General features: G+C 60.0%; 69 protein-coding genes (2 of these 69 only partly in view). 38 read left to right on the forward strand and 31 right to left on the reverse strand.

Going from position 1 to position 53108, the window contains the following annotated elements:
* The 8 genes from rimM to ffh form a co-directional block, all read right to left on the reverse strand.
* A protein-coding gene (gene rimM, locus ACR0LI_RS17785; protein WP_171120329.1) for a ribosome maturation factor RimM crosses the window boundary here: on the reverse strand, positions 1-379 show its 5' portion. 125 nt of this gene lie to the left of the window's left edge; 379 of the gene's 504 nt are visible here — the first part of the coding sequence; the start codon lies at positions 377-379; the stop codon falls past the left edge of the window.
* Between the two features lie 148 nt (positions 380-527).
* Positions 528-1163, reverse strand: coding sequence for a 5,6-dimethylbenzimidazole synthase (gene bluB, locus ACR0LI_RS17790; RefSeq protein WP_480718957.1), 636 nt, complete (start codon positions 1161-1163; stop codon positions 528-530).
* Positions 1164-1175: 12 nt separating this feature from the next.
* Positions 1176-1565, reverse strand: a complete 390-nt coding sequence (gene rpsP, locus ACR0LI_RS17795) for a 30S ribosomal protein S16 (protein ID WP_010437590.1) — start codon at positions 1563-1565, stop codon at positions 1176-1178.
* A 96-nt stretch (positions 1566-1661) separates the two neighbouring features.
* Positions 1662-1958, reverse strand: coding sequence for a chorismate mutase (locus ACR0LI_RS17800; RefSeq protein WP_170344783.1), 297 nt, complete (start codon positions 1956-1958; stop codon positions 1662-1664).
* A complete protein-coding gene (locus ACR0LI_RS17805) occupies positions 1955-2494 on the reverse strand; it encodes a GNAT family N-acetyltransferase (RefSeq protein WP_480718958.1) in 540 nt (179 codons plus the stop codon). The genes ACR0LI_RS17800 and ACR0LI_RS17805 overlap by 4 nt, the downstream gene beginning before the upstream one ends.
* Complete coding sequence (locus ACR0LI_RS17810; protein WP_171724828.1) at positions 2491-3042, reverse strand: GNAT family N-acetyltransferase; 552 nt, start codon at positions 3040-3042, stop codon at positions 2491-2493. Before ACR0LI_RS17810 ends, ACR0LI_RS17805 begins: the two co-directional genes overlap by 4 nt.
* A complete protein-coding gene (locus ACR0LI_RS17815) occupies positions 3039-3551 on the reverse strand; it encodes a GNAT family N-acetyltransferase (protein ID WP_171724829.1) in 513 nt (170 codons plus the stop codon). The genes ACR0LI_RS17810 and ACR0LI_RS17815 overlap by 4 nt, the downstream gene beginning before the upstream one ends.
* A 41-nt stretch (positions 3552-3592) precedes the next feature.
* Positions 3593-5089, reverse strand: coding sequence for a signal recognition particle protein (ffh, locus tag ACR0LI_RS17820; protein ID WP_480718959.1), 1497 nt, complete (start codon positions 5087-5089; stop codon positions 3593-3595).
* A gap of 251 nt (positions 5090-5340) precedes the next feature.
* Between ffh and ACR0LI_RS17825 the strand changes: the two genes are divergently transcribed.
* On the forward strand, positions 5341-6228 hold the full coding sequence (locus tag ACR0LI_RS17825; protein WP_480718960.1) for a sulfotransferase domain-containing protein: 888 nt from the start codon (positions 5341-5343) through the stop codon (positions 6226-6228).
* Here ACR0LI_RS17825 and ACR0LI_RS17830 read toward each other — a convergent pair.
* On the reverse strand, positions 6225-6749 hold the full coding sequence (locus tag ACR0LI_RS17830; RefSeq protein WP_171637622.1) for a hypothetical protein: 525 nt from the start codon (positions 6747-6749) through the stop codon (positions 6225-6227). The genes ACR0LI_RS17825 and ACR0LI_RS17830 overlap by 4 nt on opposite strands.
* Positions 6750-7028: 279 nt before the next feature.
* On the opposite strand from ACR0LI_RS17830, the gene ACR0LI_RS17835 reads away from it, so the two are divergent.
* Complete coding sequence (locus ACR0LI_RS17835) at positions 7029-7559, forward strand: prolyl-tRNA synthetase associated domain-containing protein (RefSeq protein WP_480718961.1); 531 nt, start codon at positions 7029-7031, stop codon at positions 7557-7559.
* Here ACR0LI_RS17835 and ACR0LI_RS17840 read toward each other — a convergent pair whose 3' ends face one another.
* Together ACR0LI_RS17840 and ACR0LI_RS17845 are read right to left on the reverse strand one after the other, a co-directional pair.
* Positions 7560-8297, reverse strand: a complete 738-nt coding sequence (locus tag ACR0LI_RS17840; protein ID WP_480492346.1) for an aspartate/glutamate racemase family protein — start codon at positions 8295-8297, stop codon at positions 7560-7562.
* Positions 8298-8367: 70 nt separating this feature from the next.
* Positions 8368-8949 carry an FMN-dependent NADH-azoreductase gene (locus ACR0LI_RS17845; RefSeq protein ID WP_480718962.1) on the reverse strand — a complete coding sequence of 194 codons (582 nt, stop codon included), beginning with the start codon at positions 8947-8949 and terminating at the stop codon, positions 8368-8370.
* 120 nt (positions 8950-9069) lie between these two features.
* Between ACR0LI_RS17845 and ACR0LI_RS17850 the strand changes: the two genes are divergently transcribed.
* From ACR0LI_RS17850 to ACR0LI_RS17860, 3 genes are all read left to right on the forward strand, one after another.
* Positions 9070-9948: a LysR family transcriptional regulator gene (locus ACR0LI_RS17850; protein WP_152457042.1), complete on the forward strand. Its 879-nt coding sequence runs from the start codon at positions 9070-9072 to the stop codon at positions 9946-9948.
* The gene (locus ACR0LI_RS17855; protein WP_210093788.1) at positions 9945-10859 is read left to right on the forward strand and encodes a DMT family transporter; all 915 of its coding nucleotides are present in this window, start codon (positions 9945-9947) and stop codon (positions 10857-10859) included. Before ACR0LI_RS17850 ends, ACR0LI_RS17855 begins: the two co-directional genes overlap by 4 nt.
* Positions 10860-10985: 126 nt before the next feature.
* Positions 10986-11399: a universal stress protein gene (locus tag ACR0LI_RS17860; RefSeq protein WP_171637612.1), complete on the forward strand. Its 414-nt coding sequence runs from the start codon at positions 10986-10988 to the stop codon at positions 11397-11399.
* Here ACR0LI_RS17860 and ACR0LI_RS17865 read toward each other — a convergent pair.
* Positions 11396-11731 carry an ArsR/SmtB family transcription factor gene (locus ACR0LI_RS17865; protein WP_170344797.1) on the reverse strand — a complete coding sequence of 112 codons (336 nt, stop codon included), beginning with the start codon at positions 11729-11731 and terminating at the stop codon, positions 11396-11398. The genes ACR0LI_RS17860 and ACR0LI_RS17865 overlap by 4 nt on opposite strands.
* A 231-nt stretch (positions 11732-11962) precedes the next feature.
* Between ACR0LI_RS17865 and ACR0LI_RS17870 the strand changes: the two genes are divergently transcribed.
* From ACR0LI_RS17870 to ACR0LI_RS17895, 6 genes are all read left to right on the forward strand, one after another.
* The gene (locus tag ACR0LI_RS17870) at positions 11963-12295 is read left to right on the forward strand and encodes an AtpZ/AtpI family protein (protein WP_171637611.1); all 333 of its coding nucleotides are present in this window, start codon (positions 11963-11965) and stop codon (positions 12293-12295) included.
* Positions 12296-12297: 2 nt separating this feature from the next.
* Positions 12298-13056, forward strand: coding sequence for a F0F1 ATP synthase subunit A (locus ACR0LI_RS17875; RefSeq protein ID WP_171637610.1), 759 nt, complete (start codon positions 12298-12300; stop codon positions 13054-13056).
* A 48-nt stretch (positions 13057-13104) separates the two neighbouring features.
* Positions 13105-13329 carry a F0F1 ATP synthase subunit C gene (locus tag ACR0LI_RS17880; RefSeq protein WP_005981269.1) on the forward strand — a complete coding sequence of 75 codons (225 nt, stop codon included), beginning with the start codon at positions 13105-13107 and terminating at the stop codon, positions 13327-13329.
* Between the two features lie 86 nt (positions 13330-13415).
* Positions 13416-13967, forward strand: a complete 552-nt coding sequence (locus ACR0LI_RS17885; RefSeq protein WP_171120301.1) for a F0F1 ATP synthase subunit B' — start codon at positions 13416-13418, stop codon at positions 13965-13967.
* A gap of 5 nt (positions 13968-13972) precedes the next feature.
* Complete coding sequence (locus tag ACR0LI_RS17890) at positions 13973-14533, forward strand: F0F1 ATP synthase subunit B (protein ID WP_152457049.1); 561 nt, start codon at positions 13973-13975, stop codon at positions 14531-14533.
* Between the two features lie 201 nt (positions 14534-14734).
* The gene (locus ACR0LI_RS17895) at positions 14735-15568 is read left to right on the forward strand and encodes a hypothetical protein (RefSeq protein ID WP_480492351.1); all 834 of its coding nucleotides are present in this window, start codon (positions 14735-14737) and stop codon (positions 15566-15568) included.
* A gap of 42 nt (positions 15569-15610) precedes the next feature.
* On the opposite strand, the gene ACR0LI_RS17900 is transcribed toward ACR0LI_RS17895, so the two are convergent.
* Positions 15611-16381 carry a FadR/GntR family transcriptional regulator gene (locus tag ACR0LI_RS17900; RefSeq protein WP_152457051.1) on the reverse strand — a complete coding sequence of 257 codons (771 nt, stop codon included), beginning with the start codon at positions 16379-16381 and terminating at the stop codon, positions 15611-15613.
* A 150-nt stretch (positions 16382-16531) separates the two neighbouring features.
* Here ACR0LI_RS17900 and ACR0LI_RS17905 point away from each other — a divergent pair, with 150 nt between their 5' ends.
* From ACR0LI_RS17905 to ACR0LI_RS17925, 5 genes are all read left to right on the forward strand, one after another.
* Positions 16532-17725 (forward strand): aminotransferase-like domain-containing protein, encoded by a 1194-nt coding sequence (locus tag ACR0LI_RS17905; protein ID WP_480718963.1) that lies wholly within the window; start codon positions 16532-16534, stop codon positions 17723-17725.
* A complete protein-coding gene (locus ACR0LI_RS17910; protein WP_245218195.1) occupies positions 17725-18177 on the forward strand; it encodes a hypothetical protein in 453 nt (150 codons plus the stop codon). The genes ACR0LI_RS17905 and ACR0LI_RS17910 overlap by 1 nt, the downstream gene beginning before the upstream one ends.
* Before the next feature lie 140 nt (positions 18178-18317).
* Positions 18318-21773 (forward strand): chromosome segregation SMC family protein, encoded by a 3456-nt coding sequence (locus ACR0LI_RS17915; protein WP_480718964.1) that lies wholly within the window; start codon positions 18318-18320, stop codon positions 21771-21773.
* A 53-nt stretch (positions 21774-21826) separates the two neighbouring features.
* Entirely contained in the window at positions 21827-22177 is a 351-nt protein-coding gene (locus tag ACR0LI_RS17920) for a hypothetical protein (protein WP_171637600.1), read from the forward strand.
* A gap of 134 nt (positions 22178-22311) precedes the next feature.
* A complete protein-coding gene (locus ACR0LI_RS17925) occupies positions 22312-23109 on the forward strand; it encodes a class II glutamine amidotransferase (protein ID WP_209835282.1) in 798 nt (265 codons plus the stop codon).
* A 13-nt stretch (positions 23110-23122) separates the two neighbouring features.
* On the opposite strand, the gene ACR0LI_RS17930 is transcribed toward ACR0LI_RS17925, so the two are convergent.
* From ACR0LI_RS17930 to cobD, 3 genes are read right to left on the reverse strand one after another with little or no spacing between them, the layout of a single operon-like run.
* Entirely contained in the window at positions 23123-24286 is a 1164-nt protein-coding gene (locus ACR0LI_RS17930) for a lytic murein transglycosylase (RefSeq protein ID WP_171637596.1), read from the reverse strand.
* Between the two features lie 12 nt (positions 24287-24298).
* Positions 24299-25219, reverse strand: coding sequence for an adenosylcobinamide-phosphate synthase CbiB (gene cbiB, locus ACR0LI_RS17935; protein WP_480492356.1), 921 nt, complete (start codon positions 25217-25219; stop codon positions 24299-24301).
* On the reverse strand, positions 25216-26181 hold the full coding sequence (gene cobD / locus ACR0LI_RS17940; protein ID WP_480486726.1) for a threonine-phosphate decarboxylase CobD: 966 nt from the start codon (positions 26179-26181) through the stop codon (positions 25216-25218). The genes cbiB and cobD overlap by 4 nt, the downstream gene beginning before the upstream one ends.
* 185 nt (positions 26182-26366) lie before the next feature.
* On the opposite strand from cobD, the gene ACR0LI_RS17945 reads away from it, so the two are divergent.
* Positions 26367-26729, forward strand: a complete 363-nt coding sequence (locus tag ACR0LI_RS17945; protein WP_117869888.1) for a response regulator transcription factor — start codon at positions 26367-26369, stop codon at positions 26727-26729.
* Here ACR0LI_RS17945 and ACR0LI_RS17950 read toward each other — a convergent pair.
* Positions 26711-27700, reverse strand: coding sequence for a glutathione S-transferase family protein (locus ACR0LI_RS17950; protein ID WP_480718965.1), 990 nt, complete (start codon positions 27698-27700; stop codon positions 26711-26713). The genes ACR0LI_RS17945 and ACR0LI_RS17950 overlap by 19 nt on opposite strands.
* A 213-nt stretch (positions 27701-27913) precedes the next feature.
* Between ACR0LI_RS17950 and ACR0LI_RS17955 the strand changes: the two genes are divergently transcribed.
* Entirely contained in the window at positions 27914-28267 is a 354-nt protein-coding gene (locus tag ACR0LI_RS17955; protein WP_171169191.1) for a hypothetical protein, read from the forward strand.
* A gap of 164 nt (positions 28268-28431) precedes the next feature.
* Here ACR0LI_RS17955 and ACR0LI_RS17960 read toward each other — a convergent pair whose 3' ends face one another.
* Positions 28432-29604, reverse strand: a complete 1173-nt coding sequence (locus tag ACR0LI_RS17960; protein ID WP_171637589.1) for a MalY/PatB family protein — start codon at positions 29602-29604, stop codon at positions 28432-28434.
* A gap of 94 nt (positions 29605-29698) precedes the next feature.
* Here ACR0LI_RS17960 and def (ACR0LI_RS17965) point away from each other — a divergent pair, with 94 nt between their 5' ends.
* From def (ACR0LI_RS17965) to speB, 6 genes are read left to right on the forward strand one after another with little or no spacing between them, the layout of a single operon-like run.
* Complete coding sequence (gene def, locus ACR0LI_RS17965; RefSeq protein ID WP_171637587.1) at positions 29699-30217, forward strand: peptide deformylase; 519 nt, start codon at positions 29699-29701, stop codon at positions 30215-30217.
* Positions 30214-30708, forward strand: a complete 495-nt coding sequence (gene def / locus ACR0LI_RS17970; RefSeq protein WP_171120283.1) for a peptide deformylase — start codon at positions 30214-30216, stop codon at positions 30706-30708. Before def (ACR0LI_RS17965) ends, def (ACR0LI_RS17970) begins: the two co-directional genes overlap by 4 nt.
* 2 nt (positions 30709-30710) lie before the next feature.
* Positions 30711-31625: a methionyl-tRNA formyltransferase gene (fmt, locus tag ACR0LI_RS17975; protein WP_480718966.1), complete on the forward strand. Its 915-nt coding sequence runs from the start codon at positions 30711-30713 to the stop codon at positions 31623-31625.
* A gap of 6 nt (positions 31626-31631) precedes the next feature.
* Positions 31632-31868 carry a hypothetical protein gene (locus tag ACR0LI_RS17980; protein ID WP_170344822.1) on the forward strand — a complete coding sequence of 79 codons (237 nt, stop codon included), beginning with the start codon at positions 31632-31634 and terminating at the stop codon, positions 31866-31868.
* Position 31869: 1 nt separating this feature from the next.
* Entirely contained in the window at positions 31870-32106 is a 237-nt protein-coding gene (locus tag ACR0LI_RS17985; protein ID WP_171637580.1) for a GlsB/YeaQ/YmgE family stress response membrane protein, read from the forward strand.
* Between the two features lie 60 nt (positions 32107-32166).
* Positions 32167-32988 (forward strand): agmatinase, encoded by an 822-nt coding sequence (gene speB, locus ACR0LI_RS17990; RefSeq protein WP_171724848.1) that lies wholly within the window; start codon positions 32167-32169, stop codon positions 32986-32988.
* A gap of 1 nt (position 32989) precedes the next feature.
* On the opposite strand, the gene ACR0LI_RS17995 is transcribed toward speB, so the two are convergent.
* From ACR0LI_RS17995 to ACR0LI_RS18025, 7 genes are all read right to left on the reverse strand, one after another.
* Complete coding sequence (locus tag ACR0LI_RS17995) at positions 32990-33592, reverse strand: COG3904 family protein (protein WP_480718967.1); 603 nt, start codon at positions 33590-33592, stop codon at positions 32990-32992.
* A 65-nt stretch (positions 33593-33657) separates the two neighbouring features.
* Complete coding sequence (locus tag ACR0LI_RS18000) at positions 33658-34281, reverse strand: trimeric intracellular cation channel family protein (RefSeq protein ID WP_480492365.1); 624 nt, start codon at positions 34279-34281, stop codon at positions 33658-33660.
* Positions 34278-34745 (reverse strand): ribonuclease HI, encoded by a 468-nt coding sequence (gene rnhA, locus ACR0LI_RS18005; RefSeq protein ID WP_480718968.1) that lies wholly within the window; start codon positions 34743-34745, stop codon positions 34278-34280. The genes ACR0LI_RS18000 and rnhA overlap by 4 nt, the downstream gene beginning before the upstream one ends.
* Positions 34738-35325, reverse strand: a complete 588-nt coding sequence (locus tag ACR0LI_RS18010; RefSeq protein WP_480718969.1) for a class I SAM-dependent methyltransferase — start codon at positions 35323-35325, stop codon at positions 34738-34740. Before ACR0LI_RS18010 ends, rnhA begins: the two co-directional genes overlap by 8 nt.
* Positions 35322-35774, reverse strand: a complete 453-nt coding sequence (locus ACR0LI_RS18015) for a DUF3429 domain-containing protein (RefSeq protein WP_209835290.1) — start codon at positions 35772-35774, stop codon at positions 35322-35324. Before ACR0LI_RS18015 ends, ACR0LI_RS18010 begins: the two co-directional genes overlap by 4 nt.
* On the reverse strand, positions 35771-36721 hold the full coding sequence (gene ispH / locus ACR0LI_RS18020; protein ID WP_152457074.1) for a 4-hydroxy-3-methylbut-2-enyl diphosphate reductase: 951 nt from the start codon (positions 36719-36721) through the stop codon (positions 35771-35773). The genes ACR0LI_RS18015 and ispH overlap by 4 nt, the downstream gene beginning before the upstream one ends.
* Positions 36722-36913: 192 nt before the next feature.
* Positions 36914-37489 carry a LabA-like NYN domain-containing protein gene (locus ACR0LI_RS18025; RefSeq protein ID WP_117869875.1) on the reverse strand — a complete coding sequence of 192 codons (576 nt, stop codon included), beginning with the start codon at positions 37487-37489 and terminating at the stop codon, positions 36914-36916.
* A gap of 141 nt (positions 37490-37630) precedes the next feature.
* Here ACR0LI_RS18025 and folK point away from each other — a divergent pair, with 141 nt between their 5' ends.
* From folK to ACR0LI_RS18075, 10 genes are all read left to right on the forward strand, one after another.
* A complete protein-coding gene (folK, locus tag ACR0LI_RS18030) occupies positions 37631-38200 on the forward strand; it encodes a 2-amino-4-hydroxy-6-hydroxymethyldihydropteridine diphosphokinase (protein ID WP_480718970.1) in 570 nt (189 codons plus the stop codon).
* A gap of 94 nt (positions 38201-38294) precedes the next feature.
* Positions 38295-38648, forward strand: coding sequence for a DNA-directed RNA polymerase subunit omega (rpoZ, locus tag ACR0LI_RS18035; protein WP_117869873.1), 354 nt, complete (start codon positions 38295-38297; stop codon positions 38646-38648).
* A gap of 26 nt (positions 38649-38674) precedes the next feature.
* Positions 38675-40807, forward strand: a complete 2133-nt coding sequence (locus ACR0LI_RS18040; protein WP_171637571.1) for a RelA/SpoT family protein — start codon at positions 38675-38677, stop codon at positions 40805-40807.
* Positions 40808-40823: 16 nt separating this feature from the next.
* Positions 40824-41522 carry a DUF2062 domain-containing protein gene (locus ACR0LI_RS18045; protein WP_171637570.1) on the forward strand — a complete coding sequence of 233 codons (699 nt, stop codon included), beginning with the start codon at positions 40824-40826 and terminating at the stop codon, positions 41520-41522.
* The gene (locus ACR0LI_RS18050; RefSeq protein WP_171637569.1) at positions 41515-42261 is read left to right on the forward strand and encodes a pyridoxine 5'-phosphate synthase; all 747 of its coding nucleotides are present in this window, start codon (positions 41515-41517) and stop codon (positions 42259-42261) included. Before ACR0LI_RS18045 ends, ACR0LI_RS18050 begins: the two co-directional genes overlap by 8 nt.
* Positions 42258-42881, forward strand: a complete 624-nt coding sequence (locus ACR0LI_RS18055; protein WP_480718971.1) for a LysE family translocator — start codon at positions 42258-42260, stop codon at positions 42879-42881. The genes ACR0LI_RS18050 and ACR0LI_RS18055 overlap by 4 nt, the downstream gene beginning before the upstream one ends.
* A complete protein-coding gene (gene acpS / locus ACR0LI_RS18060) occupies positions 42878-43297 on the forward strand; it encodes a holo-ACP synthase (RefSeq protein ID WP_171637565.1) in 420 nt (139 codons plus the stop codon). Before ACR0LI_RS18055 ends, acpS begins: the two co-directional genes overlap by 4 nt.
* Before the next feature lie 60 nt (positions 43298-43357).
* Positions 43358-44197, forward strand: a complete 840-nt coding sequence (gene lepB / locus ACR0LI_RS18065) for a signal peptidase I (protein WP_171229134.1) — start codon at positions 43358-43360, stop codon at positions 44195-44197.
* Positions 44194-44871 (forward strand): ribonuclease III, encoded by a 678-nt coding sequence (gene rnc / locus ACR0LI_RS18070; RefSeq protein WP_171637563.1) that lies wholly within the window; start codon positions 44194-44196, stop codon positions 44869-44871. Before lepB ends, rnc begins: the two co-directional genes overlap by 4 nt.
* Before the next feature lie 155 nt (positions 44872-45026).
* On the forward strand, positions 45027-45503 hold the full coding sequence (locus ACR0LI_RS18075; protein WP_171637561.1) for a hypothetical protein: 477 nt from the start codon (positions 45027-45029) through the stop codon (positions 45501-45503).
* Positions 45504-45554: 51 nt separating this feature from the next.
* Here the strand turns inward: ACR0LI_RS18075 and ACR0LI_RS18080 are convergent, their stop codons facing one another.
* Positions 45555-46937, reverse strand: a complete 1383-nt coding sequence (locus ACR0LI_RS18080) for a multicopper oxidase family protein (protein WP_171637559.1) — start codon at positions 46935-46937, stop codon at positions 45555-45557.
* 160 nt (positions 46938-47097) lie between these two features.
* Between ACR0LI_RS18080 and era the strand changes: the two genes are divergently transcribed.
* The 3 genes from era to ACR0LI_RS18095 all read left to right on the forward strand — a co-directional run bounded on the left by era (position 47098) and on the right by ACR0LI_RS18095 (position 48768).
* On the forward strand, positions 47098-48006 hold the full coding sequence (gene era / locus ACR0LI_RS18085) for a GTPase Era (protein ID WP_480718972.1): 909 nt from the start codon (positions 47098-47100) through the stop codon (positions 48004-48006).
* Positions 48003-48332, forward strand: coding sequence for a DUF1491 family protein (locus ACR0LI_RS18090; protein ID WP_171724856.1), 330 nt, complete (start codon positions 48003-48005; stop codon positions 48330-48332). The genes era and ACR0LI_RS18090 overlap by 4 nt, the downstream gene beginning before the upstream one ends.
* A gap of 112 nt (positions 48333-48444) precedes the next feature.
* Entirely contained in the window at positions 48445-48768 is a 324-nt protein-coding gene (locus tag ACR0LI_RS18095; RefSeq protein WP_171637557.1) for a SemiSWEET transporter, read from the forward strand.
* A 56-nt stretch (positions 48769-48824) separates the two neighbouring features.
* On the opposite strand, the gene ACR0LI_RS18100 is transcribed toward ACR0LI_RS18095, so the two are convergent.
* Positions 48825-49214 carry a VOC family protein gene (locus ACR0LI_RS18100; protein WP_171637555.1) on the reverse strand — a complete coding sequence of 130 codons (390 nt, stop codon included), beginning with the start codon at positions 49212-49214 and terminating at the stop codon, positions 48825-48827.
* A 291-nt stretch (positions 49215-49505) separates the two neighbouring features.
* Positions 49506-49757: a hypothetical protein gene (locus ACR0LI_RS18105; protein ID WP_171637553.1), complete on the reverse strand. Its 252-nt coding sequence runs from the start codon at positions 49755-49757 to the stop codon at positions 49506-49508.
* A gap of 194 nt (positions 49758-49951) precedes the next feature.
* Between ACR0LI_RS18105 and recO the strand changes: the two genes are divergently transcribed.
* Positions 49952-50677, forward strand: coding sequence for a DNA repair protein RecO (gene recO, locus ACR0LI_RS18110; RefSeq protein WP_171169330.1), 726 nt, complete (start codon positions 49952-49954; stop codon positions 50675-50677).
* Here recO and ACR0LI_RS18115 read toward each other — a convergent pair.
* From ACR0LI_RS18115 to ACR0LI_RS18125, 3 genes are all read right to left on the reverse strand, one after another.
* The gene (locus ACR0LI_RS18115; protein WP_171637551.1) at positions 50661-51053 is read right to left on the reverse strand and encodes an META domain-containing protein; all 393 of its coding nucleotides are present in this window, start codon (positions 51051-51053) and stop codon (positions 50661-50663) included. The two genes, recO and ACR0LI_RS18115, sit on opposite strands and share 17 nt — an antisense overlap.
* Positions 51054-51093: 40 nt before the next feature.
* Positions 51094-51648, reverse strand: a complete 555-nt coding sequence (locus tag ACR0LI_RS18120; RefSeq protein WP_171637548.1) for a hypothetical protein — start codon at positions 51646-51648, stop codon at positions 51094-51096.
* A gap of 252 nt (positions 51649-51900) precedes the next feature.
* Positions 51901-53108, reverse strand: partial view of an acyl-CoA dehydrogenase family protein gene (locus ACR0LI_RS18125; RefSeq protein ID WP_480718973.1) — the 3' portion only. Its footprint extends 484 nt past the window's final position; only the last 1208 of its 1692 coding nucleotides appear in the window; its start codon lies off the right edge, out of view; the stop codon is at positions 51901-51903.

The following is a 53108-nucleotide window of genomic DNA, read 5'->3' on the forward strand; positions in this document are numbered from 1 at the left end:
AGTCCGCGGCGCCGTGGTTCTGCACCGATTTGACCTTGCCCAGCAAGGTGCCTCCGGTGTCATAGACATCCAGCCCGATCAGATCGTTGTGGTAGAATTCATCATCGGGCAGCGACGGCAGCTGATCGCGCCTTGCATAAAGGCGCAACCCATTCAGGGCATCCGCCTGTTCCTTGGTTTCAACGCCACCAAGGCGGGCCGCGAATCCGTTCTTGATGGCGCGCGTCAATACCACCGGATAACGCTCTTTGCCCGCTTCATCGGTCAGCGGCGAATAGGTCTCGATATCTTCGGGAACGGCGCAAAAGCTTTTCAGCCTCACCTCGCCTCGCACACCGTAAGCCCCCGCAATGCTGCCGACGCAGATCAGATCACTCATTGGCTGCCCCAGTCGTCAAACATATCCCGTTTCTCCATTCGCCAAGCCCGTTGCAGGCTTCACGCTGGTTGTTGCGCTCGAAGAACACGCCCACAATAAAGGCGATCAACAGCAGAATGGGAAGTCGTATCAATCCGAACATGAGGCCCTACCTTGTTTCGATCGTCAGGCCCTGCGCCCGGGTTTCCCAGCCGACCTGTTCCAGTTCAGGTGTATCCAACATCTGTTCCGGCCGGCCGACACAGAAATAGCCGATCAGGCGCCAGGTTTCAGGAGCATTCAGATCGCGCTTCATCTGGTCGGGATCCAGAATGGAAACCCAGCCCAGCCCCAGCCCTTCGACCCGAAGTGCAAGCCAGAACAAAGTGATCGCCGACACGACAGAGTAGCGCCGCATCTCGGGCATCGTGCCGGCGCCAAGTCCCAGCCCTTTTTCGGTGCTGTCGTCGCAGAAGACGGCCAGTTGCACAGGCGCTTCCTGCATCCCGGAAAGCTTCAGACTGCTGTATAGCTGCGCCTTGTCCCCCGAGTAGCCCGCCAAAGCGTGGTCATTGGCGGTGCGAAAATTCTTCAGCGCTGCGGCCTTTGCCGCTTCGCTTTCGACGCGGATCACGCGCCAGGGTTCGCTGAGCCCCACTGAAGGGGCCAGTCGAAATGCGTCGAGGCAGCGCGCCAGCACTGCCTCGTCAATCGTATCGGTGCGGAACCGGCGCACATCCCGCCGGAGCCGCAACAACAGGTCGAACTGCGTGCGAAAATCGTCTGTAAAGGAGTGATCCCGCACGCGTGCGCCTGCTTATTCTTCTGCTGCGGCTTCTTCCGCCGGAGCAGCAGCGGCTTCGGCTGCTTCAGCGGCCTTGGCGGCTTTCTCTTCGGCGCGCTCCTGGGCTTTCTTGCCCGGAGTTCCCTTGTTGGGGTTGTTGCGCTCGGCCTTGTCACGGGCACCGGCCGCTTCCAGCATGCGTGCGATACGGTCGGTGGGCTGTGCGCCCTGATCCAGCCAGTACTGGATGCGCTCCATGTTCATTTTCACGCGCTCTTCACTGTCTTTCGGCAGCAGCGGGTTGTAGGTGCCCAGTTTCTCGATGAAACGGCCATCGCGCGGCATACGGCTGTCAGCCGCAACGATGCGATAGAAAGGACGTTTTTTCGAGCCGCCGCGGGCGAGACGAATTTTCATTGCCATGGTGGTATCTCCTTTGAATGGCATCACGCCAGAGGCGTGTCTTTGTTTTAGTCGGCGTGGGTGCCGGTTAGTTCTGGTGTTTGTTGAACCGGAGGTTCACTCTTGATGCTTCCGGTGGTGTCGGATGACTTCCTGAATGATGAAATTCAGGAAAGCCTTGGCGAAATCGGGGTCCAGATCGGCCTCATTCGCCAGGTCTTCTAACCGTGCGATCTGCGCAGCTTCGCGCGAGGGATCGGACGGGGGAAGGTCGTGTTCGGCCTTGAGCTTGCCAACGGCCTGCGTGTGCTTGAACCGCTCGCCAAGCGTGTAGACGAGGATCGCATCCAGCCTGTCGATGCTTTCGCGATGCTCTTTCAACAGCGTGGCAGCCTGTGTCACGGGGTTGGTCATTGGCCGGTCCTTTCGGTGGTCAAGTCAATCTGCGGATGGCGCCAGATCTGAGCGTGCTTGCCCAGAAGTTCGGCATTCTCAAGCTCCAGCGTTGCACCAAGCCGTTCAGCCAAAGCGCGCGAACGATCATTTGCATGGGCGATGTAAGAGATCACACCATTCAGGCCCTGATGCCGGGCGGCATGATCACGCGCAGCCGATGCAGCTTCAAAGGCCAGCCCCTTGCCTTCGGCTTCTTCCATCAGGGTCCAACCCAGTTCCGGTTCGGCCCAGCCCGGTACGTAGATCATTCCGGCCCAGCCGACGAATGTGCCGCCGGCCTTTTCGGTCAGGTGCCACAGGCCATAACCCCGCAACGCCCAATGACCCAGCCGGTTCGACAGAGAGCTCCAGCATTCGAACGAATCCTTCGGGCCGCCCACCATATGGCTGCGCTCGGTCGCGAAGAATGCGGTCATTGCGGGCAGGTCATCCAGATGCGGCGCGCGCAGGATCAGGCGTTCGGTTTCAATGGTGGGAATGGTGAAAGAGGTCATGCGTATGCCTCCATTCCGCCATTCACCAGATCCGAGGGCGCCGGGTGCCGCCAGATTTCGGATTTTCCGTACTTGGGGTGGTCATAGTGATACTCGAACTGCGCGCCCAGACGCTTGGCCACGGCCTTGCTGGCGTGATTGTCCAGGTCGATCAGTGAGATCGCGGTTTCCCAGCCCAATACATCATAGGCGTAGGCGCGTGCGGTCAGCGCGGCCTCGGTCGCATAGCCCTTGCCGGTGGCGTGGTTCAACAGGGTCCAGCCAACTTCGGGTTCCGGCCAGCCTTCGGGAAACCAAAGCCCGATCCGCCCGACATAGGTGCCGGTGTCTTTTTCATCGACGCTCCAATACCCATAGCCGCGCAAAGCCCAGTGCCCCAGCAGCGAGGCGACCACCCGCCAAACCTCATCCTTCCGCAGAGGGCCGCCGACGAACTTGGCCGCATCGCTTGCAAAGAAGGCAGTGTCCGCATCGACATCGGCCTCGGACGGCGCGCGCAGGATCAGGCGTTCGGTTTCCAGCGTCGGGATCGGCAACGCGAATGTCATGCCTGCACCTCGCGGTAGCGCCAGACATGCTGGGTTGGCCCAAAGGCGCTTTCTGCATCGGCATCACGCGCTGCGCCCAGTCGTTGGGCAAGCGCGTTCGAACGGGCGTTGGATTGCGAAACATAGCTTACGAACTGCCCCGATCCCAGCAGGTCAAATCCGAAATCACGCACGGCGGCGCAAGCTTCGGTGGCATAGCCCTGCATCCGGTGTTCAGCGCCGAACATATAGCCAAGTTCCGGTTCGTGATCGTCCCATTCCAAACCCAGAACGACGAAGCCAATGGCCTGATCATTTCCTTTGAGCGTGACCGTGAACAGGCCGTGACCATGCAGAAGCCAGCCCGCGGTATAATAGGAAAACTCGGTCCACGCGGCTTGCGCGGTGTCACCAAAGCTGCCTTTGCAGATCGACGTCCACACCGGCAGGTCGTCCAGTGTGGGCACGCGCAGTACCAGCCGCCGGGTCTGAATGACCGGCAGGGCTGCGCGATATTGCGCTGCTGCCATCGCCGCCTTTCCGGACGGGGGCTGGGTACAGCGTGCGGGGGTCACTTTTTCTTTCCGAACCCGCTCAGGCCCGGAGGCAGACCCATGCCGCCGCCCAGACCGGGCATTTTGCCACCCATGGCCTTGGCCGCCTGTTCCAGCGCCTTGGGGTCCATGCCTGCGGCCATCTCCTCGGGGCTGGGGCCGCCTTTGCCGAACATGCCTTTCATGGCCTGTTTCAGCATCTTGCCTTTGCCCATCTTGCCCATCTTCTTCATCATGTCCGACATCTGCCGGTGCATCTTGAGCAGCTTGTTGAGGTCGCTGACCTCCATCCCGGACCCCGCCGCGATGCGTTTCTTGCGGCTGGCCTGAAGGATCTGCGGGTTGGCGCGTTCGCGCTTGGTCATCGACTGGATCATGGCGATTTGCTGGCGCAGAATCCTGTCGTCCAGACCGGCCTGATCCATCTGCTTGGCCATCTTGCCCATGCCCGGCATCATGCCCATCATGCCCTGCATGCCGCCCATCTGGATCATCTGTTCCAGCTGCATTTTCAGGTCGTTCATGTTGAACTGACCCTTGACCATGCGCTTCATCATGCGCTCGGTCTGTTCCATCTCCATCGTTTCCTGGGCCTTTTCGACCAGGGCAACGATGTCACCCATGCCCAGAATCCGACCGGCGATCCGGTCCGGCTCGAAGGTTTCGAGCGCGTCCATCTTCTCGCCCAGACCGACAAAGCGGATCGGCTTGCCGGTGACTGAGCGCATCGACAGCGCCGCACCACCGCGCCCGTCGCCGTCCATCCGCGTCAGAACCACGCCCGAGATGCCGACCTTGGCGTCGAACTCTTCAGCGACCTCGACGGCGACCTGCCCGGTCAGGCCGTCAACCACCAGCAGCGTCTCGCGCGGGTCAACGGCGTTGCGGACCTGTTCGACCTCATCCATCAGGACTTCGTCGATGTGCAGACGACCCGCTGTGTCGAGCATGTACACGTCGTAGCCACCCAGCGTCGCCTGCTGTTTGGCGCGCTTGGCAATATCGACAGGTTTCTGGCCGGGAACGATCGGCAGGGTGTCCACTCCGATCTGGGTGCCCAGAACCGCCAGCTGATCCATCGCCGCCGGGCGGTAGACGTCCAGCGAGGCCATCAGGACCTTTTTGCCCTCTTTCTCTTTCAGACGTTTCGCCAGCTTGCCGGTGGTCGTCGTTTTACCCGAACCCTGCAAGCCGACCATCAGGATCGGTGCGGGCGGGTTGTCGATCTTCAGCGCGCCGGGGTCTTCCTCGCCACGCAGGGTGTCAACCAAAGCGTCATGCACGATCTTGACGACCTGCTGACCGGGGGTGATCGACTTGGTGACTGCCTGACCGGTGGCCTGGCTTTGAACTTTCTTGACGAATTCCCTTGCAACCGGCAGCGAGACGTCGGCCTCAAGTAGGGCAACGCGGACCTCACGCAGGGCGGTTTTGACGTCTTCCTCGGACAGGGCGCCCTGTTTGGTCAACCGGTCGAAGACGCCAGAGAGGCGTTCGGATAGATTTTCAAACATGCCTGCGGCCTCCTTAGCCGGTTCTGATTTGGCGCCCCTTAGATAAGGGCAGACGGGTCAATGCACAAACGCCCCCACGGGCGAAACTCGCTGGTGGGGGGCGATCCCTGAACGACTCAAGGGACCGGAAGATCGAAAGGCTTCCGGATGTTTGGCGATCATCTACGCCTCTGGGCCGTGTGAGTCAAGATAAGCTATGTGAGTGTCACATTGCGGGCTATTCTGCGTGATTGAAGCTGAGGGAGGAGGCGATGAAGAATGGTCTGCCGCGAAAGACGACCGACTATGTCGGCGAAGTGACCAACACCGATATATGGTCCGGATTCGAGATCCGGCCCAGCGACGTTTTTGTGTGCACACCGCCCAAATGCGGCACCACTTGGACGCAAACACTAGTGCGCATGCTCATCACCGAAACGGCCGACCCCAGTGTGTACGACAACAGGGTCTCACCGTGGCTTGATTGCAGTTTTCGCGATCGGGTGGCGCAGGCGGATGAACTGAGCGCGCAAAGCCATCGGCGCTGTATCAAGACACACACCCCGCTTGATGGCATCTTGTTCTCGCCAAAAGCGCAATATCTGGTTGTTCACCGCCACCCGGTTGACGTTCATTTTTCAATGCGCCGCCATGTCGAGAATATGAAGCATGACTGGCTTGATTACCTGTTCCCCGACGATCTGTCGGAAGCTTTCGACATGTTTTTGAACCGGCCCGCGTCGTCCAAGGGCACAGATGACCTGACCCTCAGATCGATCATTCATCACTTCCATTCCTTTTGGATGTATCGCGACCTGCCAAACATCCATTTTCTGCACTATGCCGAGCTCAGCCGGGATCTTCCGGGACAGGTCGCGCGGCTTGCACGGATCATGGACATCGAAATTAACCCGGATCTGGTCAAGGACATAGCCGGGGCCGGCAGTTTCGGATCGATGAAAAACAATGCCATACGTCTGGAGCAAACCCCCGGATTCACCAGCGGTTTTCACGACTTTGCGCAGTTCTTCTCTTCGGGCACAAGCAACAAGTGGGAAGGCATGCTGACCGAGCAGGACATGGCGCGATATGACTCCTGCATGTCCCGGCTGGTCTCAGCCGAAGAACGATTGTGGCTGGAACGCGGCCTGACCTCTTAGTTCGTCCCGACTGCGCGACGGTCTTGGCCGGGCTTAGATGGAAGCCAGTCATTCACCGCCTCGGCCAACCGGCGAGAGCCGGAGCCGCTGGAAAACGCTTCGACAATGGGATGGCGGCCCGCGCTCATGCCTTTCTCAAGAACAAGGACCGGGCGATACAGCGTCGAGGTGCCGTTTTTGCTTCGGGATGTCGTGCTTTCGATTTCTGCGTGGGACAGGTTGGACAGTTTGTGTTCAACCGCTTCGTAACCAAAAACCGATTGGCGGCGGATCAGGATACTGTCCTTGTTCCGATCCAGAATGATCTGAACCCGTCTTACGAAAACGCAAAACGCACCAAACCCAAGACCTCCTCCGCCAAGGGCGAAGATCAGGCCGAACCAGATGCCTTCGCCGCCCGTGCTCATCAGAAAAATACCGGGGCCGACAAAGGCCAGAATGAAAATGACCAGCGTGATACCGATGAACCAGGGCGTATTGGCGATGATCAGTTGGTTCGGGGTGTCTCGGGTCACTTTCATGGCGGTACGCTAGCACCGTTCCAACACCCTGTTCCAGTTTGTTTCATCACCGTCTTGCGTGAAATCAGGCTGAAACGCGCGGGGCAAGGACAGCACCGTCCTTGATCTCGGGCAGTGTGGTTGGCGGGGTCAAGGCCAGGTTCGGCACGCCAGACACTGACTGCGCCAGTGATGCGCGCGACCTTCATTCGGGCGGGCATCAACCGGGCAATTGTATGTCCCGCGCTTGAATTCCAAGCTTTGTTGCGCGATGAGCAATCCCAAAAAAGCGAGGGCTTCATGGACGCTTCATCCACCTATCAGGACACGTTGCCGCTGAGTTCGGACGCATTGCTGGCGCAGATGGAAGATTGGGGGCTGACCTATCGCCTGCATACCCATGTGCCATTGCGTACGGTCGAGGATGCAAAGGCGGTCGAAAACCAGTTCATGACACCCGGAGAGAACGCGCTGAGGGTCAAGAACCTGTATCTGCGCGACAAGAAAAAGCGCAACTTTCTGGTGACCTTGGAACAAAGTCGCGAGATTGATCTCAAGGCTTTGGGGGCCGAGTTGGGCATAGGCAACCTGTCCTTCGGCTCGGCGGACCGGCTGTTTCAGAATCTCGGCATACGCCCCGGCGCGGTCAGTCCGCTGGCGATGATCAACGGTGTTCAGAATGATGTCAGGTTCTTCATGGATGCGGCGGCACAGCAGGCCGAGGTGATTTACATGCACCCCCTTGTCAACGACCGCACCGTGGCCCTGACGCGGGCCGACATGATGGCCTTTTTCGAGCGCATCGGCTGCGCGGTCACGTGGTTGCCCTGATTACATCAGCGCCTCTTTCAATGCGGCGGCAACATGCGCGGCTGACGGGTTGACGAACAGATGCCCGTCAGCTTCGAACGCCGGATCGTCCAGGTGGTTCGGAAAAGCCAGTGGAAGCTCGGTACAGGCCAGCAGGATCGCGGTTCCGGGGCTGGCGTGCTTGTCGCAAAACGCCAGCAGACGAGCGCGGGCCGTGTCGGTTGCACCACCATAGAAATCACTGTCGATCATGGCCTGCATCTGGGAAATCTCGGGTTCGGGCAACCGTTCATTCGCGGTAATGCCTTCGGCGGCCAGTCGATCCGCATAGTTGGTGGCCTGCATCGTCACGGTTGTTCCCAGGACCAGAGCCCGTGATGCGCCGGTACCTGCCGTCGCCTCGGCGGTTGCGTCAAAGATGTTGAGGATCGGCATCGAGACACCCTGCCGTATCGCGTGAAGCCGCGCATGGGGGGTGTTGGACGCGATAATGCCAAAATCGCACCCGGCGCGTTCGAGAGTCAGCAGGGCGTCGCGGAACACCGCGTCAAAATCCGCCCAGCTTGCCTCATCACCGGCGACACCGCGCAGGGCGCGCGTTCTGGCCTGCGTAACGGATTCGATGGTCATCGGTGGGACTGGCAAAGGCGAACCATGGCCGCGTTCCGCGTGATAACGCCCGGCCCCTTCGGCAATCGCCCGGTAATAATCGACGGTCGAGGCCCAGCCCACACCGCCCAGAATGCCGATTTTCTTCATGTGGCCCATCCAGTCTGCCTGTTTGCTCGCATGCAGACTGGACGTTTCCACGCTCGTTGGCCAGAGGCGATCAGGCTGCAAGCTCCGCAACCGCCTTGTGGGCATTTTCCAGCGCCGCATCCGGGTTCACGGCCATCTGATCAGCGGCGATGACGTCGATGTCATGAATGCCGATGAAACCCAGAACGTGGCGCGCGTAATTGGTGGCGAAATCAGCTTCGGATCCGACGGGAACACCGCCCGATGCGATGGCCAGAATCGCACGTTTCCCTTCCAGCAGGCCTTTGGGGCCGTTTTCCGTGTAGGAAAAGGTCAGGCCCGCGCGCGCCACGAGGTCGACCCAGGCCTTGAATGCGGCTGGCACCGAAAAGTTGTAGATCGGCAGGCCGATGACGATGGTGTCGGCCTCTTGCAGTTCGGAAGCGAGTTCGTCCGACAGGGCCAGCCGGTCGCGCTGTAGATCGTCGCGCTGCTCGGCGGGGGTGAAACTGGCGGCGATCCAGTCTTCTGTCAGCAGGGGCAGGGGGGTGGCCAGATCGCGGCGGATGATACGGTCTGCGCCCAGTTGCTTGACCACACGGTCAGACAGATCGCGCGTGGTCGAGTTCACGCGGCGGGCGGATGAGTCGATGTGAAGGATCGTTTTGGTCATTGTTTTGGTCCTTTTGGTCAGGGGAATCTTGTCCTGCGCCCAATATGATTGTTGCGTTGATGAACAAAACTCGGATACATCAACAGTTATTGTTGGAAATTGCACAGTGACGACATTGCCATGGATAATTGGGATGAAGTGAGAACCGCCTATCAGGTGGCACGCATGGGGACGGTCAGCGGCGCGGCAGAGGTTCTGGGTGTTCACCACGCCACCGTGATCCGTCACATTGATGCGATCGAGGCGCGATTGGGTGTCAAACTGTTCCAGCGCCATGCCCGTGGGTATACGCCGACCGAAGCAGGCGACGATCTGTTGCGTGTGGCCCAGGCGACCGAAGATCAGTTCAACCAGCTTGTCGGCCGGATGAAGGGTCGCGGAGACGATGTCTCGGGTGAATTGGTCGTGACATCCCTGGGGTCTCTTGCCCCGTTGGTGGTGCCGACGCTCACCGCGTTTCAAAAGATGCATCCGGACCTGATCGTGCGATACCTGACGGGCGACCGGCTGTTCCGGTTGGAATACGGTGAGGCGCATGTGGCGATCCGCGCCGGATCGGCCCCTGATCAACCCGACAATGTCGTCCAGCCTTTCCGACAAGAGGAAGTTGGTCTTTATGCCAGCGCCTCGTACATCGAACGGTTCGGCAAGCCATCCGGAATCGAAGATTTTGCACGCCATCACTTCGTCAGTTCCGATGATGAGACCAGCCGCGCGCCGTTCACACGCTGGCTGCGCGCGACGGTACCCGCCGATCGCATCACCTTCCGCTGTACCAACAACTTCTGCATGCGCGAGGCCGTTCTGGCCGGTGCCGGCATCGGCTTCATGGCTCGTTGGGAGGCTGCCCGCCACGACAATCTGGTCGAGGTGATTGATCCGCTGCCGGAATGGTTCGGCAATCTGTGGCTGGTGACCCACGTGGATTTGCACCGCACCACCAAGGTACAGGCCTTTCTGAGCTTTCTGAAAGAAGAAGCCAAAGGCTGGCAGCCATGAGCCCGCAGATGCGTGGCCATCTGGCCATGCTTGCCTTTTCAGCCCTTGTGGCAGGCAGCTTTTCGCTGGGGTCCATGATCGCCAACGAAATCGCGCCAGCCGCCCTGAATGCGGTTCGCTTTGCGATTGCCGCTGCCGTGATTGGTTTGGCCGCCTTGGCGACAACCGGCCTGCCGCGCAGCGCCGCGCAGGCCCCTTGGCGCTATCTGGTGCTCGGGGCTTTGTTCGCCACCTATTTCGTCCTGATGTTCTATGGGTTGCGAACCGCCCCACCTGTCAGTGCAGCGGCGGTGTTCACCCTGACACCAGTTGTCTCTGCCATGGCCGGTTGGGTCTTGTTGCGCCAGATCACGACTCCGCGCATGGCGCTGGCCCTGACCATTGGCGCCGTGGGGGCGCTTTGGGTGATTTTCCGGGCCGATTGGCAAATGTTCCGCGCCTTTGAAATCGGTGGCGGCGAAATCATCTATTTCTGGGGCTGCGTCGCCCATGCGATCTATACGCCCATGATACGCAAGCTGAACCGAGGAGAGCCCGCCGTGGTATTCACCTTCGGTACGCTGGTCGCCGGGTGTCTGTTGTTGGTCGTCTTCGGCTGGTCGGACCTGATGGCAACCGATTGGGCCGGGCTTCCGGCTATTGTCTGGATCGGTCTGTTCTATATTTCGTTATTTGCAACGGCAGCCAGCTTCGTGCTGGTGCAGTTTTCTTCTTTGCGGCTGCCGTCGGCCAAGGTCATGGCCTATACCTACCTGGTTCCCAGCTGGGTCATTCTGTGGGAGATTGCGCTGGGCAAAGGCGTGCCAACCGGTTTGATCCTGGGTGGTGTGGCGCTGACAATCATCGCCCTGCTGATGTTGTTGAAAGAGGAAGTCCCGCCCTCGGTGCCTGTTCGCCGCGCCGTGGAATAAGCCATGTCTTCGCTGGAAAAACCCGACAGATCCTAGATGCATTCCAGAGGTGGAATTTGTTGAGCCAGATCAAGGCGCCCCTGCGGGCTCTTCCATAACCTCTTTGGCAGGCAAATGGAGGAGATCATGTTCAAACATATCATGTTGCCGGTTGACCGGCATCTACCGCCCGAAGTTCGCAAAGCAGCCGATGTTGCCGCGCAGGTTGCAAAATGGCAGGGCGCCAAAATCACTCTGGTCAGCGTTACCGGGGCCCATATGGGTGAATCCTCGGAAACCGAGGCCGAGATCGACAAGGAGTTGGCGGAGTTCACCGAACAGTTGGCCGCAGAAAGTGGATCAGACGTTTCCATGCGCAAAATCCACTCGGTCGACGTTGCCGCAGAGGTGGACAGCGATCTGAACCGCGCGGCCGAGGAGATTGGCGCAGATCTGGTCATTGTCGGCACCCACGCGCCCCGGATCACCGACTATATTTTTTCCAGCCACGCCGGTTATCTGGCGAAACACGCCAGCATGTCTGTTTTTGTGGTGCGCTAGGCCTCGCCCGACTTTGGCAGTTCAGCTTCCAGAAACCGTTCGAACGCGTCCAGATTGACGGGCTCGAATTGTCCGAACCCCTGCATCCAGACCGAAGCGGCGCGCAAGGCGTCGGGTTCCAGCTTGCACCATTTTACCCGCCCGCGTTTTTCCTGACTGATCAGACCGGCCTTGGTCAGTATGACCAGGTGTTTGGAAATCGCCGCCAGCGACATCTCGAACGGTTCGGCCACATCCGTCACCGCCATGTCATCCTCCAGCAGCATCGCCAGAATGGCGCGGCGGGTGGGGTCGGCGAGGGCTGCAAAGACGGTGTCGAGATCGTTGGACATGCGTCCGCTCAACCATAGCTGCCGGGATTGGTCAACCATTTGGTTGAATATGTGGATTCAGGGCCTTGGCGGCGCAATGGTGGCCCTCGAAACCAATGACACGCCCTGTGGGTTCTGAAAATCATAAAATTTTCAATGCTTTAGGCTGCGTCAATGAGGGCATTCAAGGTCGTTGACTCTGGGCGCTTCGCGCCTTAGCACCATGCCCAAGATTGTACGAGGGAAACGCCCGTGACCGATGATGACCAAAAGCAGCGTATGGCGCAGCTTGAGGCCAAGATCGAAGCGGCGAAAAAGGCCAAAGCGCCAAAGCCTCGTGCGGATGCTGACGTGTCCGGGGGCGAGCTTGCCTGGCGGATGGTCATCGAAATGGTATCCGGTCTGGGGATCGGATTTGGCATCGGATACGGGCTGGACAGCCTGCTCGGGACGATCCCGATCTTTCTGGTGCTGTTTACATTGCTGGGCCTTGTCGCGGGCGTGAAGGTTATGCTCCGCAGCGCGAAAGAGGCTCAAGAGAAACAAACGGCGGCAACGGCTGCCGAGAAGGACGAGAGGGACTGAACGTGGCAACCGAGACCACCGCAGCAGAAGGCAGCAGCCTGGTATTCCACCCGATGGATCAGTTCATCGTCAAGCCGCTGTTCGGCGACGGTGCAGTAGGCATGTTCACGGTCACCAACGTGACCCTGTGGTTGTTCTTTGCGGTGCTGGCCATAATCGCTCTGCTGGTGCTGCCCACTTCGAAACGCGCCATCGTTCCGACCCGTATGCAGTCGGTGGCCGAGCTGGCCTATGGCTTCATCTACAAGATGCTGGAAGACATCTGCGGCAAGGAGGGCGTGAAATACTTCCCCTATGTCATGACTCTGTTCATGTTCATCGTCTGCGCAAACTTCCTGGGGCTGATCCCGACCTCGTTCACCACCACGTCGCATTTCGCCGTGACCATCCCGCTGGCGCTGGCTGTGTTCCTGACCGTGACCGTGCTGGGTTTCGTGAAGAACGGCGCCGCATTCCTGGGCCTGTTCTGGGTCTCCAGCGCGCCTCTGGCGCTGCGCCCGATCCTGGCGCTCATCGAGCTGATCTCGTACTTCGTACGCCCTGTCAGCCACTCCATCCGTCTTGCCGGTAACGTCATGGCAGGTCACGCGGTTATCAAGGTTTTCGCAGGCTTCGCCGCGATTGCCGTGATCTCGCCCGTGTCGGTTCTGGCGATCACCGCTATGTACGGTCTTGAGGTCCTGGTGGCCTTCATTCAGGCCTACGTATTCACCATTCTGACCTGTGTTTATCTGAAAGATGCGCTGCATCCGTCGCACTAAGGTCCGAACACCCAACATCAAAACTTCCAATTCGTAAGGAGATACATCATGGAAGGCGATCTCGCACACATCGGCGCAGGCCTGGCAGCAATCGGTTCCGGCGCAGCCGCAATCGGGGTGGGCAACGTAGCAGGCAACTTCCTGGCCGGCGCCCTGCGCAACCCTTCGGCGGCTGCTTCGCAGACCGCAACCCTCTTCATCGGTATCGCGTTCGCAGAAGCCCTGGGGATCTTCGCATTCCTGGTCTCGCTGCTGCTGATGTTCGCCGTATAATCTGCGGAACCTGATCCTTACGCGCAGGTGGGCCCAAGCCATAGCGGCCCACCTGTTGTAAAGACACGTTTCCGACGGAGGATATCATGGCGACTGAACCCCTTACAAAAGAGGTAGCTGGCTCGTGCGTCGACTCCTATGGCTCTGCCATCGGGATGCCACAGCTCTGCTTCGATTGGTTCCCCAACCAGATTTTCTGGCTGGTCATTACGCTGGTCGTCATCTTTCTGGTCCTGTCTCGCGTGGCTCTGCCCCGCATCGCGGCAATCCTGGCTGAACGTCAGGGGACCATTACAAATGACCTGGCTGCGGCCGAAGATCTGAAGGCCAAGGCGGTCGAGGCCGAAGAGGCCTATAACAAGGCGCTGGCCGATGCCCGTGCCGAAGCGCAGCGTATCGCTGCCGAAGCACGTGCGGAAATCCAGGCAGGTCTGGATGATGCGATTGCCAAGGCGGATGCGGAAATCGCTGCCAAGGCGGCTGAATCGGAAAAGGCAATCGCCGAAATCCGTGCCGGTGCGCTGGAAAGCATTCAAGTGGTTGCCAAGGATACGGCGGCTGAACTGGTCACCGCACTGGGCGGCGAGGCAGATGCCAAAGCCATCAACAGTGCAGTAGACGCACAGACGAAAGGATAAGTGACATGCGGAACACTCTTGCCCTTATCCTGACCGTTGGTGCCGCCAGCCCCGCGCTGGCTGCAAGCGGCCCGTTCTTCTCGCTTGGCAATACCGACTTTGTCGTCCTTCTGGGCTTCATCGTCTTCATCGCGGTCCTGTTCTATTTCAAGGTACCCGGTATGATCGGCGGTGCGCTGGACAAACGTGCCGAAGGCATCAAATCCGAACTGGACGAAGCCCGTGCTCTGCATGAAGAAGCCCGCAGTTTGCTGGCCTCGTACGAGCGCAAGCAGCGTGAAGTTCAGGGGCAGGCCGATGCGATTGTCGCGGCAGCGAAGGAAGACGCGGCCTTGGCAGCAGAACAGGCGAAAGCTGACTTGGAAAAGTCGATCGAACGTCGTCTGGCCGCAGCTCAGGACCAGATCGCTTCGGCCGAAGCGTCTGCACTGAAGGAAGTGCGTGATCAGGCCGTTTCGGTTGCGGTTTCGGCGGCCAGCTCGGTTCTGGCAAAGCAAATGACCGCAGCGCAGGCCAACAAGCTGATCGATGCATCGATTGCAGATGTGGATGCCAAGCTGCACTGACGGGTGACCCCGACAGACACGTGATACAGACGACCCGAGAGCTTTTGGCTGTCGGGTCTTTTGTTTTTGCCGTGCTTCTGTTTCTGTTGTTTGGAACACTCCGAATCCTACGACCTGCCGGGGATCAGGTTGATAGGAGCGCCCTGATGGGGGCGTGAAAACAACAGGGAAAGACAGGCGGTGTCAGGCAACGCAGTTTCGATGAATATTGTCGGCGTCGTCCGAAATGGCGGGTCGGCGCTGATCGACACGATCAACAGGATCGAAAACCTGTCTGCGCAGTTGCACCGGTTCACCGTCACCATTGCCACGAACGACAACACGGACGGTACGGATCAGGTGTTGTCCGACTATGCGGGGCAAAACAGGCATGTCGATATCCTGCGACTGGATGGTCTTGCGTCAGAATTGCCAAACCGGGTCGAGCGTATCACGGCGGCCAGAAATGCAGTTCTCAAAAAACTCGAGGATCAGGACAGGGATCTGGAGTTGACGCTGGTGTTGGATCTGGATGGTCCGAATACCTGCCTGGATGCTCAGGCGGTTCTGACAGCAGCACAGCGGGTCGCCCCGTTGTGGGAGGGCGTTTTCGCCAACCCCAAACCAGCATATGATGATATCTACGCCCTGCGTTGCTCCGGTTGGTGTGATGAGGACGTATGGCAACGCATTCAAAGCACGCGCAGGCCGCTGTTTGGGCGTCGCAAATGGCGCCGGTCTGTCATGAAGTCCGCTGTTTTTGACCGCCAGTTCCACATTCCTGCCGATACGCCCCTAATCCCGGTCGACAGCGCATTCGGCGGCGCCGGGTTGTACAAATCCCGCGCGCTGCGAGGGTTGCGCTATTCTTGCCGGGATGAAAAAGGCCAACAGGTGTGCGAACACGTTATGCTGCACAAACATCTGAGAGATCGCGGCGCAAGGCTGTTCATCGACCCGGCGCTGACGACACTGGCCGCTGAGGACCGTTTGGGAGAAGGCAGCGGCGCGCCGTTCCCCCGACATCTGCTGCCAGCCGCGTCGGGCGCTGCCTAGTCCCGGCCTTGCCCTGCCTAGTCTGCAAAATCGGGGCCGCGCTCAGCCCCGCCCGGTTTCGTGTTGCAGCCTTTGTTGCGCAATAGCTTCGTTTCGATCGGCCTTTTGCTGGTCCGCCATACAGCGTTCCACAAAATCCAAATGGCGTTCGATTGCATTTCGGGCGGCCAGGGGATCACGCTCTTGCAGCGCCGCATTGATGGCGCGGTGCTGGTCCAGGATAGCCTCGCGGGTGGCGCGCTGACGGAACATGGTCTGACGGTTGTAGAACACCCCCTGCACCAGAAGGTCATACATCGACCGCATCATGTGCAGCATCACCACATTGTGGCTGGCTTCGATGATGGCCATGTGGAATTCGGCGTCCAGCTGCGCCTCGTCATTCGCAGCGTTTCGGTTGTGGGCCGCCTGCATCTTGTCAAAGATCGCCTGAACGACCTTCAGGTCGCTGTCTGATCCCAGGCGCGCGGCTCGTTCCGCCGCCAGCCCTTCCATGTCACGGCGAAAGGACAGGTAATCGAATACAGCTTCTTCATGGCTGCCGAACAGACGGATCAGTGCCGGTGAAAAGGCAGAGCCCAGAACCTCGGCCACATAGATCCCGGATCCGGCTTTCGCAGTCAAAAGCCCCTGTTCCTGAAGGTCAGAAATTGCATCTCGCAGGGACGGGCGCGAAACGCCCATGCGTTCTGCCAACTCCCGCTCGGATGGCAGGCGCTCGCCGGGGCGCAGGATGCCTCGCAGTATCAAAAGCTCGATCTGGCGAACAACTGCGAGCGACAGCTTTTCCGTCTGAACTTTGTGAAATGGCATCTCATCTTCCGAAAGTGGTCAACTCATTTGACCATGGACGCCGGTACTGTTCAAGAATCCCCGGTCGCATCCGCTGATTAATTAGATCAGCAATATTGACCTTAATGGGGGAGAGCTTAGGCTGCACCGAATTGAGATCGGAGGAGCCTCATGTCCCAACACCCTTTGTTTGCCACCCGGGCCTCGCGAATGAAAGCGTCAGAGATCCGCGAATTGCTGAAGCTGCTCGACCAACCCGGCATCATTTCCTTTGCCGGTGGGATTCCTGATCCCGCATTGTTTCCCGCCGATGCGTTTGCACAGGCGTTTCAGCAGGCTCTGGGGCCGGATTTTCAAGCGCAGGCGCTGCAATATTCGGTCAGCGAAGGCTATGTCCCATTGCGGCAGTGGCTGGCGCATCACATGCGCGAAATCGGGGTGTCCTGTGACATCGACAACATCCTGATCACCTCGGGGTCGCAGCAGGCGCTGGACTATCTGGGCAAGCTGTTCCTGTCCCCCGGCGACACGGCCCTGGTCGGGTGGCCCACTTATCTGGGTGCGCTGGCGGCATTCAACGCCTACGAGCCGCGCTTTGACCGGCTCAATGGCAATCAGGGGGCCAAGGAATACAAGGCCGCAGCGGGCGAAGGCGCAGTGAAATTTGCCTATCTGTCGGCGGATTTTGCGAACCCGACAGGAGAAACCGTGGACTTGCAGGGCAGAGAGGCTTTGCTGGATCTGGCCGAGGAACTGGATTGCGCGTTGATAGAGGACGGAGCCTATCAGGCTCTGCGCTATGACGGGGACCCGATCCCACCCATACTGTCATTGGAGCAGGCCCGCAAAGGGTCAATCGAGGACTGTCGGACGATCTATTGCGGCAGTTTCTCGAAAACGCTGTCGCCGGGTTTGCGTATGGGATGGGTCGTTGCGTCCAAGCCAGTCATTTCCCAGATGGTGCTGCTGAAACAGGCAGCGGACCTTCATTCCGCGACCATCAACCAGATGGCCGTGCATCAGGTGGCGCAGGCCTGTTTCGACACCCATATTCCGAAAGTACGAAACGTCTATCGCGCCCGTCGTGATGTGATGCTGAACGCGATGGAACAGCATATGCCTGACGGGGTGAATTGGACACGTCCCGAAGGGGGGATGTTCATCTGGGTCACGTTGCCCGAGGGGATGGTTGGCTCTGACCTGCTGGCGCGTGCGCTGGACACCGTCAAAGTAGCATTTGTTCCGGGGCAGGCGTTCTTCCCGGATGGCAGCGGGGCAAACACGATCCGTCTCAGTTTTTCGAATTCTGACGAGGCGACAATCCGCGAAGGTATTCGCCGGCTGGGAGAGGTGCTGCGGGCCTGATGTTCGGAAAGGTTCTGTTAACCAAAATGCTGCAACTCTGCGGCATGATCCGGTTTCTCGCTCCGCTCCTGCTGGCCGCCTGCGCCGCCGGGACCCCGCATTTCCGCGACGTTCCCGCCACGCGCGTGGCTGTGAATGGCAGTGTGTTCGACGTGCGTGTGCGCGGCGACCTGGCCGAGGCTGTGCGGATCAACGCGCAATACGCCCCCCGGCTGGGCCCGGTCCGGGATCGCGCCGCTTTGGCGATGGCGCAGGTTTCGGGATGTCCGATCCTGGACGTGCTGGGGGACGCAGCCGTGACCGTTGGGGTTTTGGGGTGTGACCGCGATGCGGGTGAGCGGCTTTTGCTGACGGCCGTCTCGACCCCCAATTACGAATGCATCGACTTTGGTCTTTATGAAAACGTCGGTGGGGAAAACGGGTATCAGGTCTTTGAATGCACGCCGTATTGAGATGCGCGCGTTCTTGCGTATTTCGGCAAGATGTTGTGGATAACTCGGGCTGATATCCCATATCCTGCGCAACTCCGTTGACTCGGACCCCATCCCTTGCGCAGACTTCCAATGCACAGGAATCATGGGACACGCAGCCATTGCGTTTCAGCAAGCTCAAACTGACCGGCTTCAAAAGCTTTGTTGATCCGACCGATTTGATCATCGCGGACGGGTTGACCGGTGTGGTGGGCCCGAATGGTTGCGGCAAATCCAACCTTCTGGAAGCTTTGCGTTGGGTGATGGGCGAAAACCGCCCCAAATCCATGCGCGGTGGCGCGATGGAAGACGTGATCTTTGCCGGGGCCGCCACGCGACCCGCGCGCAACTTTGCCGAAGTTGTCCTGACCATGGACAACTCGGAACGTCTGGCACCGTCAGGGTTCAACGACAGCGATCAACTCGAAATCGTTCGCCGCATCACCCGCGATGTGGGCAGCGCCTACAAGACCAACGGCAAGGATGTGCGCGCGCGCGATGTGCAGATGTTGTTTGCGGATGCTTCGACCGGTGCGCATTCGCCCGCTTTGGTCGGGCAGAACCGCATTGCCGAACTGATCAACGCCAAGCCGCGTGCCCGTCGGCGCATTCTGGAAGAGGCCGCCGGGATCTCGGGCCTGTATCAGCGTCGCCATGAGGCCGAGCTCAAGCTGAAAGGCACCGAAGCCAACCTGACCCGCGTCGATGACGTGCTGGAGCAGTTGGGCGGACAACTGGCCCAGCTTGCGCGTCAGGCCCGTCAGGCGGCCCGCTATCGTGAAATTGGCGAACAGCTGCGTCAGGCCGAGGGGATGCTGCTTTATCGACGTTGGAAAGAGGCCGACATGGCCCGCCAGCAGGCCGAAGAAAAACTCCGTGAGCGGATCACCGAAGCCTCCCGTGCCGAGGCTGAAGCCCGCGCCGCCGCCGCAAAACGTGCCGAGATCGAGGAAACCCTGCCGCCGCTGCGCGAGGAGGAGGCCATTGCCGCCGCCGTGCTGCAACGCCAGCAGGTGCAGCGCGATCAATTGTCTGATCAGGAAACCCGCGCCCGTCAAACGATCGAGACGCTGACCAACCGGATTCAGCAGCTGGCCAACGATATCGAACGCGAAGCTGGATTGAACCGCGATGCGGGACAGATGATTGAACGGCTGGAATGGGAAGCGCGCGAATTGGCCAAGGCAGCAGAAGGTCACGATGAGAAAGTGGCCGAAGCGGCGGAAATCGCCCGCGAGGCAGCCTCGATCTTACAGGAACGCGAAGACCACCTGTCGCAGCAAACCGAGGATATGGCCCGTCTTGTCGCCCGGCACCAGTCCGCCCAGCGTCTGGTCGAAGACAGTCGCAAGACACTGGCCCGATCCGAGAGTGAAGAAGAAGAAGCCCGGAAAGCCGTGGACGAGGCCAAGACGGCCCTGATCCGCGCCAGCGAGGCGTTTGAAGACGCCCAATCGGGCGAAGAAGAAGCCCGTGAAGCGGTGGAAGCCGCCGAAGAGGCGCTTGCCGCGGCGGATGAACTGCGCAACGAAACGCAAGCGCGCGAAGCCGAGGCCCGGGCAAGACGGTCCGAGGCAGAAGGCGAGCTGGGCGCGATCCGGGCCGAAACCACGGCGCTGGCCAAGCTGGTGGAGCGCGACACGGCGGAAGGCGGTCAGGTGCTGGACCTGCTGCGCGTCGAACCCGGCTATGAAAAGGCTTTGGGTGCTGCTCTGGCCGACGATCTTCGCGCGCCGCTGGTCGAGGGTGACGGGCCATCTGGCTGGGTGCAGGTGGCTGGATATGACAGCGACCAGCCATTGCCTGAAGGGGCCGAGCCTCTGGCGCTTCATGTATCGGGCCCCGATCGTCTCAGCCGACGCATTGCGCAGATCGGGTTGGTGGATGCGGATCAGGGCGGACGGTTGCAGGCATCTCTGAAGCCTGGCCAGCGGCTCGTGTCCCGCTCGGGCGACCTTTGGCGCTGGGACGGGTTCCGTGCCTGGGCCGAAGACGCGCCAAGTGCTGCTGCTCTGCGGTTGGAGCAGCTCAACAGGCTGGAAGCACTGAAACAGGACCTTGCCCGTGCCGAAGCACAGGCTGACGGTGCCCGGGCCGCGCATGAGGCGCTGTCTCAGCAATTGGCGGACGTGACCGAAGCAGACCGGCGCGCGCGTGAGGCCCGCCGTGCTGCTGATCAGCGCATGGCCGAAACCGCGCGCGCACTGTCGCGGGCCGAGGCCGACCGCAATCTGGCCCAGGGCAAGCTGGAGACCCTGACCCTCGCCGTTGACCGCCACAAGGACGACGCCATGGCCGCCCGCGCGCAACTGCGCGAGGCCGAAGCGGCTTTGGCCGGTCTGGGTGATCTGGACAGTGCCCGCGCGCAGGTCGAAGACATCAAGCAGACGGTCGAGGCGGCGCGGATCACCATGCTGACCCACCGCTCGACCCATGACGAGCTGCGCCGTGAGGGGGACGCCCGCACGCGTCGCACCCAGGAGGTCGCAAAAGATCTCAGCGGGTGGCGCCACCGTTTGGAAACGGCTGAAAAGCGGATTTCCGAACTTGCCGAGCGCAAGGAAAGTTCGGAAGAAGAGCTGACGGAGGCCATGGCCGTGCCCGGCGAAATCGCCGAGGCGCGTGAGGAGTTGAACGAACAGATCGAAGCCGCCGAAGTACGGCGCGCCGAAGCCGCCGACAAATTGGCCGAAGCCGAGGCTATGCACCGTGAAATCGTTCTGGCCGAACGGGAGGCCGAGCGTCTGGCATCAGAAGCGCGCGAAAGCCGTGCCGCGGCCGAGGCGCGTTGTGACGCGGCCAAGGAAAGTGTTGTCGCGGCGGCCGAACGGATTGCCGAGGATCAGCAACTGACCCCAAACCAATTGCTGAACCAGCTGGACGTGAACCCCGACCAGATGCCAGCTGCGGACGTTCTGGAATCCGAAGTGAACCGTCACAAACGTCAGCGCGACGCGATGGGGGCCGTGAACCTGAGGGCCGAGGAAGACAGCAAGGAAGTTCAGGAAGAATTCGATACGCTCAGCAGCGAAAAAGCCGATCTGGAAGAGGCAATCAAGGCGCTGCGCAGCGGGATCGCTAGCCTCAACCGCGAAGGGCGCGAGCGGTTGCTGACTGCGTTTGAACAGGTGAATTCAAACTTTGCGATGCTGTTCAAGCATCTATTTGGGGGTGGCGAGGCCAATCTTGTGATGGTCGAAAGTGACGACCCGCTGGATGCGGGCCTTGAGATCATGTGCCAGCCGCCTGGCAAGAAACTGTCGACTCTCAGCCTGCTGTCGGGCGGAGAACAGACCCTGACGGCGACCGCGCTGATTTTCGGCGTCTTCCTTGCCAATCCAGCTCCGATCTGCGTGCTGGACGAGGTCGATGCGCCTCTAGATGATGCAAACGTGACGCGTTTCTGTGATCTGCTGGACGAGATGTGCCGCCAAACTGACACGCGGTTCCTGATCATCACTCACCATGCGGTGACGATGGCGCGCATGGATCGCCTGTTCGGTGTCACCATGCAGGAACAGGGCGTCAGCCAGCTGGTTTCGGTCGATCTGAAGAAGGCCGAACAGATGGTCGCCTGACCGCTCACTGCAAATTTATGACGATTGCGGCTTTATCGCGCTAACCTGAGCGCATGACGCGCTTTCTGATCCCCGCCCTCATCGCCGCCGGCCCTGTCTTTGCAGCCGACTGGCCCGTCAAAACCGGGGATACGCCCCTTACAGCCGCAGAGCTTGATGCTTTGGCGGGGCAGACGCTGACCTTTTTCGACGACGGACAGGCCAAATTCTCGGCCGGGGGCGCCTATTCCTATACATATGCAAGCGGAGATTCTGCCTTTGGAACTTACGCGATTGCCGATGATGGCAGCGTGTGCATCGCTTACCGCAATGGGTTCAGCCGATGCGATTTGTACGTACGCAACGGGGACAGGTTGATCCTGATTGACGAAAAAGGCGATCGGTATCCGGTGCGTAGTAAGTGAAATTGATCTGAGATTCTTGCAGTTTCTGCACATTTGATAGGGGAAATCCGAAAAATCAGATAATGTATGGGAGAAAATCTGATAACCAAGGTGGTATTGTCCCAAAAATTATTACTGACGGACGGAGACAGGCAATGTGCCGATTCTTGGCTTGGGTTGGGCGGCAGCGATACCTGGACGAACTGGTCCTTGAGCAAGAACAATCGCTTGTCATTCAAAGCCGAAATGCATTGATCGGAAAAACGCCGATAAACGCGGATGGGTTCGGTCTGGCATGGTATTCTGATCGTGATACGCCGTGTTTTTACAAGGACACCCATCCGGCGTGGTCCGATGCCAATCTGAAGCAATTGGCGCATCACACGAAATCCCGGCTGTTTCTGGCACATGTACGGGCCTCGACGGGTACGGCGACCTCGCGCAACAACTGTCACCCCTTTGGCGTCGGCAGGTGGAGTTTCATGCATAACGGTCAGGCCGGGGGTCATGAACGAATCCGGCAAGAGCTTGACGCCATGATCCCGGCGCATCTGTACCAGCATCGTATGGGCGCAACCGAGAGCGAGGCGATCTTTCTCATCGCTCATGGCGAAGGGCTGGACACCGATCCTGTGGGTGCAATGGCCCGTGCGGTCGGTCGGGTCGAAGCCCTTTCCAGGCGCCGCGGAGCATCACCCTATCTTCGGTTTGCCGCCTGCTGGTCGGACGGCAAACGGGTTTTTGCGGCCCGTTATGCCTCGGATCGGTTTGCCCCCAGCTTGCACTACAAGGCCTGCAAAGACGGTATCATCATTTCGTCCGAGCCATTGGATGCCAACAACGAGGGATGGCTCGAGATACAGCCCAACACGGCAATCGAAACCGAGGGTGCCACGGTGACGACGCACGCCTTTGCGCCCTGTGTTCCGCAGCAACGGGAATGGGTCGCGTAAGCGTGGTTGCCGCCTAAAGCCGGTTTAACAGATCCACTGTCGGCCATGCATCGGCCGGCAGGCCAAGCCGCTTCTGTTCCGCCTGCACGGCCGCCCGCGTGCCGGCGCCCAGGATCCCGTCGACCTTGCCAACGTCATACCCCTTGGCCTGAAGCTTGCTTTGCAGCTGCTTCATCTGTGCACCGTTCAGACCCTGTGCGGGATTGCCGGCATCATAGATCTGTGCCCCTTCCAGACGTGTCCCGAAATAGGCGGCGGTCAATACATAAACAAAGCTCTGGTTCCATTCGAAATAGACGTCGAAATTCGGATAGGCCAGAAAGGCCGGGCCCTGGTGCCCCTGGGGCAGGATCAGCGAGGCAGGCAGGTTTGCCAGCGACCCGCTGCGTGCCTGAACGCCCATGGCCTGCCAATCGGCCACCGACCGGGGCTTGCCGGGGCCGGACAGCGACCAGTCCATCTGCGCGGGCACAGTGACCTCTTGCAGCCACGGTTCGCCTGCGCGCCAGCCCAGATGCGACAGCATCTTGGCGCCAGACATCAGTGCATCGGGGGCCGAGGTTTTCAGGCGGACATGCCCGTCGCCGTCACCATCGACACCGTTTTCAAGAATGTCCTGCGGCAGCATCTGGACCATACCGATTTCGCCGGCCCATGCGCCCGTTGTGCGGGCCGGGTCGAAATCACCATTCTGATAAAGTTCGATGGCGGCGAAGATTTGAGGGCGGAACAGGTCGGGGCGACGGCAGTCATGGGCCAACGTCACCAGCGCATTGCGGGTGTTGAAGTCGCCCTGAAATGATCCGTAATCGGTCTCGAACGCCCAGAAGGCCAGCAACACCCCGCGTGAGATTCCGTATTGCTTTTCGATCCGGTCAAACACCGCGTCGTATTTGCGTGACATCGCTTGCCCGCGTTCGATCCGGTTTTGCGAAATCAGACGACGGGAAAACTCGATAAAGGGTTTCTGAAACACCCCTTGCGCCCGATCGGCCTTCAGCACGGCGCTGTCCTGCTGCACGCCTTTGAAAAACGCGTTCACGGTGGATTTGTCAAAGCCTTGCTGCGTGGCCTCGGCCTTTAGCCCTTTGACAAAGGAATTGAAGCCGCCACCACATTGGGCCAGGGCAGGTTGGGCAAACAGGGTGGCGGCGATCAGGCCGGAAAGAAAACGCATGACAAATGTCCGTCAGTAAATCAGGTCGATCCCAACCGACACCGACACGAGCCCAAGCGCAAGCCCCCAAACACGCCACAACATGCGACATGCGCGGAAAATGTCCAAGGCTCCGATTTCGCGCTGAGCATTGCCATTGACCCATGCCAGATCCCGCACCTTGCCGTCATAGCTGCGCGGCCCGGCCAGGGCGACGTTCAAGGCGCGGGCCATGGCGGCCTCGGGCCAGCCCGCATTGGGCGAGATGTGACGGTGCGCATCAGCCAAGATTTCGCGCCAGCGCGACCACTGGCCCGACAGCGCCACGATCATCACGCAGGTCAGGCGGGCCGGGATCAGGTTCATCAGGTCGTCGAACCGGGCCGAAGCCCAGCCAAACGCGCGGTACGTTTCATTGCGATACCCGATCATGCTGTCGGCCGTGTTCACCGCCTTGTAGACCAGCAGCCCCGGCAACCCGGCAATCAGAAACCAGAAAGCAGGCGCGATGACGCCGTCGCTGAGGTTTTCAGCGGCGCTTTCGATGGCCGAGCGTGCCACCTGTGCCTCGGTCATGTCCCGTGTATCGCGCGAGACGATCATGGCCACCCGTGCCCGCCCCTCTGACAGCGAGGCCATCAGCCCTTCGCCCACGGCGCGCACATGGGTGACCAACGATTTTTGCGCCAACAGGATCGCGCAGACCAGGATTTCAACCACCGGCCCCAGCAGAGACAAACCCCAGCCAAGCGCCCCTGCGCCGAAAACCAGCAGGACAAGCACACCCACCCCTTTTGAACGGCGCAGGGCCCCGTGGTTCAGGCGTGTATCCAGCCAGCCGATCAGGTTGCCGATCATCACCGCCGGATGCCTGATGCGCGACCAGAGCCAGTCGGGTTCCCCCAGTGCTGCGTCCAGACACATGGCACAGACCAGCATCAGGCCAGGGCTCACAGGGCGGCCTCCAACCTGTTCCATCCATCCTCGGGCGGGAGCCCAAGGCGCAGATAGGTTTCAGAATAGGGGAAGATGCGGCTCCAGATGTGGGACCGTGCCAGACGACCTTGCCAATGGGCGGCGTTGTCGACCTGATAAAGTCGGAACAGGCTGGTGCCGCCGATCACTTTGGCCCCTTTTCTCGTGACCAGCGCATCCAGCCTTGAGGCCTCGTCAGCCAGACGCGCATGCGTGGCTTCCGCCCAACGGTTGTCCATCAAAGCCTGTGTGCCGATCCGCAAGGCCGGACCGGATACCGACCAAGGGCCGGTCAGATCGTTCAACCGGCTGATCATATCCGGCCGTCCGATGGCAAACCCCAGCCTTACCCCGGCCAGCCCCCAGAATTTGCCAAAACTCTTCAGCACGATCACGCCGGGGCGGTCTGCCAGATGGATCAGGGACTTGTCAGGCATGACGTCGCAAAAGCTTTCGTCAATCACGGTAAGTGGTGCCGATACGTCGCTTTCCTGCCAGATACGCCCGTCCGGGTTGTTTGGATGTACGATCACGCGGGCGTCGCTGGGCCCGTCTTGCCGTACCTTCCACCCCTGCGCCGAAAAGGCGGCGGCATGTTCGTTATAGGTGGGCGGCGTGATCTGTACCGTACCCGTCGCGGCCAGAGCCGGCAGACGCGCGATGATCGCCGACGCTCCGGGCGCGGGCAGGATCGCGGCACGCTGCGGCACGTTCCAGAACCGGCGCGCGGCATCGCTGAGCCGTTCGAACGCCCCGTGATCCGGCAATTCGGCCCAATCCCCGGCCGACAGGCCAGACACGGGATAGGCATGGGGATTGATGCCGGTGGACAGGTCGATCCAGTCGGTGCGTTGCCCACCATATTTGACAATCGCCTTGTCCAACCCGCCGCCGTGGTCACGAACCGCGCGTGGATTCAGACTTTCATCGAATGTGCTCATCTGCTCTCTCTGCGAGAAATTACCGCTTTTGGACCGCTTCAAGCGGATTTTCGCCTCTTACACAAGCAAATCCGCCTGTTCACGGGCCTGTGGGGCTGCTGTTAACACTTTGTTAAGGAAATAACGAGATCACGGACCATGGGGGTCGGCACCACTCACCATACCAAGTGCCGAGGTTGTTGCAAATGAAAGTTCTGATTGTTGAGAGTAATCCCGACCTTGGTCGGGTCTGGAAAAGGCATCTGGAACGGCAGGGCGCCGAGGTCACGCTGGTCGAGACGCAGGAAGCCGCCATTCTGGCGCTGTACGGCACGGATTTCGAAATTATCGTGCTGGATCTGGTTCTGGAAACCGGCAGTGCACTGGCTGTGGCCGATTTCGCAAGCTATCGCCGCCCCCAGGCGCGGGTGATCTTTGTCACCAACACCACCTTCTTCTCGGATGGATCGATATTTGCCCACAGCCCGAACGCCTGTGCTTATGTGCAAAGCGAAACACCGCCAGAGGATCTGGCGGCGATGGTCGAGCATTACGCAGCAGGGCGCTGATCGCGGCGGTGCGGTTCTGTGTAATCCAGCACCGAGTTTACCGGAATGATCCGGTGCGGATTGATGGTGTCATGGCTGTAGTGATAGTGGCGCACGATATGGTTCATGTTCACCGTGGGCGCCACGCCGGGCCATTGGTGCAGTTCACGCGTATAGGCCCATAGGTTCGGGTAATCGATCAGGCGCCGCTTGTTGCATTTGAAGTGCAGATGATAGACCGGATCAAAGCGGATCAGCGTCGTAAACAGCCGCCAGTCAGCCTCGGTAATCCGATCCCCCATCAGGTAACGGTTCCGGGCCAGACGATCTTCCAGCCAGTCCAGCGTGTCGAACAACGGGCCCACGGCGGCGTCATAGGCCGCTTGCGAAGTGGCAAAGCCGGACTTGTAGACGCCGTTGTTGACGTCTGTATAGATGCGCGCGTTGACCTCTTCGATTTCATCGCGCATCGCTTCGGGCCAATAGTCATCGGTATTGCCGGTGACCCCGTCGAAGGCCGTATTGAACATGCGGATGATTTCCGAGCTTTCGTTCGACACAATGGTTTCCTGCCGCTTGTCCCACAGGATCGGCACGGTCACGCGCCCCGAATAGGCTGGATCGGCTTTGGTATAGATCTGGTGCGCAAAACCCAGCCCGTAAAGGTCATCTCCCGTCGCGCCGTGAGCGTCTGTTTCAAAGGTCCAACCCTGATTCAGCATGTCCGGATGCACGACCGACACCGAGATCAGATCGCTCAGCCCTTTCAACTCGCGAAAAATCAGCGTGCGATGGGCCCAGGGGCAGGCATAGCTGACGTAAAGGTGATAGCGCCCGGGTTCTGCTTTGAACCCGCCTTTGCCTGATGGCCCCGCCTCGCCGTCAGCTGTCAACCAATTGCGAAACCGCGCTGCGCTGCGCTTGAATGCACCGCCCGTGGATTTGGTATCATACCAGGTATCGTGCCATTTTCCGTCGACCAGCAGGCCCATGTCTTTTCCTCCGCATGTGCGTTTCGAAAAACATAGGGCCAGGGCTTGCATCTTCCTATGCGAGCGCCCGCGCAAATGCTCTGCATCCGCGCACAGTCGAGTTCGGGATTTCTGTGCAACAAACCTCGGCTGGATCGTGTTTCTGTGACGTGGTTCACTGGATTTTTACAACTTATCCCGCACAATAGAAGTCATTCACGGGGGAACGGATTAATGAGTACCTATGTTTCAAAGGAAATACGCGCCGAGTTGGACGCGGCCCGAATCGCCACATTGAAAAAAGCCAGCCGTTTACGGGTGGAGATGGGCGACAATACCTACAAAATACTCAAATTGTGGAAAGACGGTTTTACGGTTGAGGCGGAAACCACGCCGCGCCTGCGCGGGCTTGTCGATATCTTTGACGGGGCCAACCACCTCTATCAATGCCTCATCGTCGCGGATGAGGATGAAGGCGGTGAGATGCGGTATGAATTCAAACGCAGCACGGCCGCCCATGACAGCGCGCCGCTTGACTTTTACCGCGCGCCCGATGCGCCGATCGCCCTGCTGGGGCGTGACGACTAGGGGCGAATTTCAACCGGTATTCCGATTTGGCCCGGGTTTGGTCGATGCCAAAAGCCAGCGGTGCCAGCCTAAAGACAGGCACGCGCGGGCCAAAGCGGCCTCAACCAAGTCAACCGGCACCTGTGAAAACAGGGCAGGGCTTTCAAGCTCTGGCCGGCACGTACTTATTGCAGATCCCCGAAAGCACGTTTCAGCCGCAGGCAAGCTTCCTCGACCCGCGCCCGTTGAGTGGCGAGGTTGAACCGTTCAAACGTTTCTCCTCCAGTGCCGAAACCCGGACCTGACGATGTCGCGATCCGCGCGTCCTCGCGCAATCGGCGGACAAATTCGGCGTGATCCATGCCGGTGCCCGAGAAATCGACCCAGGCCAGATAGGTCGCCTGCAAGGGCATCGACCAGAGCCCCGGAATCTCGGTGATGGTCTGATCGAACAGACGCCTGTTTCCCTCCAGATGCGCGATCTGGGCATCTACCCATTCGGCCCCTTCGGGGCTGTAGGCGGCGGTGATCATCGCCACGCCCAACGCGCCGGGATCGTAATCCAATGTTTGCAGCCGTTGCTTCATGGCCGCGCGCAGTTTGGGATCGGGAATGATCATGTTGCCGGTCCGCTGCCCGGCGATGTTGAAGGTCTTCGACGCCGCAGTCAGCGTCACGGTCCACGGGCGTGCATCCGGGGCCGCCACGTCCATCGGCACAAATTTGGCGCCGGGATAGACCAGATCGTGGTGAATCTCGTCCGATACCAGGATCAAACCGTTCCGTTCGGCAAACGCAGCAACGGCCTGCAACTCGTCGGGCGTCCAGACACGACCCGACGGGTTTTGCGGCGAACACCACAGCAGCATCTTCTCGGACCCGTCCAACCGGGACTGGGCGTCGTCCAGATCCAGGCCGTAACTTTCCCCGTCCCGCACCAAAGGGCATTCCACGACCCGGCGGCCGGATTTGTTCACCTTGTGGGCAAACTCATGGTAAACGGGGGTAAAGATCACGATGCCATCACCGGGATCGGTCCAGACATCCAGCGACAGGGCGATTGCATTGCCCAAGCCCTGGGTGGTCAGAATCCAATCCGTGTCGATTTCCCAATCGTGGCGGGTTTTCATCCACCATTGAACCGAGGCCAGATAGTCCGGGTGCATCCATGAATAGCCGAACACGCCGTGATCTGCGGCTTTGCGCACGGCCTCGATCACGCAGGGTGCCGTTTTGTAATCGGAATCGGCCGTCCACATGGCCAGACCGTCCTCGGGCGAGACGCCATACAGCATCTCCATCTTGTCCCATTTTGAACTGTTGGTGCCCCGGCGGTCGATCAGGTCGTTGAAAGTCATGTCTGCTCCATTTTCTCGACCGAAAGCTAACCGCAAATCGGGCAGGTGCAAGGGGGGCGTTGCGGCGCGGGGCGGGATGGCCTAAATCAGCCTCATGAAACGCACTATCCTGATCCATCCCGATCCCCGCCTGAAAAAGGTCTGCGCGCCCGTATCCGACCTGACGGACGAGCTGCGCACGCTGGCTGACGACATGCTGGAAACCATGTATGACGCGCCCGGGATTGGCCTTGCCGCCCCGCAGATCGGTGTGCTGGAACGGTTGATCGTGCTGGATTGCATCAAGGAAGAAGGCGAGACCCCGCGCCCGCTGATCATGTTCAACCCCGAGGTCATCGCCTCTTCCGAGGAAACCAATGTATACGAAGAAGGATGCCTGTCGATCCCGGATCAATATGCCGAAGTGACCCGCCCCAAGGTGGTCGATGTCACCTGGATGGACGAGAAGGGAAACCTGCGACAGGAGACGTTCGACGGTCTTTGGGCCACTTGCGTGCAGCATGAAATCGACCATCTGAACGGCAAGCTGTTCATCGATTACCTCAAACCGCTGAAACGGCAGATGATTACCCGCAAGATGCAAAAGCTCAAACGTGAACGGGCGCGCGCATGACCGTCCGCACCTGTCTGCCTTGGCCTGACAAACGCTTGCGCACAAAGGCGGATGAGGTGACTGAAATCACCGATGACATTCGCCGGATTTGGCAGGACATGATCGACACGATGGAGGCGATGCCCGGTGTCGGTCTGGCCGCGCCGCAGATCGGAGTGATGTTGCGTCTGGCCGTGGTCGATGGGTCGGCCGAGCGGGGCAAGGCCGTGCGTCTGGCGAACCCGGAAATCCTGCACAGCTCGATCGAACTGCGTGAACATGAAGAAGCCAGTCCGAACCTGCCGGGCGTGTCGGCCAAGGTAAAACGCCCGCGCGCGGTGACTGTCAAATTCCTGAACGAGCAGGGCGTGGTGGACCGTCGCGATTTTGTCGGCATCGAGGCCACCAGTGTCCAGCACCAGATCGACCATCTGAATGGCCGGATGTATTTTGACCGGCTCAGCAAGGTCAAACGCGACATGCTGCTGCGCAAAGCCAAGAAACAGGGGTAAAGATGCGCGTTGTTTTCATGGGAACCCCTGACTTCTCGGTGCCGGTTCTGGATGCGCTGGTCGAGGCCGGGCATGAGATCGCCGCCGTCTATTGCCAACCCCCGCGCCCGGCGGGGCGGGGCAAGAAGGATCGCCCGACACCGGTTCACGCGCGGGCCCTGGCGCTGGGTCTGGACGTGCGTCACCCAACCTCGCTGAAACCGGCCGAGGAGCAGGACAGTATTGCGGCACTGAACGCGGATGTGGCGGTGGTCGTGGCTTATGGGCTGATCCTGCCCCAGCCCATCCTCGATGCGCCGGCTCATGGCTGCCTGAACATTCATGCCAGCCTGCTGCCGCGCTGGCGCGGGGCGGCTCCGATCCACCGCGCGATCATGGCGGGCGATGCGCAAACTGGCGTCTGTATCATGCAAATGGAGGCGGGCCTTGATACCGGCCCCGTGCTGTTGCGGCAGGCCACCGATATCGGGCCCGAGGAAACCACTGCGAAACTGCATGACCGGCTCTCGGCGATGGGCGCGGCCTTGATCGTTGAGGCGTTGGCAAAGCTGCCCGGCCTGACCCCTGATCCGCAGCCCGAGATTGGTGTCACCTATGCCGCCAAGATCGACAAGTCCGAGGCCCGCGTGGACTGGTCGCGCCCGGCGGTTGAGGTCGATCGGCAGGTCCGCGGGCTGTCGCCCTTTCCCGGGGCCTGGACCGAGATCGACGGCAACCGGGTAAAACTCCTCGCTTCGCGTCTGGCCGAAGGGCAGGGCGCGCCGGGCGAAGTTCTGAATGACGATCTGTATGTGGCTTGCGGGCAGGGCGCCATAGAACTGCTGCGCTTGCAAAGGGCGGGCAAAGGCGCGCAGGATAAGGAAACGTTCGTGCGGGGCTGGCCAATCCCGATCGGCACCCGGATGTCTTCGGAGTAAAGCCATATGTTCATGGTGATGATGGGCACTGTCGTGATTGCCGGGATCGTCGGATATCTGTCCGAACAGACCGGTTTCACCCATAACGGCTATTTGCAATCCATCATCATCTGTGTGGGCGGGGCGTTCCTGTTCTATTTCGTCCGTATCATGTTCGGTATCAGCTTTGGTCCTCCGGGGCTGGATGCGGTGATTTCCTCTGTTGGTGCCCTGATCATCGTGCCGACCCACTGGAGGAAGTGACATGCCAATCGTCGCCCTGATCATCATCGGTGCAGCGGCAGGGTTTCTTGCCACCCGCCTGATGCGGATCGAGGCGGATATCCCGACGACCATGTTGATCGGTATCGTGGGGGCCCTGATCGGAGGGGCGCTGCTGCGGTTTCTTGTTACCGTTATGGGGTGGCTGTCTGGTTTTGTCGGGGCGGTTCTGGGCGCGTTGCTTGTGATTTGGATCTGGCAGACCTACCTGCGCCGCTAACCCCTTGACCCGGTGCCCTTCCTCCGTCCAGATCACATTCAACGAAAAAGGGGAATGATGATGCCGTATGATTTGAAGCCGGGTGATGTCGCTCTGATGGGTGTTCCTTTGGATCTGCATTCCTCGTTCCTGCAAGGGCCGGCCTTCGCACCCGGACGCATCCGCGAAGCGCTGCATTCCGGTGCCGCCAACCTGACCGCCGAAGATGGTACCGATCTGGGTGAAAGCGCCAAATTCAGGGATACCGGCGATCTGGATGTGTTCGAAATGCGCGGGCAGGAACCGATTGACCGGATCGAGGCCGAAGCGGCGAAGCGGATCGCAACCGGCGCACGCCTGTTGTCGCTGGGCGGCGACCATTCCGTGGCCTATCCGCTGATCAAGGCCCATGCAGATCGGTACGAAGGCCTGAACATCCTGCATATCGACAGCCACCCGGATCTGTACGACACGCAGGATATCGGACCGCTCGGCCATGGCTGCCCCTTTGCGCGGGTGATGGAGACCTGCCCGGTCAAGCGTCTGGTGCAGGTCGGCATCCGCACCATGAACGCCCATCAGCGCGAACAGGCCAACAAGTTCGGCGTCGAGGTGATCGACATGCGCAACTGGCGCCCCGACTTGCAGATTTCATTCGATGGCCCGGTCTATCTGTCCCTTGATCTGGACGCGCTGGACCCGGCCTTTGCCCCGGGCGTCTCGCACTATGAACCCGGTGGGCTGAGCACGCGCGAGGTTATCGACCTGATCCACCGGTTCAAAGGTCAACTGGTCGGGGCGGATATCGTCGAGCTCAACCCGCATCGCGACCCCTATGGCATGACGGCGATGGTGGCCGCGAAATTCGTCAAGGAAATCGGCGCGCGCTTGCTGAACGGTTGACTTACCGTTCGTCGCACACCGTCGCAGACCCAAGTGCCGGAGCACCCCTGGTGGTCAAATCGAACCGGTTCGCCTCGGCGGCGGTCATCCAGTGGATGCTGTCGGCCGGGGCTGCGAACAGAGTGTACCAGTAAAACTCCTCGTCCACGCCGATATCCTTGAAATAATCCAGGTATCGGTCATGTTCGGGATCGTCCTCGGGCAAGTCGGTGGCCACCAGACCCGACCCGGCCCAGCTGTGGACACCGACACAAGCCCCCGGTTGCAGCACGCGGCGGTTTCCGGCCAGGAACAGATCGGTGCCGCCGCTGGCAACCAGACCGTTCGATGGAACAACGGTATCGAACCCGGCCCTGTGCACTTCGCGGGCGAAGATGACATTGGCGTCATCATCAACCGATCCTTCAATGTATTGCAGAACCAAAGTGCGGGCTTCGGGGTTTTGGGCTGTCACTTCCTCAAAGGCAGACAGCGTTGTCTCGTCAATCGTGCCCGAGGCGATGATCTGGTCGCCCTGCGCAACAAAACTGACAGGGTTGTAATACGCGCCGCATGAGGCGAGCAGGGCCAGGCAGGCCGTGATGGATGCAAGTCTGAATGTCACGTTGGCCTCCGGGCTGTGCTTTCAAAAGGGGTATCAGCCAGCCGCTTTGGCGTCCACTATCGGGCTCAATTGCGCGGCGGACGGCTTTTGTAGACCGGCAATTGCCAGCCAAACATCAACGACCCGGCACGCAACGCCCAGCACACCAAGGCGCAGAGAGCCAGAGAAAACGCAGGCTCTGTCCCCAATCGGGCAGCCAGAACCGCCGTCAGGGCACCTGTAAAGGCGCAGGACACATAAAGCTCACCTTGTTTCAGCACCAGCGGCACTTCGTTGCAGACCACATCGCGCATCAGCCCGCCCAGGCATCCGGTCGTCACACCCATCAAAACGACAATGACCCCGGACTGATCCAGCGACAATGCCGCGCCGGTTCCGGCCGCAACAGCCACTGACAGTGCAAAACTGTCCAGCCAGACCAGCCAGTTATAGCGGCTTTCCACCAGATGTGCGGTAAAGAACACCAGGACCGACGCCGCGACTGCGATCAGGATGTAATCCGGCTGCCCGATCCAAAAGATCGGGTGACGGTCCAGCAAAAGGTCTCGTACAGTGCCGCCCCCGACGGCAGTCAGGCAGGCCATGAAGGCAAATCCCACCAGATCCAGCTGGGCACGGCTGGCCACCAGTGCCCCCGTCAACGCGAAGATCAGAACCGAGGCATAGTCCAGCAGCGTCAGCGCGGTCACGCCTGTGCCTTTTTCGGTTTGAACGGCGCCATTCCGGCCCGGGCCAGCTCATCAGCTTTTTCATTCTCGGGGTGGCCTGCGTGGCCCTTGACCCATTCCCATGTCACATCATGCCGTTCCTGCGCCTCATCCAGACGCTGCCAAAGATCGACATTCTTGACCGGTTTCTTGTTCGAGGTTTTCCAGCCGTTGCGTTTCCAACCGAAAATCCAGCCAGTGACGCCGTTCTTCACATAGGCACTGTCGGTGACGACGGTTATCTTCGACGGTCGCTCCAGCGCTTCAAGGGCGCTGATGGCGGCCAGCAACTCCATCCGGTTGTTGGTCGTCTCGGCTTCGCCCCCGTTCAGCTCACGCTCTTTCAGAACGCTGTCCCCGTCCATCGCGCGCAACAGCGCACCCCAGCCTCCGGGGCCGGGGTTTCCGGAACAGGCACCGTCTGTATAGGCAAACAATTCAGGCATGGGCGAACACCAGGATATATCCGTCATACGATCCGGCCAGGCCTTTGCCCATGCCATGGACTGCGCGGTCAATCGTGAAACCGACCTTGTTCAAGGCGCCCTCGATCTCGGCCTCCGTGTAATAGGAATAATAACGATCCAGATCATCCCGATGTTCACCAGTGCCCAGCTTCATCCCCAGAAACAGCTGTCCACCGGGTTTCAGAGCCCTGTGGATCGCATTCAGATGCCGCTGGAAATCAGCGCGCGGCGCGTGCAGCAGGGAAAAGCTGGCGTAAACACCGTCATATTCGGCCGTCTCGGTGACGTCATCGAACGTACCCAGATGAGCATCCACACCGTTTTCCCGCGCATGTTCGACAAAGGCCGGCGTGGCATCCAGCGCGCGAACCTTCAGCCCCTGACGCATCAGGAACCCGCTGTCCGATCCCGGCCCGGACCCCAAATCCAGCACATAGCCGCCTGCGCCGACTGCATCAGCAAAAGCCTGTCGGGCCTCAAGCTGCTCGGGCGGCAGAGGGATCTTCAGATATTCCGCCACCCTGTTGGTATAAGCGGTGATCGTACGTTCATCGGTCACAGATAGACTCCGACTGCAAGACTGGCCAATACGACGGCGGTCAGCAGGATGCGCAACCGCATCCACCAGACCGGTGTCAGGCGCCAGTAGGAAAACAGGGCATCCAGCAACAACAGGCCAGCGAACCCATACATCAGATTGGTGCCCGCATTCACCGGCCCACCACCTGTCATGGCAAAGGCCCAAAGCGCGGGCAGAACCGACAACAGATAACACAGGGCCGCCTTGCTGCCCGATGTCTTGGTGGCAAAACCCCAGAGTACACCGGACATGAAGCTGAGGATGACTGATCCATAGAACAGTTGCACATAAGGGCCCACGAAACGCGGGCCAAAGGTTTGCGCGCCCCAGGCATTCAGATCGCCATTCAGATAGGTCAGGGCGCCCCAGAAAAACGGAATCAGTCCCGCCAGCCCCAGATAGAGAGGCGCTTTCGGCACTCCGTTCACGCCGGTTGCCTCAACACGCGGGGGACTTTGAACTCGACGTTTTCAACGGCGGTTTCGACCGGCTCGACGGTGACATCATAATGCGCGCTGAACGCTTCGATCACCTCGTTTACCAGAACCTCCGGGGCCGACGCGCCTGCGGTGACAGCCACGGTAGAGATCCCCTCGAGCGCGCGCCAGTCAATCTCGGTGGCGCGCTGGACCAGCTGCGCGTACTGGCACCCCTCGCGCGAGGCAACCTCGACCAGACGGCGCGAGTTCGATGAGTTCGGCGCGCCTACTACCAGCAAGGCGTCCGCCTTGGGGGCCACGGCTTTCACCGCTTCCTGCCGGTTGGTGGTGGCGTAACAGATATCTTCCTTGTGCGGTCCGACAATGGCCGGGAACCGGGCCTGAAGGGCGGCGATGATATCCTTGGTGTCATCGACCGAAAGGGTGGTTTGGGTGACAAAGGCCAGCTTATCCGGGTCACGCACCTGCACCGTGGCCACGTCGTCCACGGTCTCGACCAGCAGCACATCGCCCTCGGGCAGCTGCCCCATGGTGCCCACGGTTTCGGGATGGCCTTTATGGCCGATCATGATCATCTGCAACCCCGCGTCCGCGTGGCGCTGCGCCTCGACATGCACCTTGGAAACCAGAGGACAGGTGGCGTCCACATAGATCATCTCGCGCTGGGCAGCCTCGGCGGGAACGGATTTCGGCACCCCGTGGGCGGAAAAGATCACCGGGCGGTCATCGGGGCATTCCTGCAATTCTTCGACAAACACAGCCCCTTTGGCGCGAAGGCCATCGACCACGAATTTGTTGTGCACGATCTCGTGGCGCACATAGACCGGTGGTCCCCATTTCTGCAAAGCCATCTCAACGATTTTGATGGCACGGTCCACACCGGCGCAGAACCCGCGTGGGGCGGCAAGGTAAAGTGTCAGTGGCGGCTTTTTCATCAGGCTGTCTCCTTGTGGCACAGGTAAGTCTTTTCCCGGCCTTGGTCCAGACAGGACATTGTCATTCATCTGACACGAATCGTTGCTACTCGGGTGATGTTTAAGCACCTGTACCTTGTTAAAGAAGCGCGGCCAGGACTGATGTCCTGACCGCGCAAATTTTTTCCCCATCATGACAGGCTTGTCGCCTTGTCAGCTGTTGCTGGCAACAGCGACGCTGCGATGCTCCGTCGGCATTTCACGCGGCGGGCGACCGATGACATCGCGCAGATCTTCCAGCTCGATGAAATTGTCGGCCTGGCGGCGCAGTTCGTCCGAGATCATCGGCGGTTGGCTGCGGATGGTCGAAACCACAGATACGCGCACGCCCTGCCGTTGCAGGCTGGCGATCAGCGGGCGGAAATCCCCATCACCCGAGAACAGCACGATATGATCGACGCGCGGCGCCAGTTCCATGGCATCGACGGTAAGCTCGATATCCATATTTCCTTTGACTTTCCGACGCCCCATGCTGTCGGTGTATTCCTTGGCCGGTTTCGTAACCATGGTGAAGCCGTTGTAATGCAGCCAGTCAACCAATGGGCGGATCGGCGAATACTCGTCGTTTTCCAGCAGCGCTGTATAATAGAAGGCCCGAAGAAGCTTGCCGCGGCGCATGAATTCCTGCCGCAGAAGTTTGTAGTCAATGTCGAAACCGAGTGCTTTTGCCGCGGCATAAAGATTCGAGCCGTCGATGAACAGCGCTAGCCGTTCGTCTTTATAAAACATAAATGTTCCCTTCCGGTATAATCCAGTGCGTGCCGCGTTACGTGAGTGAGTGAGTGATAAAATGACGCGCCCTGGTACGCCTATAATTAGAACTTCTGTCGATTATCGCAAGTATGCAATGGGTCGAATGTAGGGTATCACATGAGCAAATCCATGCCAAATGCCGTTGTTGCGCTGGGCGCAAATCTCGATTTGAGAGGAAATGGTCCCGATGTAACACTTCAGAACGCGCTTGACGCGTTATCGCGTCACGATGTGGTGATTCGCTCCGTCAGTCGTTTTTTTTCCACCCCGTGCTTTCCCTCCGGGGCCGGCCCGGATTATGTGAATGCTGCGGCGCTGATTGCGACCGAGAAATCTCCGTCGCAGCTGTTGCAGGTGCTGCACGAGGTGGAACAGGAATTCGGGCGTGAACGGGTGCAGCGCTGGGGGATGCGGACGCTGGATCTGGATCTGGTCTGTTTCCAAAATCTGGTCCTGCCGGATCGCGCCACGTTTGATCGCTGGCGGACCCTGCCGACCGACGCGCAAAGGCAAGAGGCACCGGATCAATTGATCTTGCCGCATCCGCGCCTTCAGGATCGCGCCTTTGTCCTGGTGCCGATGGCCGATATCGTGCCCGACTGGCGTCATCCGGTTCTGGGTCGCACGGTCTGCGAGATGATCCAGACCCTTCCCGCGGCAGAGGTTGCGGCGGTCACGGCGCTGTGATCCGTGCAAATGCAGCATTTCCTGCTTGTCAAGGCGCGGATTCGCGCTTAGATAAACCCCTTCCTGACATGGATTCAGAAACGGAGAGCGCCCAATGGCCCGCGTGACGGTTGAAGATTGCGTAGACAAGGTTCCAAACCGGTTCGAGCTGGTGATGCTCGCCGCCCATCGGGCGCGTGAGATTTCCGCCGGTGCAGCGATTACCGTTGACCGCGACAACGACAAGAACCCTGTCGTGTCTCTGCGTGAGATCGCCGATGAAACCCAAAGCGCGGACGAACTGCGCGAGCGCCTGATCGAGGCCAACCAGACCCAGATCGAGGTTGATGAGCCCGAAGAAGATCAGATGGCGCTGCTGATGGGTGCCGAAACGGACAAACCCGCCATGGACGACATGTCGGAAGAGAAGCTCCTGCGCGCTCTGATGGAGGCTCAAGGGCAGGGGTAAGCCCTGAAGACGAAGGTGCGGACCGGATGATTTCTGCTGACGATCTGATTGCGCTGGTCCGCAACTACAATCCCAAGACGAATGCTGACCGCATTGCGCTGGCCTATGAATTTGGCCAGCAGATGCACGAAGGGCAGTTCCGCCATTCCGGCGAGCCCTATTTCACTCATCCCGTTGCCGTTGCCGCCATCCTGACCGAACAGCGTCTGGATGATGCGACCATAATCACGGCGCTGCTTCACGACACGATCGAAGACACCAAGGCCAACTATGGCAAGGTGGCTGAACTTTTCGGGGATGAAGTCGCCAAACTGGTCGACGGCGTCACCAAGCTGACCAATCTGCAACTGTCCAGTCGCGAGACCAAGCAGGCCGAGAACTTCCGCAAGCTGTTCATGGCCATGTCCAAGGACTTGCGCGTCATTCTGGTCAAGCTGGCCGACCGTTTGCACAACATGCGGACGATCAAGGCGATGCGTCCCGAAAAACAGATCGTCAAAGCGCGCGAGACGATGGACATCTACGCACCGCTTGCGGGCCGGATGGGTATGCAGTGGATGCGCGAGGAACTGGAAGACCTGGCTTTCCGTGTTCTCAATCCCGAAGGCCGCCAGTCGATCATCCGTCGCTTTATTACCCTGCAACGCGAGACCGGCGACGTGATCCATCGCATCACCGGCGACATGCGGCACGAGTTGGAAAAGGCCGGGATCGAGGCCGAGGTGTTCGGCCGCGCCAAGAAACCCTATTCGATCTGGCGCAAGATGCAGGAAAAGGATCAGGGCTTTTCGCGCCTGTCCGACATCTATGGGTTCCGCATCATCACCCAGACCGAGGAAGACTGCTATCGAACCCTGGGGGCCATCCACCAGCGCTGGCGCGCGGTGCCGGGGCGCTTCAAGGACTACATCAGCCAGCCCAAATCGAACGGTTACCGCTCGATCCACACCACGGTTTCCGGCCGGGACGGCAAACGGGTCGAGGTCCAGATCCGCACCCGCCAGATGCACGACGTGGCCGAAACCGGGGTCGCGGCGCATTGGTCCTATCGCGACGGTGTGCGCACCGAGAACCCGTTCGCCGTCGACCCGGCCAAATGGATTTCCAATCTGACCGAGCAGTTCGACAACGAGGAAGATCACGAAGACTTCCTCGAGGCCGTCAAGCTCGAGATGTATTCGGACCAGGTGTTCTGTTTCACCCCCAAGGGCGACGTGGTGAAGCTGCCGCGTGGCGCGACGCCGATCGATTTTGCCTATGCCATTCACACCCGGATCGGTCATGCCTGTGTCGGGGCCAAGGTTGACGGGATCCGCGTTCCGCTCTGGACGCGGCTCAAGAATGGCCAGTCCGTGGACATCATTACCGCCGATGGTCAGACGCCGCAGGTCACGTGGCTGGAGATTGCAGTCACCGGCAAGGCCCGTACCGCCATTCGCCGCGCCCTGCGCGAGGTGGATCGGGAACGATTCATCAAGCTGGGCAAGGAACTTGCCCGTTCCGGGTTCGAGCACGTGGGCCGCAAGGCGACCGACAAGGCGCTGGATACCGCAGCAAAACACCTGCGCCTGAAAGACCGGCACGAGCTGCTGGCCCGCCTTGGCAGCGCCGAACTGACCGCACATGAGGTGGTTCAGGCCGTCTATCCCGAACTTGCCAAGGACGACGGCGACGCCATTCCGCTGCGCCGTGCGGTGATTGGCCTGGAGCCGGGGCAGAAGTTCGACCGGGCCCCCTGCTGTCAGCCGCTGCCGGGGGAACGTATCGTCGGTATCACCTATCGGGGCAAGGGCGTGGTCGTGCATGCCATCGATTGCGATCGGCTCAGCGAGTTCGAAGGCGAACCTGACCGGTGGGTCGATCTGCACTGGCATTCGGGCACGCACCCGGCCGTCTATGGCGCGACGCTGGATCTGACCATTGGCAACGATGCCGGGGTTCTGGGGCGTATTTGCACATTGATCGGCGAGAAAAAGGCCAATATCTCGAACCTGGAATTTGTTGACCGCAAACCGGATTTTTACCGCCTTCTGATCAATGTCGAACTGCGCGACCTTGAACAGCTTCATTCACTCATGCTGATGCTGGAGGCGGAAAGCGACGTTGCAGCGGTCGAACGTTATCGGGACCGGACCAAAACCGCGACCGCGGCTGGCTGAGAAGGGGTGATCACGGGTGGTATTCAAGCGCCGAGACCGACGCTCTCCAGTCCAGATTGCATCGGATTTCGTCTATCCGCGTGGCGGATGGACCCGCGCCTTCCATTACGTGAAACATCGCGTCCGGCGCTTGCCGGATACCCCTGACCGGATCGCGCGCGGTATAGGGGCGGGTGTTTTCGCGGCCTTTACGCCGTTTTACGGGTTGCATTTTCTTGTCGCCGCCATCGGTGCCCGGCTGATCAAGGGAAATATTCTGGCCGCGCTTAGCGGCACGTTTTTTGGCAACCCGCTCACCTATGTTCCGATCGGGGTGATCTGTCTTCAGACTGGGCATTTCCTGCTGGGGACAGAATACGAAGAAGGCGACACACAAGGGCTGATGGGCAAATTCGCCAGCGCTATAGGGGACCTCAAGAACAATTTTCTGGCGTTGTTTACGGATCGCCTGGCCGACTGGCACGGGCTGTCGCAGTTCTACGATGACGTCTTCTATCCTTATATGATCGGTGGGATCATTCCGGGCGTCGTTGCGGGGGTGATCTGCTATTACCTCAGCCTGCCGCTGATCCTGACGTATCAGCAGCGCCGCCGCGCCAGGATCAAGGCGAAGTTCGAGGAAATCAAGCGTTTGGCCGAAGATTCGGCTGCCGTTTCTTCGGCAGAGCCTCTAGGCTCGGGCAGAAACATGCAAAAGGAATCGAGTGATGTCTGAGAACCATCTGCGTCTGGGTGTGAACATCGATCACGTGGCCACCGTGCGCAATGCGCGGGGTGGGGATTATCCAGATCCGCTGCGCGCTGCCAAACTGGCGGAAGAAGCGGGGGCGGATGGCATCACCGCGCATCTGCGCGAAGATCGACGCCATATCTCGGACGCCGATATCGACGGGTTGATGGAGGTTCTGTCGGTGCCGCTGAATTTTGAGATGGCCGCGACGCCCGAGATGCAGAAAATCGCCCTGCGCCACAAGCCTCACGCGGTCTGCATCGTGCCTGAAAAGCGCGAAGAGCGCACGACCGAAGGCGGGCTTGAAGTCGCGCGCGAGGAAAACAAGCTGGCGCATTTCATCGCGCCCCTGCGTGAGGCCGGCTGCCGCGTGTCGATCTTCATTGCCGCCGATCAGCGTCAGATCGAAGCCGCGCATCGCATTGGTGCCGAAGTGATCGAGCTGCACACCGGCGCCTATTGCGACGCCCATGCCGAAGGTCGCATGGAAGATGCCGAACGCGAGCTTGAGTCGCTGCGCCAGATGTCCACCTTCGCCCATTCGCTTGGGCTCGAGGTTCATGCGGGCCATGGCCTGACCTATGACACCGTAAAACCGGTTGCCGCTTTCCCAGAAGTAAAAGAGCTGAATATCGGTCATTTCCTGATTGGCGAGGCGATTTTTCTGGGCATGACCCCGGCCATTCAGGCAATGCGTCGCCTGATGGACGAGGCGCGCGCGTGATCACCCCCGGCTTTGTCGCCATCTGGTTCGCCTGGCTGATGGCCGGGGGCTCTCCGGGCCCCGCCACGATGGGCATTGCCGGAACCGCCATGAACGAAGGCCGCCGCGCTGGTCTGGTCTTCGCGCTGGGCATCTGTGCCGGGTCCGCCGCCTGGGGCATTGCTGCGGCGCTTGGCCTGTCGGCGATCATGCTGGCCAATGTCTGGGTGTTCGAAGTGATCCGCTATGTCGGCGTGGCCTATCTGGGTTGGCTGGCCCTCAAGGCCCTGCGCCGCGCGATGACCGCGGATGAGGTCGCTTTGGGCAAACCGGTCACGGGCGCGCTGCCGACGATCTTCGCCAAAGGTGCCGCCATCCACCTGACGAACCCCAAGGCGATCCTCAGCTGGGGCTCGATCTATGCCATCGTCGCCCCCAGCGATGCCAGCCTGTCGATGCTGCTGGGCTATTTCGCCATGCTCTATGCTGGATCGTTGATGATTTTTATCGGCTATGCGTTTCTGTTTTCCTCCGAACGCCTGGTTCGAACCTACCGCCGCGCCCGCCGCTGGTTCGATTTCGCCTTTGCCGGGTTCTTCGGGGTGGCGAGTTACAAGATCCTCACGGTGCGGTTGTCATGATCCTCGGAATCGGCACAGACCTCGCAAACATCGACCGCATCCAGGGCACGCTCGACCGGTTCGGCGACCGCTTCCGCAACCGGGTCTTCACCGACACCGAACAGCGCAAGGCCGAACGCCGCGCCGATACGGCCGGAACCTATGCCAAACGCTGGGCCGCGAAAGAGGCCTGTTCCAAAGCGCTCGGCACCGGCCTGCGCATGGGCATTTCGTGGAAGGACATGGCCGTCACCAATCTGCGCACCGGCCAACCGGTGATGCACGTGACCGGCTGGGCCGCCGAGCGCCTCAAGGAAATGACCCCCGACGGGCACGAGGCGATCATCCACGTCACCCTGACCGATGATCACCCTTGGGCGCAGGCTTTTGTGGTGATCGAGGCGCGTCCAGTTCAAGATCAGCCCGCGCAGCCTTGACTTGCCCCCATCCCCCCCGCATGTAGCAGCGAAGCCAAGCAAAGAACTGGAGCGAGCAGAATGGCCGAGGACGCCAAAACCGGAAATCCCGTCTGGGAGACGATCAAGACCATCGTCTACGCGCTGTTGATTGCCGGCGTGTTCCGCACCCTCTTCTTTCAACCGTTCTGGATCCCCTCGGGCTCGATGAAGCAGACGCTGCTGATCGGCGATTTCCTCTTCGTCAACAAGATGGCCTATGGCTATTCCTACGCATCCTGCCCCAGCCTGATCATCCCCAGCGTCGGCCTGAACGTGGATGCCGAAGATATCTGTGGCTGGATGCAGGGCGAAGACAATACCCGTATCTGGGGCGGTGATCCCGAACGTGGCGATGTCATCGTCTTTCGCCATCCGGTCACCGGGCGTGATTATATCAAACGCCTGATTGGGTTGCCTGGCGACCGGATCCAGGTCCGCAATGGCCAGATCATCCTCAATGGCACTCCGGTTCCTCAGCAGCCCGACGGCGTGTTTACTGAAATTGCCGAACCGCAAGGCCCGCAGCGCCTGCGCCCCCGCTGTGAAAACGGCCCTGTTGGAATCGGTGGTACCTGTGAAAAGTCGCGCCTGATCGAAACCCTGCCCAACGGTGTGTCCTATGACGTGCTGAATATCGGCAACCAGGCATCGGACAATACCGGCATCTATACCGTGCCCGAGGGTCATTATTTCTTCATGGGTGACAACCGTGACAATTCCAGCGACAGCCGTCTGCCGCAATCTGCCGGTGGTGTCGGATACGTGCCTTACGAAAACCTGATCGGTCGTGCCGACCGGATCATGTTCTCGTCCGCGGGCCGTTCGATGCTGTTCTTCTGGACATGGCGCGGTGATCGGTTCTTCAAGGCGGTCAATTGAAGCTCTCGGCTGAAATAAAGGCGTTCCAGCGGCGATTGGGGTATGAGTTCAAAAACCCCGAACTGCTGGTGCGCGCGCTGACCCATGGCTCGGTGTCTTCGTCCACCCGCCCCGACAATCAGCGGCTGGAGTTTCTGGGAGACCGGGTGCTGGGCCTTGTCATGGCCACTGCGCTGCTTGAAGCTGACAAGAAGGCGTCCGAGGGTCAGTTGGCCCCACGGTTCAACGCACTGGTCCGCAAAGAAGCCTGCGCTGATGTGGCCCGCCAGATTGACCTGGGCGCGGTGTTGAAACTCGGCCGGTCCGAGATGCTGTCCGGTGGCCGTCGCAAGCAAGCGCTGCTGGGCGACGCGATGGAGGCCGTGATCGCTGCCATCTATCGGGATACGGGGTTTGAGGCCGCCCGCGATGTCATCCTCGCCCTCTGGGGGGACCGCATCCATAAGGTCGAGGCCGACGCCCGCGACGCCAAAACCGCGCTTCAGGAATGGGCGCAGGCGCGCGGCCAGAAACCACCCAGCTATGTCGAGGTCAAACGCAGCGGCCCCGACCACGCCCCCGTCTTCACCATCGCCGCCCGCCTTCAGGACGGAACCGAGGCACAAGCCACGGCAGGTTCCAAGCGCCAGGCCGAACAGGCGGCCGCCAAGGCCTTGCTGGAGCGGGTCGGCTGATCTCAGTTTAAGCTCGGCCTGTCACAAACTTCAATCTAACTTGAAGACTATAGAAGCCACGACAGGCGACCTGTATCTGGGTATCAGTCGTTTTGGCACCAGTCAGGCTACGGCAGGTCAAAGCACTCAGAAAACAACATAAAAAAGGCAATCTAATGCAACGTGCAAAACTCTCGCTCGTCAATATCGGCTTTCTGTTCATTGCCGGGTTTGTGGCAACCATGGCCTTCGATTTCTGGGGGCAGGTTGTCAGTCCCGGGATCGGCTGGGCCAACCTGTCACCCGAAGGTCTGGCGCAGAGTTTGCTGTCCAGTCTGGGCCTGCCCAGCAACGCTTTTCTGGGCTTCTTTGTGCATTTCTACATTGTCGGCCTGATTGCCTATCCTTTGGGTTGGTTCCTTATTTTCCAGCCAATCTGGGTCAAGGTTCTGGGTCCGGCCCACATCTTTGTAGCCTCGGCAATCTATGGTTTCGGTCTGTGGGTGTTTGCTATCGGAGGTGTCACGACCTTTGCCGGTCTGCCACCGTTCCTGAACTTTGTCGGCATCACATGGGTCGCGCTGATCGGACACGTTTTGTACGGTATCGTGTTTGTGGCCGTGCTGAACCCCATCCTGCGCCGTCACCCGTGATCTGACCCGTACTATCCGTCGGTCCGGTGTCGGGCCGACGGTTTTCATTGATCACTCCACGCGAATGAACCCGGTCAGCCCGGTTTTCTGATGTTCGATCACATGGCAATGAAACGCCCAGTCGCCGGGGTTGTCCGCCACCAGTGCGATATCCGCCACCTCATCCTTCAACAGCAGCATCGTGTCCGTCATCAGCGGTGGCAGGGTGCGCAGGTTGGATCGCAGCGGCACGAAGGCCAGCCCGTGCAGGTGGATCGGGTGCAGATTGGGCGATTCATTGCGCAATCGCAAAACATAGCTCTTGCCCCGTTGCAGCACGGCCAGCGGCCCGGTTTCCTGCGCCGCATCGCCCGGCCAGGGTGTGCGGTTGATCGACCAGAAACTATAGCCCAACGACCCGCAGAACCCGTCATTCGGGGCGCCGCCTTCCGGGGTCCAGCCGAACACGAATTCATGCAACTCGGCCTGATCAAGATCTGGGCGCGCGACAGGGTTTGCACGCAATGGGCGCAGCTCTCTCAGATCGCGCGCCGCTGATGTGCCGGTCGCCCGCAAGCGCGCCATGGCGCGATGTGGTTGACCGGGAAACTTGGCTATCAGGTCCGCCGACTGCCCTTCGCCCTCGGGCATCCGGACGGCAATATCCACCCGTTGACCGGGGCCCAGCAACAGCGGTTCGTCCGCCGTTGGCACCGGCAGATCGATCTCGACCGGATGCCCGTCCCAGGCGATGATCCGGGTCTCGGCCCCCTCAGGATGCAACCTATAGATGCGGGTCGTGTCCGTGTTGACCACCCGCAGCCGCACCAGACTACCCGCCGTGTGTTCATAGACCGCCTCGCTCTGCCAGTTGGCGGTCTGCACCGTGCCAAACGTGCCCGCCCGCGCCGCACCTCGCGCCGTATAGGCCGGCAGGAACGCGTCATTCTCGTCCAGACGGAAATCACGCAGATTGACCACCTGCTCGCTGTCGAACCCCGGCTCGTCCGGCTCGGCAATCACCATCACGCCGGTCAGCCCGCGCGCCATCTGGTCCATCGTCATGCAATGGGGATGATACCAATACGTGCCCGCATCCGGCGGCGTGAACTCATAGGCGAAACTTTCGCCCTCGCCGATGGGCATTTGGGTCAGGTAGGGCACCCCGTCCATCCCGTTTCGAATGCGCAGCCCGTGCCAGTGCATCGAGGTATAATCCGGCAAGGTGTTGCGAACGCTCAGCCGCATAGGCTCGCCCTGCCGCCCATACAGAATCGGCGGCGGCGCATCGGGCGACAGGCTGACCATCCCTGTGGTCAGCCCTTCGCGCAGCCGGTAACTGGCGGGTTGCAGCACCAGCTCCTGCGCCGCATTGCCTGCCGCTAGCGACCATCCGCCCAACCCAAACGCACCAGCGGCGGCACCGCTTCCAAGAAGAAACTCGCGACGTTTCATGACAACCTCACTGAAAGGATTTGCTGCCGGGCTGGAACTGGCTGGGCATCTAATCCTGTCCTGCCACTGCAAGCGCAGGGCTGCAATGCGACAAATCCCTCTGGCCCGCCGCCCCTTTCTGCTATAGGGGGGCGCAGTTGCAGACAGGATTGCCAGACACATGACCACACGCGCCGGATTTATCGCCCTGATCGGAGAGCCCAATGCGGGCAAATCCACCCTCCTGAACCGCATGGTCGGGGCCAAGGTGTCGATCGTGACGCATAAGGTGCAGACCACCCGCGCGCGTATCCGCGGCGTGGCGATGGAAGGCGACGCGCAACTGGTCTTCGTCGACACGCCGGGCCTGTTCAAACCCCGCCGCCGACTGGATCGCGCCATGGTCGCCGCCGCATGGGGCGGGGCCGCGGATGCCGACATCGTTGTGCTCATGGTCGAGGCGCATCGTGGCATTACTGAAGGCGTCGAGCGCATCCTTGAAGGTCTGGAAGAGATCGGGCAGGGCCGCACGATCGCGTTGGCCATCAACAAGATCGACAAGGTGCAGTCCGAGAAGCTGCTCGCGCTGACCAGTGACCTGAACGCGCGCTACCCGTTTGCCGAAACCTTCATGATCTCTGCTGAAAAGGGACACGGCGTCGAGGACTTGCGCAAGTGGCTGGCCTCTGAACTGCCTGAAGGCCCGTGGTTGTATCCCGAAGACCAGATCGCCGATCTGCCCCTGCGCATGATCGCCGCCGAAATGACGCGCGAGAAGCTGACCCTGCGTCTACATCAGGAATTGCCCTATCAACTGACCGTCGAGACCGAAAACTGGGAAGAGCGCAAAGACGGCTCTGCCAAGATCGATCAGGTCATCTATGTCATGCGCGACGGCCACAAGGGCATCGTTCTGGGCAAGAAGGGCGAGACGATCAAGGCCGTCAGTCAGGCCGCACGGGCCGAGCTGGAAGAATTCCTCGACCGCAGGATTCACCTGTTCCTGCAAGTGAAGGTCCGGCCCAATTGGCTGGAAGAATCCGAGCGGTATTCGGAAATGGGGCTGGATTTCAAAGACGGAAACGCATGACGCGGCTGACGGCGGAATTCTGGGTTCACGCCTATCTGGCGCGGCTGCGATTTCAGGATATCCCGGCCTATGTGGTTGCCCATGGCGATGACACCGCAGGCGCAGTTCTGGTCAAGCTGAACACACTAAACGGGCAGGCCGTTGCCTTCCAACGCAGCTTTGATCTGATGAGTGGCGAACGGAAATGGGTCGAACTCTCGTCCGGCCTTGAAGGTGACGTCGACCAGGCCATTCAGCGCCAACGCAGCTTTGACCCCGACCTCTGGGTGATCGAGGTCGAAGACCGGCAGGGGCGGCACCTGCTGGGCGAAGAAGGGCTGGAGTGACCACGGTACAGACGGGTCTTTGACGCAGAGACCAAAATGACTATTTTACCCCGGCAATTACACTGGCAGGGCTGGCTTGCCCTGTGGACAGGCGCAACCAAGAGGTGCTTTCGTGGCTAAAACGCTTGCTGAGAAACTGGAAAAATCGGAACTCGGCCACTGGATGCAGCGTTTCGAAAGCTTCATGGTCTTTGTCGGGGTTGTTGGTCCTTTTGCCACGCTTCCGCAACTGATCAAGCTCTACTTCACCCATTCCGAACACGCTACTGGTCAGTCGCTTCTGTCCTGGTCGCTTTATGCCGGGCTGTCCTTCCTGTGGTTCGCATATGGTCTGGTGGTCGGCAAGTTGCCCATCTATGTGGGCAACGGTATCTCGATGGTGCTGAACCTGCTGATGGTCATAGGAATTCTGGTTCATGCGGGTGTGACGTTCTGAACTTCACGCTGGCTTGGGTCTTTCTTGTTCGCGGTCGCAGACGATGCTCGGGGCCATCAATCCGCGTCGCCAAAATAGACAAAGCTCATCTTGTTCCCATCGGGGTCGCGTGCGTAGGCACCAAAAAAGTTTGGGCCATATTGGGGGCGGTCCCCCGGATCACCTTCGTTTGTTCCGCCATTTGCAAGCGCGGCCGCGTGCGCCTCACGCACTTCCTCTGTGCTTTGGCACAGCAGGCCAACCATGTTTCCGTTGCCGATCGTCGCGTCTTTTTTGTCGAACGGTGTCGCGACCCATATGCATCCGCCGCCGCGCAGCTCATAACATACGGCATGCGGCATATACTCAGCGACGACCTTTCCGCCGATCCGGGGCATAACCGCGTCGTAATAGCTGCGTGCCTTGGCAACGTCGTTGGAACCGATCATGACGTAATTAAGAGACATTTTGGGAATCCCATTTTTGGAACATAAGTAGAACATTATGGCCTGAACGGGATTAAAGCAACGCATTCTTTTGCCCGCAGTTGGCGATACCCCAGACGACAGACGGGGTTTCCATCGGCCAACGGGCAGCAGGCGCGTTCTGCCGGGGCACATCGGTGATCTGATGAATGGCGGCGGGTTCATGTTGAGGCACAACGGAATCCACCGTGGTCAGGTCTGGTCGCTATATCGGACCAGACCGTTGCAATGAAAAGCCGATGCTCTGCCCTTCAGTCTATGCATGTCTTGGGATTACGCGCCATGTCCGCCGTTCCACCCGTCTTCGTACTCGCCCAACACCCTGGACAGGTGCAGCAGAGAGGCAGAAAAGCGTGCGTAGACATCCCTCGACAACATCGGCTTGTTGTCATCCAAAACCTGCACAAGTTCGACGATGGCTGACGCAAATGTCTCATAGACCTGCATGTCTGCCGCCGTTGGATCCGGTGTCCAGATTTCGAGTTCGTCGTAATATGTGGCGGGTTTCGGTTCGTCATCGATCATGCTGCGGCCCCTTTTGTTGAAGCGCAGTTGGGGGTCGTAAAAACACGTACAAGCCGGGTGGCGCGAAGTCACAAAACTATGGCAGCTTCGGAAAAGAACACGCGCTGAAAAGGGGTTGAAGCACTTCCGCTCTTGCGTGCCAACGTCGCTTGGGATTTTCTGCGAACCAACCAAACCAGCAACAGGGTCAGGTTTTGGACTGGCGCGATCACGGAATACTCCTGACATTACGCCGCCATGGTGAAACAGCGGCGATCATCGAGGTCTTTACCGAAGGCCACGGGCGCCACGCAGGTGTGGTGCGCGGCGGGACCAGCCGCAAGATCGCGCCGATCCTGCAACCTGGGGCGCAATTGGACGTGCTGTGGCGTGCGCGGCTGGAAGAACATATCGGCACCTTTCAGGTCGAACCCCTGCGGTCCCGTGCGGCAGCCGCTTTTTCAGGGCGGCTGGCCTTGTCCGGGCTGAACGCGGTCGTTTCGCTGTTGTCCTTTTGTCTGCCCGAACGGGAACCACACCCCGCGCTTTATTCCCGGACGGAACAGTTGATGGATCTGTTGGGGCAGGACGAGGTCTGGCCTCTGGCCTATCTGCGATGGGAGCTCGCGTTGCTTGACGAACTTGGCTTTGGCCTTGATCTGACAGCCTGCGCCGTGACCGGTGTGACCGAAGGATTGATCTATGTATCCCCCAAAACAGGCCGTTCCGTCAGCGCCAATGGCGCCGGGGAATGGGCGGACAAGCTGTTGCCTCTGCCGCCTTGTCTGCGAGGTGAGGGCACTGCGCCCGATGCCGAGGTCGCAGAGGCCCTGCGCACAACCGGATATTTCCTGGAGCACCGCGTTGCTCCGTCTTTGGGGCATAATCCGCTGCCCGAAGCGCGGGCTCGGTTCGTGGATCAGGTCACTCGGCGGCTGTGAACACCATCTCGTGCCCGTCCTCATTGCGCAGAATCAGAACATTGCCTGACACCTCGGATTGGGTCATGGCCATGAGGGCGGCAAAGTAGACCCCTTCCGCCTCGAGTCCCGCGCAGGCGGCGCGCGTCGCGTTGAGGTTCTGAACCTCAAACCAAGGGTAAGGCGCGTTGAGTGTTCCGTCATAGCTGTTGCACGGAGCGTTGCCGGCAATCCTGCCTTCTTCCGGAAACCGCAGCAGAGCGCTCGCCTCATAGGGCTGACCATCGATCTCCTGCAGCACCCAAATCTGGTCCGCCGCACCATAGGCGGCGACGGTTTCGTCCTTGTCGCATTGGAACAGTGCCAACAAGGGCAGGGTCAGGATCAGACGAGTCATGGCTGGGTCTTAGCGCATAGGGGATGTTGTTGGAACCGGATCAGTAAGGAAGAGACCCGTTCAGCAGTTGCGCACGCACTTCCTGCCGGGGTTTCCAGTTATAGCGCGTATCTTCACGCACCGGCGCCCAGAACAAGGCACCGCTGTTGCGCCATGGGTCGAGGATGATACCGTCATACATTGTGTCCCCCTTGGCGCTGATCGATGCCGAATGGTGGATGATGCGAAACGGGGTCGGCGGCGACGTGGCCCAGTTCAGGTCCAGCGTCTGGAAATTTTCCTGCCGCAAGCGTTTGGTCATCGCTTCGGCCCAGTCATTGCACAGGCCCTTTTCGCGGAACCCGTTGATGACCTTGGCGTTGTGGATGATAGCCGGGTCGGTGACATTCCAATCCCGTGCCAACTGCTGCGAGTAGGAATAGGCGATTGTGGCCGCCCTCTGAGCCTCGGCCGGATCGACATCCGACCCGAGCGCCTGGATCGACTGAGCCAGCGCATCAATATCGTTCCGGCTCACCGTCGGTTGAGACGTGGTGCAAGCCGCCAGAGCAAGAGCCGCAAGAACAGCACACATGGCAAGGAAAGATCGGGTCATGCGGTATCCCAAAAGTTAATTTCGACGTCTCGTGTTCGGCTGATGCTCTACCGGTGAAAGGGGCGGGATCAAAGGGGGAAGTTTTGAAACACGTGGGTCATTTGTGACCGTCACGCGGGCTACGAGGGGCGATGGTATGTTTTGTACAAAACACACTCTGCATGGTTCGGACCGCGTACAGATTGTACAAAACAGGAAAAAGACCCGGCGCAAGCGCCGGGCCAGTCGGGGAAACAGGGCTGCCGGAATGGGTCACCCGAGCAGACGTCGTGCGATGACCTGTGCCTGAATCTCGGCCGCCCCTTCGAAAATGTTGAGAATACGTGCGTCGCACAGAACGCGGCTGATCTTGTATTCCAGTGCAAAGCCGTTTCCGCCGTGGATTTGCAGCCCGTTGTCCGCCGCAGCCCAGGCCACACGCGCGCCAAGCAGCTTGGCCATACCGGCCTCTAGATCACAGCGCTGGCCGTGGTCTTTTTCCCACGCGCTGAAATAGGTCAGCTGGCGCGCGATCATGATCTCGACCGCCATCATTGCCAGCTTGCCCGAGACACGCGGGAAGTTGATCAGCGATTTGCCGAATTGCTTGCGGTCGATGGCATATTGCATGGCGATATCCAGCGCGCTTTGCGCCACGCCAATGGCGCGCGCGGCGGTCTGGATACGGGCACTTTCAAAGGTTTCCATCAGCTGTTTAAAACCCTTGCCTTCTTCACCGCCCAGCAGGTTTTCACCCTTGACGTGAAAGCCGTCAAAGCCCAGCTCGTATTCCTTCATGCCGCGGTATCCCAGAACCTCGATCTCACCACCGGTCATGCCGGGGGTGGGGAAGGGATTGTCGTCCGTGCCGGGTGTCTTTTCCGCCAGGAACATGGACAGGCCGCGGTGATCGGTGCTGTCGGGATCGGTCCGCGCCAGCAACGTCATGACATGGGTCCGCGCGGCGTGGGTGATCCAGGTCTTGTTGCCGGTGATCCGGTAATCACCGTTCTCGTCCTTCACGGCACGGGTGCGCAGGCTGCCAAGATCCGAGCCGGTGTTGGGTTCAGTGAAGACAGCCGTCGGCAGAATTTCAGCGCTGGCCAGTTTTGGCAGCCAGTTGGCTTTTTGCTCGTCCGTACCGCCGGCAATGATCAACTCGGCCGCGATTTCCGAACGCGTGCCCAGCGAGCCGACGCCGATATAGCCACGCGACAGTTCTTCGGAAACGACGCACATGGATGCTTTGGACAGTCCGAAACCGCCAAAATCTTCCGGGATGGTCAGCCCGAAAACGCCCATTTCCGCCAGTTCTTCGATGATTTCCAGCGGGATCAGCTCATCCTTGAGGTGCCATTCATGGGCATACGGTTCGACCTTTTCCTGCGCATAGCGGCGGAACTGGTCGCGGATCATTTCCAGTTCTTCGTCCAGGCCCGACGCGCCGAACATTGTGGCGCCGGCCTGATCTTGCATCAGCT

Source organism: Ruegeria sp. CL7, from assembly GCF_056536445.1.

Coding starts and splice junctions, on each gene's coding strand:
- ACR0LI_RS18080 (WP_171637559.1), bottom strand. CDS start 46,937: ATGAAACGTCGCGAGTTTCTTCTTGGAAGCGGTGCCGCCGCTGGTGCG.
- ACR0LI_RS17885 (WP_171120301.1), top strand. CDS start 13,416: ATGGCGACTGAACCCCTTACAAAAGAGGTAGCTGGCTCGTGCGTCGAC.
- ACR0LI_RS18075 (WP_171637561.1), top strand. CDS start 45,027: ATGCAACGTGCAAAACTCTCGCTCGTCAATATCGGCTTTCTGTTCATT.
- ACR0LI_RS17845 (WP_480718962.1), bottom strand. CDS start 8,949: ATGACCAAAACGATCCTTCACATCGACTCATCCGCCCGCCGCGTGAAC.
- ACR0LI_RS17865 (WP_170344797.1), bottom strand. CDS start 11,731: ATGTCCAACGATCTCGACACCGTCTTTGCAGCCCTCGCCGACCCCACC.
- ACR0LI_RS17850 (WP_152457042.1), top strand. CDS start 9,070: ATGGATAATTGGGATGAAGTGAGAACCGCCTATCAGGTGGCACGCATG.
- ACR0LI_RS17825 (WP_480718960.1), top strand. CDS start 5,341: ATGAAGAATGGTCTGCCGCGAAAGACGACCGACTATGTCGGCGAAGTG.
- ACR0LI_RS17840 (WP_480492346.1), bottom strand. CDS start 8,297: ATGAAGAAAATCGGCATTCTGGGCGGTGTGGGCTGGGCCTCGACCGTC.
- ACR0LI_RS17980 (WP_170344822.1), top strand. CDS start 31,632: ATGTTCATGGTGATGATGGGCACTGTCGTGATTGCCGGGATCGTCGGA.
- ACR0LI_RS17890 (WP_152457049.1), top strand. CDS start 13,973: ATGCGGAACACTCTTGCCCTTATCCTGACCGTTGGTGCCGCCAGCCCC.
- ffh (WP_480718959.1), bottom strand. CDS start 5,089: ATGTTTGAAAATCTATCCGAACGCCTCTCTGGCGTCTTCGACCGGTTG.
- ACR0LI_RS17925 (WP_209835282.1), top strand. CDS start 22,312: ATGTGCCGATTCTTGGCTTGGGTTGGGCGGCAGCGATACCTGGACGAA.
- ACR0LI_RS17800 (WP_170344783.1), bottom strand. CDS start 1,958: ATGACCAACCCCGTGACACAGGCTGCCACGCTGTTGAAAGAGCATCGC.
- folK (WP_480718970.1), top strand. CDS start 37,631: ATGAGCAAATCCATGCCAAATGCCGTTGTTGCGCTGGGCGCAAATCTC.
- ACR0LI_RS18120 (WP_171637548.1), bottom strand. CDS start 51,648: ATGACCCGATCTTTCCTTGCCATGTGTGCTGTTCTTGCGGCTCTTGCT.
- ACR0LI_RS17985 (WP_171637580.1), top strand. CDS start 31,870: ATGCCAATCGTCGCCCTGATCATCATCGGTGCAGCGGCAGGGTTTCTT.
- ACR0LI_RS17955 (WP_171169191.1), top strand. CDS start 27,914: ATGAGTACCTATGTTTCAAAGGAAATACGCGCCGAGTTGGACGCGGCC.
- ACR0LI_RS17855 (WP_210093788.1), top strand. CDS start 9,945: ATGAGCCCGCAGATGCGTGGCCATCTGGCCATGCTTGCCTTTTCAGCC.
- def (WP_171637587.1), top strand. CDS start 29,699: ATGAAACGCACTATCCTGATCCATCCCGATCCCCGCCTGAAAAAGGTC.
- ACR0LI_RS17900 (WP_152457051.1), bottom strand. CDS start 16,381: ATGCCATTTCACAAAGTTCAGACGGAAAAGCTGTCGCTCGCAGTTGTT.
- ACR0LI_RS18105 (WP_171637553.1), bottom strand. CDS start 49,757: ATGATCGATGACGAACCGAAACCCGCCACATATTACGACGAACTCGAA.
- ACR0LI_RS18025 (WP_117869875.1), bottom strand. CDS start 37,489: ATGTTTTATAAAGACGAACGGCTAGCGCTGTTCATCGACGGCTCGAAT.
- ACR0LI_RS17905 (WP_480718963.1), top strand. CDS start 16,532: ATGTCCCAACACCCTTTGTTTGCCACCCGGGCCTCGCGAATGAAAGCG.
- ACR0LI_RS18040 (WP_171637571.1), top strand. CDS start 38,675: ATGATTTCTGCTGACGATCTGATTGCGCTGGTCCGCAACTACAATCCC.
- ACR0LI_RS17835 (WP_480718961.1), top strand. CDS start 7,029: ATGGACGCTTCATCCACCTATCAGGACACGTTGCCGCTGAGTTCGGAC.
- ACR0LI_RS17805 (WP_480718958.1), bottom strand. CDS start 2,494: ATGACCTCTTTCACCATTCCCACCATTGAAACCGAACGCCTGATCCTG.
- ACR0LI_RS18050 (WP_171637569.1), top strand. CDS start 41,515: ATGTCTGAGAACCATCTGCGTCTGGGTGTGAACATCGATCACGTGGCC.
- def (WP_171120283.1), top strand. CDS start 30,214: ATGACCGTCCGCACCTGTCTGCCTTGGCCTGACAAACGCTTGCGCACA.
- ACR0LI_RS17920 (WP_171637600.1), top strand. CDS start 21,827: ATGACGCGCTTTCTGATCCCCGCCCTCATCGCCGCCGGCCCTGTCTTT.
- era (WP_480718972.1), top strand. CDS start 47,098: ATGACCACACGCGCCGGATTTATCGCCCTGATCGGAGAGCCCAATGCG.
- ACR0LI_RS17880 (WP_005981269.1), top strand. CDS start 13,105: ATGGAAGGCGATCTCGCACACATCGGCGCAGGCCTGGCAGCAATCGGT.
- rnhA (WP_480718968.1), bottom strand. CDS start 34,745: ATGCCTGAATTGTTTGCCTATACAGACGGTGCCTGTTCCGGAAACCCC.
- ACR0LI_RS18115 (WP_171637551.1), bottom strand. CDS start 51,053: ATGACTCGTCTGATCCTGACCCTGCCCTTGTTGGCACTGTTCCAATGC.
- cobD (WP_480486726.1), bottom strand. CDS start 26,181: ATGAGCACATTCGATGAAAGTCTGAATCCACGCGCGGTTCGTGACCAC.
- lepB (WP_171229134.1), top strand. CDS start 43,358: ATGGCCGAGGACGCCAAAACCGGAAATCCCGTCTGGGAGACGATCAAG.
- ACR0LI_RS18100 (WP_171637555.1), bottom strand. CDS start 49,214: ATGTCTCTTAATTACGTCATGATCGGTTCCAACGACGTTGCCAAGGCA.
- ACR0LI_RS17910 (WP_245218195.1), top strand. CDS start 17,725: ATGTTCGGAAAGGTTCTGTTAACCAAAATGCTGCAACTCTGCGGCATG.
- speB (WP_171724848.1), top strand. CDS start 32,167: ATGCCGTATGATTTGAAGCCGGGTGATGTCGCTCTGATGGGTGTTCCT.
- ACR0LI_RS17945 (WP_117869888.1), top strand. CDS start 26,367: ATGAAAGTTCTGATTGTTGAGAGTAATCCCGACCTTGGTCGGGTCTGG.
- rpsP (WP_010437590.1), bottom strand. CDS start 1,565: ATGGCAATGAAAATTCGTCTCGCCCGCGGCGGCTCGAAAAAACGTCCT.
- ispH (WP_152457074.1), bottom strand. CDS start 36,721: ATGAAAAAGCCGCCACTGACACTTTACCTTGCCGCCCCACGCGGGTTC.
- ACR0LI_RS17830 (WP_171637622.1), bottom strand. CDS start 6,749: ATGAAAGTGACCCGAGACACCCCGAACCAACTGATCATCGCCAATACG.
- ACR0LI_RS17960 (WP_171637589.1), bottom strand. CDS start 29,604: ATGACTTTCAACGACCTGATCGACCGCCGGGGCACCAACAGTTCAAAA.
- ACR0LI_RS18090 (WP_171724856.1), top strand. CDS start 48,003: ATGACGCGGCTGACGGCGGAATTCTGGGTTCACGCCTATCTGGCGCGG.
- ACR0LI_RS17810 (WP_171724828.1), bottom strand. CDS start 3,042: ATGACATTCGCGTTGCCGATCCCGACGCTGGAAACCGAACGCCTGATC.
- ACR0LI_RS17860 (WP_171637612.1), top strand. CDS start 10,986: ATGTTCAAACATATCATGTTGCCGGTTGACCGGCATCTACCGCCCGAA.
- fmt (WP_480718966.1), top strand. CDS start 30,711: ATGCGCGTTGTTTTCATGGGAACCCCTGACTTCTCGGTGCCGGTTCTG.
- ACR0LI_RS17815 (WP_171724829.1), bottom strand. CDS start 3,551: ATGGCAGCAGCGCAATATCGCGCAGCCCTGCCGGTCATTCAGACCCGG.
- ACR0LI_RS17895 (WP_480492351.1), top strand. CDS start 14,735: ATGAATATTGTCGGCGTCGTCCGAAATGGCGGGTCGGCGCTGATCGAC.
- ACR0LI_RS17950 (WP_480718965.1), bottom strand. CDS start 27,700: ATGGGCCTGCTGGTCGACGGAAAATGGCACGATACCTGGTATGATACC.
- ACR0LI_RS17930 (WP_171637596.1), bottom strand. CDS start 24,286: ATGCGTTTTCTTTCCGGCCTGATCGCCGCCACCCTGTTTGCCCAACCT.
- acpS (WP_171637565.1), top strand. CDS start 42,878: ATGATCCTCGGAATCGGCACAGACCTCGCAAACATCGACCGCATCCAG.
- rpoZ (WP_117869873.1), top strand. CDS start 38,295: ATGGCCCGCGTGACGGTTGAAGATTGCGTAGACAAGGTTCCAAACCGG.